The 56,613-nt window shown below is 75.2% G+C and carries 46 protein-coding genes (2 of these 46 running past the window's edge); 22 read left to right on the top strand and 24 right to left on the bottom strand.

What is annotated here, in order from left to right; genetic code table 11:
* Positions 1–387, bottom strand: the 5' portion of a protein-coding gene (locus K7I03_RS00930; RefSeq protein WP_185945164.1) for a MarR family winged helix-turn-helix transcriptional regulator. It extends 129 nt beyond the left edge of the window; 387 of the gene's 516 nt are visible here — the first part of the coding sequence; it begins with the start codon at positions 385–387; the stop codon falls past the left edge of the window.
* Between the two features lie 64 nt (positions 388–451).
* Between K7I03_RS00930 and K7I03_RS00925 the strand changes: the two genes are divergently transcribed.
* Positions 452–1,582: a questin oxidase family protein gene (locus tag K7I03_RS00925; RefSeq protein WP_185945179.1), complete on the top strand. Its 1,131-nt coding sequence runs from the start codon at positions 452–454 to the stop codon at positions 1,580–1,582.
* A gap of 107 nt (positions 1,583–1,689) precedes the next feature.
* Here the strand turns inward: K7I03_RS00925 and K7I03_RS00920 are convergent, their stop codons facing one another.
* Entirely contained in the window at positions 1,690–3,087 is a 1,398-nt protein-coding gene (locus K7I03_RS00920; protein ID WP_185945163.1) for an NAD(P)/FAD-dependent oxidoreductase, read from the bottom strand.
* 243 nt (positions 3,088–3,330) lie between these two features.
* Positions 3,331–3,996, bottom strand: a complete 666-nt coding sequence (locus K7I03_RS00915) for a TetR/AcrR family transcriptional regulator (RefSeq protein WP_185945162.1) — start codon at positions 3,994–3,996, stop codon at positions 3,331–3,333.
* A gap of 65 nt (positions 3,997–4,061) precedes the next feature.
* Between K7I03_RS00915 and K7I03_RS00910 the strand changes: the two genes are divergently transcribed.
* A complete protein-coding gene (locus tag K7I03_RS00910; protein WP_185945161.1) occupies positions 4,062–5,576 on the top strand; it encodes a monooxygenase in 1,515 nt (504 codons plus the stop codon).
* 331 nt (positions 5,577–5,907) lie between these two features.
* Here the strand turns inward: K7I03_RS00910 and K7I03_RS00905 are convergent, their stop codons facing one another.
* Entirely contained in the window at positions 5,908–6,639 is a 732-nt protein-coding gene (locus K7I03_RS00905; RefSeq protein WP_221903482.1) for a permease prefix domain 1-containing protein, read from the bottom strand.
* Positions 6,636–6,977, bottom strand: coding sequence for a PadR family transcriptional regulator (locus K7I03_RS00900; protein ID WP_185945160.1), 342 nt, complete (start codon positions 6,975–6,977; stop codon positions 6,636–6,638). Before K7I03_RS00900 ends, K7I03_RS00905 begins: the two co-directional genes overlap by 4 nt.
* A gap of 217 nt (positions 6,978–7,194) precedes the next feature.
* Between K7I03_RS00900 and K7I03_RS00895 the strand changes: the two genes are divergently transcribed.
* Both K7I03_RS00895 and K7I03_RS00890 read left to right on the top strand, forming a co-directional pair.
* Positions 7,195–8,193: an ATP-binding cassette domain-containing protein gene (locus K7I03_RS00895; RefSeq protein WP_185945159.1), complete on the top strand. Its 999-nt coding sequence runs from the start codon at positions 7,195–7,197 to the stop codon at positions 8,191–8,193.
* A complete protein-coding gene (locus K7I03_RS00890; protein ID WP_185945158.1) occupies positions 8,190–9,074 on the top strand; it encodes an ABC transporter permease in 885 nt (294 codons plus the stop codon). Before K7I03_RS00895 ends, K7I03_RS00890 begins: the two co-directional genes overlap by 4 nt.
* Before the next feature lie 80 nt (positions 9,075–9,154).
* Here the strand turns inward: K7I03_RS00890 and K7I03_RS00885 are convergent, their stop codons facing one another.
* From K7I03_RS00885 to K7I03_RS00875, 3 genes are all read right to left on the bottom strand, one after another.
* Positions 9,155–10,120, bottom strand: coding sequence for an L-tyrosine/L-tryptophan isonitrile synthase family protein (locus tag K7I03_RS00885; RefSeq protein ID WP_185945157.1), 966 nt, complete (start codon positions 10,118–10,120; stop codon positions 9,155–9,157).
* Positions 10,121–10,233: 113 nt separating this feature from the next.
* Positions 10,234–11,706 carry a cytochrome P450 family protein gene (locus K7I03_RS00880; RefSeq protein ID WP_224346799.1) on the bottom strand — a complete coding sequence of 491 codons (1,473 nt, stop codon included), beginning with the start codon at positions 11,704–11,706 and terminating at the stop codon, positions 10,234–10,236.
* Positions 11,707–12,038: 332 nt separating this feature from the next.
* On the bottom strand, positions 12,039–13,112 hold the full coding sequence (locus tag K7I03_RS00875; RefSeq protein ID WP_185945156.1) for a glucose-1-phosphate thymidylyltransferase: 1,074 nt from the start codon (positions 13,110–13,112) through the stop codon (positions 12,039–12,041).
* A gap of 465 nt (positions 13,113–13,577) precedes the next feature.
* Here K7I03_RS00875 and K7I03_RS33705 point away from each other — a divergent pair, with 465 nt between their 5' ends.
* The gene (locus K7I03_RS33705) at positions 13,578–17,255 is read left to right on the top strand and encodes an AfsR/SARP family transcriptional regulator (protein ID WP_185945155.1); all 3,678 of its coding nucleotides are present in this window, start codon (positions 13,578–13,580) and stop codon (positions 17,253–17,255) included.
* Between the two features lie 18 nt (positions 17,256–17,273).
* On the opposite strand, the gene K7I03_RS00860 is transcribed toward K7I03_RS33705, so the two are convergent.
* Complete coding sequence (locus tag K7I03_RS00860) at positions 17,274–18,233, bottom strand: aromatase/cyclase (protein ID WP_185945154.1); 960 nt, start codon at positions 18,231–18,233, stop codon at positions 17,274–17,276.
* Positions 18,234–18,829: 596 nt separating this feature from the next.
* Here K7I03_RS00860 and K7I03_RS00855 point away from each other — a divergent pair.
* Together K7I03_RS00855 and K7I03_RS00850 are read left to right on the top strand one after the other, a co-directional pair.
* Positions 18,830–19,603, top strand: coding sequence for a hypothetical protein (locus K7I03_RS00855; RefSeq protein ID WP_185945153.1), 774 nt, complete (start codon positions 18,830–18,832; stop codon positions 19,601–19,603).
* Positions 19,604–19,763: 160 nt separating this feature from the next.
* The gene (locus K7I03_RS00850) at positions 19,764–20,018 is read left to right on the top strand and encodes a hypothetical protein (RefSeq protein ID WP_185945152.1); all 255 of its coding nucleotides are present in this window, start codon (positions 19,764–19,766) and stop codon (positions 20,016–20,018) included.
* 63 nt (positions 20,019–20,081) lie between these two features.
* On the opposite strand, the gene K7I03_RS00845 is transcribed toward K7I03_RS00850, so the two are convergent.
* The 3 genes from K7I03_RS00845 to K7I03_RS00835 form a co-directional block, all read right to left on the bottom strand.
* Entirely contained in the window at positions 20,082–21,269 is a 1,188-nt protein-coding gene (locus K7I03_RS00845) for an IS701 family transposase (RefSeq protein WP_185945151.1), read from the bottom strand.
* Between the two features lie 447 nt (positions 21,270–21,716).
* Positions 21,717–22,364 carry a helix-turn-helix transcriptional regulator gene (locus K7I03_RS00840; protein ID WP_185945150.1) on the bottom strand — a complete coding sequence of 216 codons (648 nt, stop codon included), beginning with the start codon at positions 22,362–22,364 and terminating at the stop codon, positions 21,717–21,719.
* A gap of 606 nt (positions 22,365–22,970) precedes the next feature.
* The gene (locus K7I03_RS00835) at positions 22,971–23,702 is read right to left on the bottom strand and encodes a TetR/AcrR family transcriptional regulator (RefSeq protein ID WP_185945149.1); all 732 of its coding nucleotides are present in this window, start codon (positions 23,700–23,702) and stop codon (positions 22,971–22,973) included.
* 346 nt (positions 23,703–24,048) lie between these two features.
* Here K7I03_RS00835 and K7I03_RS00830 point away from each other — a divergent pair, with 346 nt between their 5' ends.
* The 3 genes from K7I03_RS00830 to K7I03_RS00820 all read left to right on the top strand — a co-directional run bounded on the left by K7I03_RS00830 (position 24,049) and on the right by K7I03_RS00820 (position 27,254).
* Positions 24,049–25,518: an MFS transporter gene (locus K7I03_RS00830; RefSeq protein ID WP_185945148.1), complete on the top strand. Its 1,470-nt coding sequence runs from the start codon at positions 24,049–24,051 to the stop codon at positions 25,516–25,518.
* 180 nt (positions 25,519–25,698) lie between these two features.
* Positions 25,699–26,460 (top strand): class I SAM-dependent methyltransferase, encoded by a 762-nt coding sequence (locus K7I03_RS00825; RefSeq protein ID WP_185945147.1) that lies wholly within the window; start codon positions 25,699–25,701, stop codon positions 26,458–26,460.
* Between the two features lie 62 nt (positions 26,461–26,522).
* Complete coding sequence (locus K7I03_RS00820) at positions 26,523–27,254, top strand: NAD(P)-dependent oxidoreductase (protein ID WP_185945146.1); 732 nt, start codon at positions 26,523–26,525, stop codon at positions 27,252–27,254.
* Between the two features lie 10 nt (positions 27,255–27,264).
* Here the strand turns inward: K7I03_RS00820 and K7I03_RS00815 are convergent, their stop codons facing one another.
* The 3 genes from K7I03_RS00815 to K7I03_RS00805 all read right to left on the bottom strand — a co-directional run bounded on the left by K7I03_RS00815 (position 27,265) and on the right by K7I03_RS00805 (position 30,786).
* Positions 27,265–28,569: an FAD-dependent monooxygenase gene (locus K7I03_RS00815; RefSeq protein ID WP_185945145.1), complete on the bottom strand. Its 1,305-nt coding sequence runs from the start codon at positions 28,567–28,569 to the stop codon at positions 27,265–27,267.
* On the bottom strand, positions 28,566–30,164 hold the full coding sequence (locus K7I03_RS00810; protein ID WP_185945144.1) for a class I adenylate-forming enzyme family protein: 1,599 nt from the start codon (positions 30,162–30,164) through the stop codon (positions 28,566–28,568). Before K7I03_RS00810 ends, K7I03_RS00815 begins: the two co-directional genes overlap by 4 nt.
* Positions 30,165–30,225: 61 nt before the next feature.
* Positions 30,226–30,786: an SRPBCC family protein gene (locus K7I03_RS00805; RefSeq protein WP_185945143.1), complete on the bottom strand. Its 561-nt coding sequence runs from the start codon at positions 30,784–30,786 to the stop codon at positions 30,226–30,228.
* A gap of 183 nt (positions 30,787–30,969) precedes the next feature.
* Between K7I03_RS00805 and K7I03_RS00800 the strand changes: the two genes are divergently transcribed.
* Together K7I03_RS00800 and K7I03_RS00795 are read left to right on the top strand one after the other, a co-directional pair.
* Positions 30,970–32,061 (top strand): amidohydrolase family protein, encoded by a 1,092-nt coding sequence (locus K7I03_RS00800; protein WP_185945142.1) that lies wholly within the window; start codon positions 30,970–30,972, stop codon positions 32,059–32,061.
* Positions 32,051–32,851 carry an arylamine N-acetyltransferase family protein gene (locus K7I03_RS00795; protein ID WP_185945141.1) on the top strand — a complete coding sequence of 267 codons (801 nt, stop codon included), beginning with the start codon at positions 32,051–32,053 and terminating at the stop codon, positions 32,849–32,851. The genes K7I03_RS00800 and K7I03_RS00795 overlap by 11 nt, the downstream gene beginning before the upstream one ends.
* 27 nt (positions 32,852–32,878) lie before the next feature.
* Here the strand turns inward: K7I03_RS00795 and K7I03_RS00790 are convergent, their stop codons facing one another.
* Positions 32,879–33,280: a YybH family protein gene (locus K7I03_RS00790; protein WP_185945140.1), complete on the bottom strand. Its 402-nt coding sequence runs from the start codon at positions 33,278–33,280 to the stop codon at positions 32,879–32,881.
* Positions 33,281–33,521: 241 nt separating this feature from the next.
* On the opposite strand from K7I03_RS00790, the gene K7I03_RS00785 reads away from it, so the two are divergent.
* The 4 genes from K7I03_RS00785 to K7I03_RS00770 all read left to right on the top strand — a co-directional run bounded on the left by K7I03_RS00785 (position 33,522) and on the right by K7I03_RS00770 (position 39,049).
* On the top strand, positions 33,522–34,196 hold the full coding sequence (locus tag K7I03_RS00785; protein WP_185945139.1) for a flavodoxin family protein: 675 nt from the start codon (positions 33,522–33,524) through the stop codon (positions 34,194–34,196).
* A gap of 67 nt (positions 34,197–34,263) precedes the next feature.
* Positions 34,264–35,040 (top strand): VOC family protein, encoded by a 777-nt coding sequence (locus tag K7I03_RS00780; RefSeq protein ID WP_185945138.1) that lies wholly within the window; start codon positions 34,264–34,266, stop codon positions 35,038–35,040.
* Between the two features lie 857 nt (positions 35,041–35,897).
* The gene (locus K7I03_RS00775) at positions 35,898–37,148 is read left to right on the top strand and encodes a 3-deoxy-7-phosphoheptulonate synthase (RefSeq protein WP_185945137.1); all 1,251 of its coding nucleotides are present in this window, start codon (positions 35,898–35,900) and stop codon (positions 37,146–37,148) included.
* A complete protein-coding gene (locus K7I03_RS00770; protein WP_185945136.1) occupies positions 37,145–39,049 on the top strand; it encodes an anthranilate synthase family protein in 1,905 nt (634 codons plus the stop codon). Before K7I03_RS00775 ends, K7I03_RS00770 begins: the two co-directional genes overlap by 4 nt.
* 71 nt (positions 39,050–39,120) lie before the next feature.
* Here K7I03_RS00770 and K7I03_RS00765 read toward each other — a convergent pair whose 3' ends face one another.
* The 3 genes from K7I03_RS00765 to K7I03_RS00755 all read right to left on the bottom strand — a co-directional run bounded on the left by K7I03_RS00765 (position 39,121) and on the right by K7I03_RS00755 (position 42,167).
* Complete coding sequence (locus tag K7I03_RS00765; protein WP_185945135.1) at positions 39,121–40,089, bottom strand: zinc-binding dehydrogenase; 969 nt, start codon at positions 40,087–40,089, stop codon at positions 39,121–39,123.
* A gap of 60 nt (positions 40,090–40,149) precedes the next feature.
* Positions 40,150–41,142, bottom strand: coding sequence for an ornithine carbamoyltransferase (gene argF / locus K7I03_RS00760; protein ID WP_185945134.1), 993 nt, complete (start codon positions 41,140–41,142; stop codon positions 40,150–40,152).
* Positions 41,143–41,345: 203 nt separating this feature from the next.
* The gene (locus K7I03_RS00755; RefSeq protein ID WP_185945133.1) at positions 41,346–42,167 is read right to left on the bottom strand and encodes a LysR family substrate-binding domain-containing protein; all 822 of its coding nucleotides are present in this window, start codon (positions 42,165–42,167) and stop codon (positions 41,346–41,348) included.
* A 53-nt stretch (positions 42,168–42,220) separates the two neighbouring features.
* On the opposite strand from K7I03_RS00755, the gene K7I03_RS00750 reads away from it, so the two are divergent.
* Together K7I03_RS00750 and K7I03_RS00745 are read left to right on the top strand one after the other, a co-directional pair.
* Positions 42,221–42,622: a DUF5997 family protein gene (locus K7I03_RS00750; RefSeq protein WP_185945132.1), complete on the top strand. Its 402-nt coding sequence runs from the start codon at positions 42,221–42,223 to the stop codon at positions 42,620–42,622.
* Positions 42,623–42,985: 363 nt separating this feature from the next.
* Positions 42,986–44,086, top strand: coding sequence for a mechanosensitive ion channel family protein (locus K7I03_RS00745; protein WP_185945131.1), 1,101 nt, complete (start codon positions 42,986–42,988; stop codon positions 44,084–44,086).
* A 169-nt stretch (positions 44,087–44,255) separates the two neighbouring features.
* Here K7I03_RS00745 and K7I03_RS00740 read toward each other — a convergent pair whose 3' ends face one another.
* Both K7I03_RS00740 and K7I03_RS00735 read right to left on the bottom strand, forming a co-directional pair.
* Positions 44,256–44,720 carry a hypothetical protein gene (locus tag K7I03_RS00740; protein WP_185945130.1) on the bottom strand — a complete coding sequence of 155 codons (465 nt, stop codon included), beginning with the start codon at positions 44,718–44,720 and terminating at the stop codon, positions 44,256–44,258.
* Between the two features lie 318 nt (positions 44,721–45,038).
* Positions 45,039–47,363, bottom strand: a complete 2,325-nt coding sequence (locus K7I03_RS00735; protein ID WP_398858447.1) for a chitinase C-terminal domain-containing protein — start codon at positions 47,361–47,363, stop codon at positions 45,039–45,041.
* A gap of 480 nt (positions 47,364–47,843) precedes the next feature.
* On the opposite strand from K7I03_RS00735, the gene K7I03_RS00730 reads away from it, so the two are divergent.
* Positions 47,844–48,134, top strand: a complete 291-nt coding sequence (locus K7I03_RS00730) for a GlsB/YeaQ/YmgE family stress response membrane protein (protein ID WP_185945129.1) — start codon at positions 47,844–47,846, stop codon at positions 48,132–48,134.
* A gap of 220 nt (positions 48,135–48,354) precedes the next feature.
* Positions 48,355–48,642 (top strand): hypothetical protein, encoded by a 288-nt coding sequence (locus K7I03_RS00725; RefSeq protein ID WP_185945175.1) that lies wholly within the window; start codon positions 48,355–48,357, stop codon positions 48,640–48,642.
* A gap of 276 nt (positions 48,643–48,918) precedes the next feature.
* Here K7I03_RS00725 and K7I03_RS00720 read toward each other — a convergent pair whose 3' ends face one another.
* On the bottom strand, positions 48,919–50,154 hold the full coding sequence (locus K7I03_RS00720) for an MFS transporter (RefSeq protein ID WP_185945128.1): 1,236 nt from the start codon (positions 50,152–50,154) through the stop codon (positions 48,919–48,921).
* 55 nt (positions 50,155–50,209) lie between these two features.
* Positions 50,210–51,058: an SDR family oxidoreductase gene (locus K7I03_RS00715; RefSeq protein ID WP_185945127.1), complete on the bottom strand. Its 849-nt coding sequence runs from the start codon at positions 51,056–51,058 to the stop codon at positions 50,210–50,212.
* Positions 51,059–51,233: 175 nt separating this feature from the next.
* Here K7I03_RS00715 and K7I03_RS00710 point away from each other — a divergent pair, with 175 nt between their 5' ends.
* Together K7I03_RS00710 and K7I03_RS00705 are read left to right on the top strand one after the other, a co-directional pair.
* Positions 51,234–54,548: an AfsR/SARP family transcriptional regulator gene (locus tag K7I03_RS00710; protein WP_185945126.1), complete on the top strand. Its 3,315-nt coding sequence runs from the start codon at positions 51,234–51,236 to the stop codon at positions 54,546–54,548.
* A gap of 392 nt (positions 54,549–54,940) precedes the next feature.
* On the top strand, positions 54,941–56,107 hold the full coding sequence (locus K7I03_RS00705; protein WP_185945125.1) for a PP2C family protein-serine/threonine phosphatase: 1,167 nt from the start codon (positions 54,941–54,943) through the stop codon (positions 56,105–56,107).
* Positions 56,108–56,319: 212 nt separating this feature from the next.
* Here K7I03_RS00705 and K7I03_RS00700 read toward each other — a convergent pair whose 3' ends face one another.
* Positions 56,320–56,613, bottom strand: partial view of a CASTOR/POLLUX-related putative ion channel gene (locus tag K7I03_RS00700; RefSeq protein WP_185945124.1) — the 3' portion only. The gene runs 1,755 nt beyond the window's last position; the window shows 294 of its 2,049 coding nt (coding positions 1,756–2,049); the start codon falls outside the window, past its right edge — the gene reads right to left on this strand; the stop codon is at positions 56,320–56,322.

Below are 56,613 nucleotides of genomic sequence, written 5' to 3'. Positions count from 1 at the left end.
GGCCCGGTACGCCTCGGCGAGGGAGACCAGGACGCGGCGGCGGTTGGCCGGGTCCTCGGCGCGGTCCACGACGCCCGCCCGGTGCAGCCCGCCGACGAGCTCGCTCGCCGTGGGCAGCGAGACGTGCAGCCGCCGCGCGATCTCGCCGACGCTCAGCGGCCCGGCGGCCAGCAGCTGCGGCAGGACCGCGCCGTGACGGGCCGTGAGCCCATGGGTCTCCATGGCGTCGCGCAGTACCGCCGGCATGAGGTCGCGGACCGCGCCGGCGCGGAAGTACGGCTCCAGGAGCGGGATGAGGCCGACGACGAGGGTGTCGTCGGGGTGGCGGGGCGCGGGCGCGGGTGCGGCGGCGGGGGCCGGGTGTGGGGGAGTTTCCGCTTGCTGCATACTGTCGAGTGTAAACGGTTCGGATTCACAAACTATTCGGAACTCCGAAGGGTTGGTGTCCCACATGTCGCCGGTCACCTATTACGACGCCGTCAACGACGCCCTCGAACGGCTCGACGACCTCGGTTACGAACGAGGCAAGGGCGTGGACCTCGCCAATCACGGCCCGATGGGGGCGGAGGCCCTCGCCCTCCTGGGCCACGAGGACGAAGTGGCCCACTGGGTCGCCCGGTACCGGCGAGTGATGGACCATCACGAGCCGCCGTCCGAGCGCTTCCCCCTGTCGGCGGACGAGAGCTCCTGGCGCCCCGCGCTCGGCGACTTCCGCCGGGCCGGCGACTGGGAGGCCCTCTTCGTCCGCGAACTCGCCGAGGCGCACTGGCGGGACGTCCTCGCCCGGTGGTGGCCCCGGCTGCTGCCCGGCCTGTTCGCCGGCCTGACCCACGGCCTGATCCGCACCGCCCACGCCGTGCGCGGCCTGTCCGCCGCGGGCGATCGGCCGACGCCGTACCAGCACCGCGAACTCGCCCGAGGGCTCGCCTACTGGGCCGCCCGCTACACCGAACTCCCCGGCACCCCGCGCCTCGCCGGGACGTACACCGTCCCCGCCGCCGTCGCCGCCCTGCCGCGCACGGCCGAGGACCGCCCGTTCGACCCCGGGATCGTCGCCGGCCGGTTCGCGGCCCTCGGGGAGCTCCCGGCGTACGGGGACGCGCTGGAGTGGCTGGCCCCCGAGGAGGCGGCGCACCTGCTCGGCGAGATGACTTGCCAGTTCGCCGACGTCTACCTCGGTCACCCCGAGGTGTTCCCGGTGCCGCTCGTACACGGCGTCACCGCCCCGGCCGCCGTCCGCCTCGTGCTGCCGCACCTCCCGCACGCCCTGCACGGGCCGACGGCGGCCCGGCTCTGGCAGGTGCAGTCCGCCTTCCTGCTGGCGCTGACCACCGACCGGCGCGGCGAGGGCACGGCGGCGTGGCGCGAGGAGGTGCCGGAGCTGCCGCCGACCGCCGAACTGGCCGCCCGGGCGGCCGAACACGGCGACGAGCACGTCATCAAGCTGACCGAGGCGTGCCTGCGCGAGTACGCCCTGCGGCCCGACCTCCGCTACCTCGCCGCCGCGGCCGCCGCCCAGCGGCGCATCCCCCGCCTGGACGCGGGCGGCGGCGTCAGCCGCGTACGGCCGGGCACGGCCTGACGGTCGGACGCCTGTCGGACTTCTCCCCGGCCGGTCGGCGGCCCCTGTCGGACGGCTCCCGGCTCCGGCCGTGGCGATCCGCGGCGATCCGCCCCGCCCGTCCCTCCTCACCCCGTGACGGCGGACGACGACGTACGGGCCCGGATCTCCTCAGGCGTCAGATAGGCATCCGTGTACTCGAAGTCCCGCAGGGTGGCGGGCCGCCGGCTCTGGAAGCCCGTGCGGACGTAGTCGTCGCCGGCCGCCGCGTTCAGCAGCCAGTTGGTGGCCGTCCGCACCTTGGCGACGTTGGTGCGCAGGGCGAGCAGGTGGTAGCCGCGTGCCACCGCCTGCGCCGGCAGGCCCGTCAACTGCACGCCCAGCGGCTTGGAGACGGCGTCCTTGCCGCCGAGGTCCACCACCAGGCCCAGGTCCTTGTGGACGTACGGGCGCAGCGGCTCACCGCGCAGCGACGCCACGACGTTGTCGGCCACCACCTTCCCCTGGCGCTGGGCGTGCTGGGCCGTGGGCGGGCACACCGCGCCGTCGCCCTTGGCGCGGTCCGGCACGGCCGCGGCGTCACCGAGGGCGAAGACGCCGTCGAAGCCCGGCAGCGTCATCCGGTCGGTGACGGCCAGCCGGCCCTTGACGGTCTCGGCGCCCAGCGTGCCCACCAGCGGGCTGGCGGCCACCCCCGCCGTCCAGATCAGGGTCCGGCACGGCAGCTCCCGGCCGTCCGTCAGCGTCACCCGGTCCGCCCCGGCCTTCGCCACCGAGACGCCCAGCGACACCTCGATGCCGCGCCGCCGCAGCGTGCGCGCCGCCTCGGCGCCCAGCCGGTCGCCGAGCTCCGGCATCAACTTCGGGGCCACGTCCAGGATGTGCCAGTGGATGTCCCGCGGATCCAGCCGCGGGTAGCGCTCGCAGGCCGCCGTGGTGATCCGCTGCAGGCACGCCGCCGTCTCCGTCCCGGCGTACCCGCCGCCCACCACGACGAAGCGCAGCCGCGCCTCGCGCTCGGCGGCGTCGGTGGCGGCGTCGGCCAGGTCGAGCTGGGCGATGACGTGGTCCCGCAGGTACGCCGCCTCGGCCAGCGTCTTCATGCCACGGGCGTGGTCGGTCAGGCCGGGGATGTCGAACGTGCGGGTGATGCTGCCCGGCGCCAGCACGATGACGTCGTACGGCTCGTTCACCACCTCGTCGGTGATCTTCCGCACGACGCACACCTTGGCCGCCGGGTCCACCCCGATGGCACCGCCCGGCAGCACCCGCGTCCGGCGCAGCCCCCGGCGGAGCGAGACCGCCACCGACTGCGGGGTGAGGACCCCGGAGGCCACCTGGGGCAGCAGGGGCAGATAGAGCTGGTAGTCGAAGGGCGTGACCAGAGTGATCAGCGCTTCCTGAGGCTTGAGCCGGCGCTCCAGCCGCCGGGCGCACTCCACACCGGCGAACCCCCCGCCGACGATCAGGATCCGAGGCCGGCCCGCGGTCCGGGCCGCCTCCGTGGTGTTCGTATGCGTCGTCATGGTGTGACGTGTGCTCGCTGGGCGGCGATTCAGTGCTGATTCCCCGAACCACCGGTGCCCCGGCGGGCCGTGCGGCGCGCGGTGCCGGCCCCCGGGCCCGCGCTTCGTGTGGCCGCCGGTCGAGGACGCGGACCGGACGGTACCGCGTCACCCCCGCGCGGGGACACTTCTCGCATGCCGCTCGGCGAGTGCCTGGTCCACTACCGGATCGAGGCCGCGGTGGGGGAGGCACCGCCACCGGGCTCACCGCCGGACGGCGCGCAGTCCGTCCAGGAGCAGCCGCAGTCCGAACTCGAAGTGTGCCGTGAAGTCCGTACTGGTGAGCACCGGCAGGGTGGCGGCGAGGTGCGGATACGTCCCTGCCGTCACCGCCTCGTGGAGGACGCCGGCGTCGGCGGGCTCCCCGTCTCCCGGCCGGAGGGCGGCCTGTTCCTCCAGGGTGTGGCCGACGGTGAAGCTGGTCACCGCGTAGAGCGCCCGCGCCGCTTCGTCGTCGCCGAAGCCCGCCTCACGCAGTACGCCGACGAGGCTGTCGGCGAAGCCCAGGGTGTTCGGGCCGGTCGAGTGCGTACCGGCGAAGACGCGCGCGCCGTCGCGATGGGCGAGCAGGGCCGTCCGCAGCGCGCGGGCGAGGCGTGCCGCTCTCTCGCTCCAGTCGCCGTTCCCCGTCGGCCCGGTGGCGTCGGAGACTCTGTCGACCATGCGCTCGGCCATCGCGGTGAGCAGGTCCTGTTTGGTCGCGAAGTAGCGGTACAGCGCACCGGCCTGGACGTCCATCGCATCGGCGAGCCGGCGCATGGTCAGCGCGTCGAGACCGGAGTCGTTCAGCAGGACGAGGGCGGTCCGGACGGTGCGGGCCCGGTCGAGTCGGGCGGGCCGGCCTCTGGTCGGGCTTGACGGGGAGCTCATGGGCCTCACTATAGTGAACGGCGTTCACGTGAACGCCGTTCACTAAATAGGGGAGGACATCTCCGATGAACACCGATGTGATCGTCGTGGGGGCGGGCCCGACCGGGCTGATGCTCGCCTGCGAGCTGGCGCTGGCGGGCGTACGGACCCGGATCCTGGAACGCCACACCGAACCGCGGCGCGATTCGCGGGCGCTGAGCCTGCACCCGCGCAGCGTGGAACTGCTGGACCAGCGGGGGCTGCTCGACCGGTTCCTCCCGCTCGGCCGCACCGTGCCGGGCTGGCACTTCGCGGGGCTGGACACCCGGCTGGACTTCGCCACCCTCGACTCCCGGCACGGCTACACCCTCTTCCTGGCCCAGGCGCGCACCGAGGCGATCCTCGCGGAACGGGCGCACGAGCTGGGGGTGGAGATCAGCCGGGGACACGAGACCCTCGGAGTGCGCCAGGACGGCGACGGGGTCCAGGTGGAGGCACGCGTCCCCGGCGGCGGCACCGAGACCGTGCGCGGCCTGTACGCGGTCGGGTGCGACGGCGGGCGCAGCGTCGTGCGGCAGGCCGCGGGGATCGGCTTCCCCGGCACCGACGAGACCCTGACCGGGGTGCTCGGGGACTTCACGGTCGTCGACCCGCTGCCCGGTGCCCTCGACGCGGCACGGGCCCGTGGCGTGATCGTCGCACCGCTGGAGGGAGGGCTGACCCGGTTCGTCTACCTGGATCCGGAGCGGATACGGGTGCCGTCCCGGGAGCCCGTGACCCTGGAGGAGTTCCGTACGTCGCTCACCCGGATCACCGGCTCCGACTGCGGCGTCGCCGAGCCCCGGTGGCTGTCGCGCTTCGGCAACGCCACCCGGCTCGCGGAACGCTACCGTTCGGGACGCGTCCTGCTGGCGGGTGACGCCGCCCACATCCACTTCCCCGCGGCGGGGCAGGGGCTCAACACCGGTCTCCAGGACGCCATGAACCTGGGGTGGAAGCTGGCCGCCGCGGTCAACGGCTGGGCCCCGCCCGGGCTGCTGGACGGTTACGACGGGGAGCGCCGGCCGGTCGGCCGGTCGGTGACCGAGAACACCGAGGTCCAGACCCTGCTGGCCGAGCTGACGCTGACCGCGCGGTACCAGCGCCCGGCCGCGGCCCTGCGCAAGCTCCTGGACCGTCTGCTCGGCATGCCGCAGGTCAACCGCCTGCTCGCCGAGCAGATCTCCGGGCTCGGCACCCGCTATCCGCCGGCGGCCCCGGACGCCGACCCGTTGGTGGGCCGGCGTATGCCCGATGTCGGTCTGACCGCCGCCGGTTCACAGGCGACGCGAGTGTACGAACTGCTCGCCCAGGGCCGCTTCGTCCTGCTCGCTCCGGCCGGGGACCCGGCCCTCCGGGAGGCCGTCGACGCGGGCTGGGGCCCACGGGTCACGGCCGTCACCGTCGACACGTACGACGCACACCCGGACCTCGACGGGGTGACCGAGGTCCTCGTACGCCCCGACGGCCACGTCGCGTGGGCCACCCGCACCACCGACGGCGGCGCGCGCGGCCACGAGCGGGTCCGGGCGCTGACCGCCTGGGCGGGTGCGCCCTCCTGAAAGGAGCTCATCATGCCGGTGGACCGCGTCGGTCCACGGTCCGTGCACCAGCCCCAACGGGCGCGGCTCGAGCCCGCGAAACGGCACTCACCGCCGTGCCCGGGAGGCCCCGTCCTTCGCCGCGCGACGGGAGCGCGAGCCCCTGCGGGCGCCGGCGTCGATGGGTGTGGTGCGACCGGCCCACGCCGACGGCACCAGTGCGGCGGCCGGCCCGTTGCGACTCGCTCCCTCGGGCCCCGGCCTACGCCCGAGCCCGTCCGTCGTACCGGACGGCGGCCCGAGCGGACCCCGCCGTCCGACCGGCTCCCGGCCGCCGCCCGCGTCGGCCGCGTCAGGGCCGCAGCGCCGGGACCGGAAGCCGGGCGCAGAGGCGGCTGGCTCGGGCGGGGCCCGCGGTGACGGCGTGGGAGGCGGCGGTGAGGAGGGTGGCCAGGGTGGTGAGAAGCCAGTGGTCGGTGAGGGGCATGGTGGAGGCGAGAACCAGAGTGCACAGCGCCATGGACGCGGTGACCGCCGTGCTCGTCCAGGCCACCGTCCGGGGGAGCCGGGACGGGGTCGGTATCCAGCGGGCCAGGGTGCCGGTCAGGGCGATCACCGCGAAGGCCAGGAACGCGGCCAGGGCGGTGAAGGTGGTGATCCGGGTGGCCAGGAGGTGCGCCGTGTGCGTGAGGTGCCAGGCGCCGGAGGGGGCGGTGGTGTGGAGGAGGTACCAGGCGGCGAGAAGGAGGGGAGTGGCCGCCGCGGTGGCGCGGGCGGTCTGCCGGACCTGGGCGATGGTCAGCTCGTGCTGACAGGCGGGGAGGAGTTCGTCCACGGAGCCGCAGTCGCGGACGGCGCGTTCCGCCGCCAGGTCGCGGTCCATGCCCGTGTGGACATGGGCCGCCACGGCGTCCTGCAGGCCGCCGCGGAGCTCCTCCAGCAGGCGCGCCTTGGCGGCGGGCGGGCCGTGCAGCGCCGCGCCGAGGGCGGTGAGGTGGTCCTCGACGGGGTCGCCGGCGGTGAGGACGTCGCCGCGGGAGGCTTCCGGGCCGGGGATGCCGCTGGGGACGCCACCGGGGGTCATGAGGCCAGTCCGGGGCGCGCGGCCGGGTTGAGGACCGCACCGATCGCCGTGGTGAACTCGCGCCAGGCGGTGCGCTCGGCGGCCAGGGTGTGCCGGCCGGCGTCCGTCAGCTCGTAACGGCGCCTCCGCCGCTCGCCGTCGGCCTCCCAGGTGCTCCGCAGGAATCCCAGCCGCTCCAGGCGGTTGAGCGCCGGGTAGATGGTGCCGGTGCGGAGCTCCAGCATGCCGTTGCTGCGCTGCTGGACCGCCGTGATGATCGCGTACCCGTGGAGCGGGCCGGTCTCCAGCACGGCGAGCAGCAGCCCGTCGAGATGTCCCCGTACAGCGTTCTGCCTCATAAGTAGACAGGCTACTCAGGAGAGTTGTCGGTGTGCTATGTATTTCCAGCCAACATATTGACAGGGCGCGGGTGTAGGGTGCCGGCAATGCCGGTTCCCGGTGAACCGCCCTTCCGTCTCCGCTCGTTGATGCGTTCCGAACACTTGATTAGGCGGGTGGCAACGGGCAGTTTGGGCGGGCCGGGCGGTTTCCGCGTACGGAAGGGGGGTGGCCGCGATGGCGCCGAGCAGCGGTGCGGCGGTCGAAGTGGCGGGATTGGTCAAGGTGTTCGGGGGCGGGGTACGGGCCGTGGACGGCGTCGACCTCGTCGTGCCCACCGGGAACGTCTACGGGGTGCTGGGGCCCAACGGGGCCGGCAAGACCACGTTCGTGAGAATCCTGGCGACGCTGCTCCGGCCGGACGGCGGCCGGGTACGGGTGTTCGGGCGGGATGTGGTGGAGGACGCCGAGGGGGTCCGCGCCCGGGTCGCGCTGACCGGCCAGTTCGCCTCCCTCGACGACGACCTGACCGGCGCGGAGAACCTCGTGCTGCTGGGGAAGCTGCTCGGCTACGGAGCCCGCGGCGCGCGGGAGCGGGCGACGGCGCTGCTGGAGGGCTTCGGCCTGAGCGAGGCCGGCGGCCGGCAGGTCAAGGGCTACTCGGGCGGCATGCGGCGGCGGCTCGACATCGCCGCGTCCCTGGTGAGCCGGCCGGACCTGCTGTTCCTGGACGAGCCCACCACGGGGCTCGATCCCCGCAGCCGCAACCACGTCTGGGAGATGGTCCGCGCGGTCGTGGCGCAGGGCACCACCGTGCTGCTGACCACCCAGTACCTGGACGAGGCCGACCGGCTGGCGGCGCGGATCGCGGTGATCGACCGCGGGCGCGTGATCGCCGAGGGGACGAAGGCGGAACTCAAGGCGTCGGTCGGCGCCGGCTCGGTGCACGTCCGCCTGGAGGACGCCGGATGCCGGGAGCGGGCCGCCGGCGTCCTGGACGCCTGCCTCACGGGCGTGACGCAGCGGGAGGACGACCCGGTGGCCCTCACCGTCCGCCTGGGCGGCGGTGGCGCGGCCGCGGCCGAACAGGCGTCCAGGGCCCTGGCCGAACTGGCCCGGGCGGGCATCGGCGTGGAGTCCTTCTCCCTCGGCCAGCCCAGCCTGGACGAGGTGTTCCTGGCGTTGACGGACGACGGCTCCGGCGCCGGCCGGGTGACGGGGAAGGTGGGCGTATGACCACGGTGACGGGCCCCGGGACGGGGTCGGATTCGGGCGCGGGGCCGGAATCCGGCGCGGGAGCGGAGGAACCGAGGACGACCAACGCGCTCATCGGAGCGCTCGTCGCGGGCGAACGCCCGCCCCGGCCCAACGCGTTGACGACTTCACTGGCGTTCGGCTGGCGCGCGGTGCTCCGCATCAAACACGTGCCCGAGCAGCTCTTCGACGTCACGGCGTTCCCCGTGATGCTCGTGCTGATGTACACGTACCTCTTCGGCGGCGCGCTGGCCGGCTCGACCGACGCGTACCTCCAGTACCTGCTCCCCGGCATCATGGTGACGTCCGTCGTGATGATCACCATGTACACCGGGATGGCCGTCAACACCGACATCGCCAAGGGCGTCCTGGACCGCTTCCGCAGCCTGCCCGTCTGGCGCCCCTCCGTCATGGTGGGCTATCTGCTGGGCGACATGCTGCGGTACGTCCTGGCCTCGGTGATGATGCTGGCGATCGGCCTGGTGATGGGCTACCGGCCGCACGGCGGCGCCGGCGGGGTGATCGGGGGAGTGGCGCTGCTGCTCCTCTTCAGCTTCTGCTTCTCCTGGCTGTGGACGATGTTCGGCCTGCTGCTCCGCACGGAGAAGGCGGTGATCGCCGTGTCCATGGCGGTGATCTTCCCGCTGACCTTCCTGAGCAACGTCTTCGTCGAACCGCGCACCATGCCCGGCTGGCTCCAGGCGTTCGTCAACAACAGCCCGCTGACGCACCTGTGCAGCGCGGTGCGCGGCCTGACGGAGGGCAGCGCGCCGTCGGCGCACATCGCCTGGACGCTGGGCTGGTCGGCCCTGTTCGTCCTGGTCTTCGGCCCGGTCACGATGCGGCTGTACGCCCGCAAGTAGCGCCGGGGCAGGGGGGATTCCGGAGAGGGGCGGGCCGAGTGGCCCGCCCCTCTCCGGGCACCGCCCTCGCGGGCGGCGCGTTACCCCTGTGCCTGCGCCATCGGCAGGTCGGTCCGGTAGTGCGTCACCCGGCCGTTCTCCCGTACGGGCTCGCCCAGTTCGGCGGCCCGGGTGTGGTGGACCAGCTGGAAGCCGTCGGGGTGCTTCAGCAGGGTGGCGTGCCAGGGGGTGGTCCAGGGGTTGGTGGTGTCGAGGAACTTGATGCCGTACTTGGCCTCGTTCCGGTTCTGCGGGTGGATGGACAGCCGGACGGTGTCCTGGTGGTAGTCCGCGATCAGGCTGGCCCAGGCCCGGCTGCGCGCGATGACGTGGTAGGCCCGCTGCCGGGACTGGCGCTGGAGGGCGGCCTTGCTGCCCGTCCAGTCCGGGGTGTCCTCGACGAGGAAGCGGGTGATGCCGCGGTACATCCGCAGGGTGGACTCGTCGGTCTTCACCTCGGCGCGCAGCTGCTCCACGGTGGGCGCGTACCGGTCGGCCGTCATCCGGCGCTTCTCGTCGTAGTCCAGGTCGGGCCCGTACACGTCGCGCAGGTCGAAGGTGCCCAGGTGGTCGAGGCCCTCCTCCTGGATCATCGTGCGCAGGGCGTCGCCGTAGGCGTCGATGTGCTCGTCCGGAACGCCGATGACGTCACCGAAGATGTGGCCGTCCGAGCAGATGAGGACCCGCGCGCCGGGCGAATAGATCTTCTCGATACCGGTGCAGAGGTCCTGCAGGAAGTGCAGGGCGAGCCGCTCGCCCTCGTCGGGCAGGTGGCTGATGACCTTCGCGGTGTTGGGCGACTTGCAGGGGAAGCCGGGCAGGGAGAACAGGATCGGCTGCCGGCGTTCCAGGTGGTGGGATATCTGGCGTATCTGATGCGGGAAGTCGTGGGTGGTGTCGTTCTCCGGGTCCGGCTCGATGGTCCGCCGGTGCGGCAGCAGCTGGGACAGGACGGCATGGGCGGTCTCGGTGAGGGACTCGGTGGCCGACGGAGTGGTGGCGGGCATGGGTGGTCTCGCTTCCTGGTGAAAGAACGGCCCGGGGCGGGGTCGCCGTCCCGGGCCTCGGGTGGGTCGGTCGGTGCCGTGGGTGGTGGTGCGGGCGGTGGTACGCGTGGTGGTCAGTGGCGGAAGGGGCAGCGCGGAGCGGCGTCCTGGCCGTCTTCCTCGCCGCCTTCCGGGGTGTAGCTGAGCGGCAGCCGGTTGACGCCGCGGGCGAGGACGGCGTGGACCCAGGGCAGTTCGCCGGGGCCGGCCTCCAGCCGGAGGCCGGGGAGACGGGTGAGCAGCGTCCGCAGCGCGGTCTGCAGCTCGATGCGGGCGAGGGCCGCGCCGGGGCAGAAGTGGATGCCGTGGCCGAAGGCGAGGTGCGGGTTGGGCTGGCGGTCGAGGTCCAGGGTGTCCGGGTCCGCGAACCGCTTCGGGTCCCGGTTGGCCGCGCTGAGGGAGACGATGACGGAGTCCCCGGCGGGCACGGTCTCGCCGTGGAACGAGGTGTCCTCGGCGAAGAAGCGCCAGGTGGTGAGCTCGAAGGCGCTGTCGTAGCGCAGCAGTTCCTCGACGGCGCGGGCGAGCAGGGCGGGGTCGCCGTCCCCGTCGGTGAGGGACGTCCGCAGCCGCTCCAGCTGCTCCGGGTGGCGGAGCAGGGCCACGAGGGCGGTGGTGATCTGGTTGGTGACCGGTTCCTGCCCGGCGACCAGCAGCTGGAAGACGATCGAGTCGGTCTCCTCGGCGGTCAGCGAGCCCGCGTCGTGCGCGGCCACCAGGGTGGTGAGCAGGTCGTCGCCGGGCTCCCGGCGCTTGGCGTCCGTGACGCGCGCGATGTACGTCTGCAGGGCGCGCAGCCGCCCCTCGTACACCGGACGCTGCGGGTCGCTCGGGCCCACGGGCTGGACGACCTTGCCCCAGTCGCGGTCGAAGTCCCCGGCCAGCTCGGCGGGGAGGCCGATGACCTCGGCCAGGACGCGGAAGGGGAAGTGCGCGGCGAAGCCCTCGACGGCGTCGAAGGAGGCCCGCCCGCCGGCGTCCGCCGGGCCGTCGCCGGGCCGGGAAGCGAGCGCGGCGTCGAGGAGCTCGTCGGCGATCTCCTGGATGCGCGGGCGGAGGCGTTCGACGGCGCGGGGCGTGAAGGCGTCGGTGACCATGCGCCGCATGTGGGTGTGCTTCGGCGGGTCCTGGTGCAGCAGGTGCACCTGGAGCTGGGAGTGCTGCGGCTCCGGCATGATGGCGGCCTTGGACCGCCAGGCGTCGTTCCCGAGGTCGTGGTTCTTCCCGAACCGGTCGTCGGTGAGCGCCTGCTGGGCCGCGTCGTAGCCGGTGACCAGCCAGGCGTGGACGCCGCTGGGGAAGTGGACCCGGTGCAGGGGGCCCTTGTCGCGGAGGCGCGTGTACAGCGGATAGGGGTCGGTCTTGTAGTCCTCGCCGTAGAGCGGTACGGGGTCGGGCAGCGGCTCCCGCTCCCGCCGCGTCCGCTCCTCCACGGAGCCGGAGCCGGAGCCGGAGCCGGAGCCGGAGCCGGACGGGCCGGAGGGACCGGCGGGGACGGCCGGGTCCGCGGGGAGCTGCGTGGTGCCGTGGGTGTCGGGCTGTGCCATGGGTGCGTTCCTTAGGGGATGGGACGGGTCGGGGCGGTACGGGGACGGTGCGGGAGGGGGACGGCGGTGGTCCGGGGACCCCGTCCGGCCGCCGCGCCGGCGCCCGCGGAAGCGCGTTCGGCTTCCGGGACGAGGCGCGGGGCACCGGCGGTTCACGGCCACCGGACGGAGGGGAGCCGTCCGTGGGGGAGGGACGGCGTCCGCGGGGGAGATGCGGCGTCCTTGGGGGAGGCGCGGCGGGCGCGCCGGGGCCAGCGTTCCGTCGGGGACGCGCCGGAGCCGCCCTCAACGCGCCTGTGCGCGCCCGGAGTCCGGCCGCGGCGGCCCGGCCGTCACGCCGCGACCTCCACCCCCGCGTGGTCGCCGATCACCAGCCGGTGGTGCCGGTCGCCGTGGTCCGTGGCGCTGACGGTGGCGCCCCGGCCGATCACCGAGCCCTCGATGCCGCGCATCCCGGTGACCGTCGCGCCGTCCAGCACGATGCTGTTCCCCAGGTGCGTGCCGCGCAGGACGCAGCCGCCGCCGACGGCGGTGTACGGCGCGACCTGGCTGTCCTCCAGGACGGTGCCCGCGCCGATGACGGCCGGCCCCTGGACCCGGGAGCGGACCAGCCGGACCCCGGGGCCGAGGCCGACCGGTCCGATCAGTTCGCTCGCCGCGTCCACGGACGCCGTCGGGTGGTGCGCGGTCCGCAGGCCGTCGAGGACGGCGCGGTTGCAGTCCAGGACGTCCGCGACCTCCCCCGTGTCCTTCCAGTAGCCGTCGTACTCGACGGCACGGACCGCGGCGCCCCGGGTCACCAGCTCCTGGATGGCGTCGGTGATCTCCAACTCCCCGCGCGCGCTGGGCCTGATGGTGGCGATCGCGTCGTGGACGGCCGGCGTGAAGAAGTACACGCCGATCAGCGCCAGGTCGCTGCGCGGCTCCCGCGGTTTCTCCACCAGCCGCAGCACCCGCCCGTCGGGCGCGGTCTCCGCGACGCCGAAGGCCCGTGGGTCGGACACCTTGTGTACCAGCACCTGGGCGGCCGGGCGGCCCGCCCGGAAGCCGGCGGCGGCGTCCGTGATGCCCGCGGGGAGCATGTTGTCCCCGAGGTACATCACGAAGTCGTCCTCGGCGAGGAAGGCGCGGGCGGTGGCCACGGCGTGCGCCAGCCCTCTGGGGGCGTCCTGGGGCAGGTACGTGATCCGCACCCCCAGCCGCGAGCCGTCCTGGAGGGCGGCGGCGATCTGGTCCCCCCGGTCGCCGGTGACGATCCCGATGTCGTGCACGCCGGTCGCGCGGATGTTCTCCAGGACGTACTCGAGCACGGGCTTGTTCGCGATGGGCATGAGCTGCTTGGGCATCGAGTGACTGAACGGCCTCAGACGGGTTCCCGACCCGCCCGAGAGGACCAGTGCCTTCATAGAGCCTCTCCTCGCAACCGTTCCCGCCGCGCGGGCGGGAACCGCCAGTGGATCGCCGAAAGGACGTCGGTCGAACGGGACGATGGAACGACAGTGCGGCGGCACGGCGGAACGCCCGGTGCCGACGGCGCGTCAGGGGCGGCCGCCCCGGCACGCCGGGCGCCGCGCGGGACGGACGGAACCGGTCCGGGGGAGGCCGTGGGGATCGGCTCGCGGGCCCGGAGGCCGTACGCGTCGCGCCCCGCGGGGGGATGTCCCTGCCGCAGGGCGCAAAGAACCGATGATGAGAAAGTATTCTTGGCGCGTGGTGGGGCTGTCAAGGAACTCGCCCGGGAGCCCCGGCCGTTGCCGGCCGCTCCACCGCCCCTACGCCACCCGGCCACCGTTCCCGGTGGCGCGTCACGGTCGATTGTCTGTCCGAAATTCTCTCCTGACCGCGACATTCATCCCGTACAGTGATCAACCATGATGGCCTCACGGGGGAGTGCTGTCCGGTTCGGCGTACTGGGCACACTTGAGGTATGGGACGGGGACGACCGCCTGCAGGTGGGCGGTCCGCGCGCGCGTGCCGTACTGGCGGCGCTGCTGCTGGAAGCCAACCGGGTCGTGTCCTTATCGCGGCTGGTCGACGCCGTATGGGAGGACGCCCCTCCCGCGACGGCCGAACACCAGGTGCGCAAGGCCGTGGCGGAGCTGCGGGCCCGCATCCCGGACGGCCGGCTGCTGCTGCTCACCGACGGGCCCGGCTACCGGATGGTGGTCGACGGCGGCCAACTGGACCTGCTGCGCTTCGAGAAGGCCCTCGCCCGGGCCCGCGCGGCGGCGGACACCGACGAGGAGGCCGCCGCCCTGGAGAACGCCCTCGCCCTCTACCGGGGCCGCGCCCTGCCCGAGGGCCGCAGCCCGCTCCTGGCGGCCGCGGCGACGATGCTGGAGGACCGCCAACTCGGCGCACGCGAACGCCTGCTGGAACTGCGCCTGGAACAGGGCCGCACGGAGGAGGCGGTCGCCGGGCTGCGCTCCCTCGTCGCGGAACACCCGCTGCGCGAATCACCGGCCGCCCTGCTGATGGTGGCCCTCTGCCGGACGGGCCGGCAGGCCGACGCCCTGCGCGTCTACCACCAGCTCCGCCACCTGCTCGCCGAGCAGCTCGGCATCGACCCCGGGCCCGAGGCCACGCTGCGCTACGAGCAGATCCTGCGCAACGAGCCCGCCCTGCACGGCGGAACGCCGCGGGGCGGGCGCCCCGCGCCGCCCCCGGCCCTCCCCGAGCAGCCCCACCGGGCCCCCGGCCCGGGCGAGTTCCCCGGCGCGGACGACCGGGGCGCCGCCGTGCCGCACGGCTCGGCCGGCCACGCGCCGGGCGAGGGGGGCGGGCGAGCGCCGTACGCCGGGGCCGGCCACGCGCCGGGCGCCGGGAGCGGCGCCGCGCCGTACGCCGGCAACTCCCGGCCGGCACCGGCCGCAGGCCCGGACGGACGCGTACCGGCGCCCGCGCCGGCGGCGTCCGTGCCGGACCCCGGCTTGTATCGGGCGCTCGACCCGCACCCGACCTCCGGCCCGCGGCCAGACGCGTACCCCGCGCCAGTACCGCCTCCGGGTCCGTACCCGGCGGCGATTCCGTCCTTGGGCCCGCACCCGGCGGCCGACCCGCGACCGGACGCGTACTCCGGGCCTCTCCCGCAGGCGGGCTCGTACCCGACTCCCGGCCCGCGTCCGACCGCGCACTCCGCACCCGTCCCACAGCCGGGCGCGTATCCGGCCGCCCACTCCGCACCCGTCCCACAGCCGGGCGCGTATCCGGCCGCCCACTCCGCACCCCTGACGTCCCTGGGCCCGCACCCCGCGGCCGAGTGCCCGGCCGCGTACACCGCGCCCGTCCCGCAGGGGGACTCGTACCCGACTTCCGGCCCGCACCCGGACCCGGCGGCGGTCCCGCCCCCTGGCTCGTACCCCCTGCCCGTCCTGCCCCCGGCCCCCTGCCCCGGGCCCGTCCCGCCGCGTTCCCTGCCTCATGACCTGCCCGACTTCACCGGCAGGGAGGAGGAGACCCGCCGGCTGCTCGCGCACGCCACCCGGGAGCCGGACCGGCCGACGCCGGTCCTGGCGGTCGACGGCATGGCCGGGGTCGGCAAGACGGCGCTGGCCGTCCACGCCGCCCACCGCCTCGCCCCGCACTACCCGGACGGGCAGATCTTCCTCGATCTGCACGGTTTCACCGCCGACCGCACCCCCATGACCCCGCACACCGCCCTGGGCGTCCTGCTGCGGGCGGTCGGCGTGCCCGACCGGCAGCTGCCCCCGGGGCGTACCGACCGGGAGCAGCTGTGGCGGGCGGTCACGGCCGGCCGCCGTCTGCTGCTGCTGATCGACAACGCCGCCGCCTCCGAACAGGTCCGGCCGCTCATCCCCGGCACCCCGGGCTGCCTGGTGCTCGTCACCGGCCGCCCGCGCCTCTCCGCGCTGGACGGCGCGGTCCACCTCAGCCTCCAACTGCCCCCGCCGGGCGACGCCCTGCGCCTGCTGGGCGCCTTCCTCGGCCGCGACCGGCCGCGCGCGGAACCGGAGGCGGCGGCCGACCTCGTGACCCTGTGCGGACGCCTCCCGCTGGCCCTCCGCGTCGCCGCCGGCCGGCTGCGCAACCGCCCCCAGTGGACGATCGCCGCCCTCAACGACCGGCTCCGCGACGAGTCCACCCGCCTCGCCGGGCTGGTCACCGAACACCGCGCGGTCGCCACCGCCCTGGACCTGTCCCGCACCGCCCTGCCCACCCCCCACCAGCGCTTCTTCCACCTGCTCGGCCTGCACCCCGGGCCCGACTTCGACGCCGGGACCGCCGCCGTCCTCACCGGCACCTCCCCGGCCGCCGCCGAGGCGCTGCTGGAGGACCTCCTCGACGCCCACCTGCTCACCCAGCACACCCCGGGCCGCTACGCCTTCCACGAACTGGTGCGCCTCCTCGCCCGCCACCACCCCGCCGCGCCGCCGCCCGCGACCGCCCACCGGGCGGTGCACCGGCTCCTCGACCACTACCTGCGCACCGCGACCCGTGCCGCCCAACTGATCGACGCCCCCGCCCGGCCCCCCGTACCCGCCGTCGCCCCGGCCGACGAGCCGCTCGCCGACGAACCCGCCGCCCTGGCCTGGTTCCAGGCCGAGCGGCCCGGCCTGCTGTCCGCCCTGGCCCTCGCCGACGAGCGGGGCCTCGACCGGCACGCCGTCCGGCTGGCCCTCGCGCTGGCCCCCTGCCTCCGGCTGCGCGGCCACACCGAGGACGAACGCCGGGTGCTCGGCGTCGCCGCGGCCGCCGCCCGCCGCCTGGGCGACCACGAGCGGCGGCTGACCGCCCTCACCGACCTGGCCGCCGCGTGCTGGCACCTCGGCCGCGTCGCCGAGGGCCTGGAGAGCGCCCAGGAGGCGCTGGCCCTCGCCGAGGAGCTGGACGACGGGCCGGGCACCGCCCTGTGCCTCAGCCGGATCAGCATGTTCTCCACCACCCTCGGCCGCTACGAGGAGGCCATCGACTTCCTGCACCGCGCTCTCGCCCTGCTCAGCGGCACCGGCTCCCGCTCCGGCCCCGGCGGCGAGGAGGGCACCGCCCTCGCCTGCCTCGGCACCGCGCAGAGCGCCCTGGGCCGGCACGCCGAGGCGCTGCAGACCAGCCGCCTGGTCACGCTCGGGAGCAGGACGGCCGGCGACGCGCACGGCGAGATCACCGGGCTGACCGGCGAGGCCGCCGCGCACGCGGCGGCCGGCGCCTTCGACACGGCGCTGCGCCGGCTGGCGGAGGCGTCCGCGCTCGCCCACCGCATCGTCACCCCGCACGGCCAGGCGGTCGTCCTCGCCCGCTACGCCGACGTCTACCGCCGCCAGGGCCGCCACATCGAGGCCCTGCGCGCCGGCCACGCCGCCCTGGGACTGCTGCGCACCGTGCGCCGCCCGGCCCTCGCCGCCACCGTGCACAACGTCCTGGGCGCGGTGCACCGCGCCCGCGGCGACCTCGACCTGGCCCGCCGTCACCACCAGCAGGCCCGCCGCCTGGCCCGGTACACCGGCCTGCGCAGCGAACTGGTGCTGGCCCTGGACGGCATCGCCAAGTCCCGCGTCCCCCGGGCCGCCCCCTTCGCCCCTTCCCCCAACTGACCACTACAGGAGGGCCGTTCAGCGGAGACAGCGCGCCTCCGCGTACTCCTTGGCGTAGCGCAGCGTCAGCCGGCTGTCGGTGCCCAGCACACTGCGGACGACGTCCTTGGCCTGTGCCACGCCGGCGCCCTCGCCGAGCACCGCGCCGATGGCCGCCGGATCGACCGCGACGGTGTGCCGGGAGGTGGCCGTCACCCCGTCCCCGCACGGTGTGAACAGCCAACTGCCCGTGTGCAGGCTGAGCAGCGCGGGCAGCCGCGTCTGCTTGAAGACGATGCGCCGCGGCGGGAAGCACACCCGGACCGTGTCGTTCCGCCCCGCGTCGCGGCCGTCGACCGCCGCCCGCCCCCGCCCGCACGGCGTCCGCCCCCACGCCCCCGCGGCCAGCACCGCCGCCGCGCCGCCGGCCGACGGCAGCCGCTCCGACCACAGCTGCGCCTCGCGGACGAAGGCGTAGACGTCGCCGGCCGAACCGGCGATGCGGACGCTGTCCTCGAAGGACAGCAGCAACTCGTTGCCCCGCACGCCCAGTTCGGCGCTGCGGCGCAGTGCCTCCAGCTCGGCCCGGGCCCGGCGCACCACCGTCCGGCCGATCCGGGCGAGCTGCCGCGGATCGTCGTCGACGGCCCGGTACTCGTGCCACAGCCGCACCCGGCACTCCCGGGCCGAGACCGGTTCGAACTCCCACCGGCCGCCGAGGAAGGCCACCGGCGGCGCCGGCACCTCCTGCCGGAAGCCGATGCACCGCCGGTCCGGCGCCAGGACGCGGCGCGAGACGCAGCCGCGCGGCTCGCCGTCGGCGACCGCCCACACCCGGATCACGTCCCGGCGGCCGGTCCGTTCGAGGCAGTCGACGTGCACCAGCGGCGGGAAGACCCGCGGCCAGTCCTCGGCCGCGGCCACCAGCCCGTAGACCCGGTCGACGGGAGCCCGCACGGTCATGGTGTGCTCGGCTCCGCGCCGGTCCTCTCCTGCCATCGTCGTCAGTCTCCTTCGAGTCCGTGGACGGCCGGCACCCGGCCCGGACCGCGCCGGCGGACCGGGGCGGGACGGGCCGGTGGCGGCCGCCGGGGTGCCCGCCCGCGCGGCCGGCGGGCGCGCGGGCACGACGGCTCGCGGCTCGGGACGCGGCCGGGGCGCGGGCGTCGCCGCGAGCGGGGGCGGTACGGGAGTGGTGCCCGGTGTGAACGGGGGTACGGGGCGCGGCCCCCGGGGCCGGTGAACGGGCGGCGGGGTCCGGCCCGGCACGTCCGCCCCGCGCCGCCCGGGGGAAGGCGCGGCCGGGGCGGGCGGCGTCGGTCCGTCCCCGTCCCGGTGCGGAGGGTGCAGGGGCACCAGTGTGGTGGGCATCGTCTTGGTTCATGAACCCGGTGTCAAGACCGCCTTGGCGTGGAGGGGCTGCTTCCGCGGGGCGGTGCCCCGGGAGGCGCCGCAGGCGGGGGAGCGGGACCGGGAACCGGGACCGGGAACGGCGGGAACGGGACGGGAACGGACCGGTACCCGGCCGGTAACCGGCTCCGGCAGGCTCGGGCCCAGTCGCACGACCCCACCCGCGCCGCCCCCATGGAGCCCCGATGCCGCACGCCCCGATGCCACCCGCCCCGGCCCCGGCCGACACCGCCCCGGCCCGCCGCCGTCTGCTCAAGGACCTGGCCGTCCTGCGGTGGCTGTACGACGAGCTGGCCGGCGCCCTCACCCGTCCTCGCAGAGCCGTCGAAAAGGTCAGCGAGCGCGGCTCGCCCGGCATCCCGCTCGACACCCGGGTCCTGGACGCCAGGGCCGACATCCGGTCGGTGCTGACCGGGTGGGCGGCCCTGGTCCGCGAGCAGCGCGGCGTCGCCGCCCCGGCCCGCGACACCGCCGCGCTGACCGCCTTCCTCGCCCGGCACGCCGACTGGCTGGCGGCCCACCCGGCCTCCGCCGACCTCGCCGCCGAGACCGGCGAGCTGGTCCGGGCCGCCTGGTCCGCGCTCTCCGGCCACCGCGACCGGCACGTCGTCGTCGGCGCCTGCGTCCGGCCGGGGTGCCCCGGCCGGCTGGCCGCCCGGCTGGGCACCCGCACCGCCGCCGGCGAGGCCGCCATCGTCTGCTCCGCCGACTCCGGCCACACCTGGTCGCCGGAGGTGTGGCACACCCTGGGCCCGCGCGGCGAACGCCCCGGCCCGGGCGCGGGCTTCACCGCCCAGGAGATCTCCGTCCGCTGGCGTGTCGCCTCCGGCACCGTCTACTGGCTGGCCAGCACCCACGGCTGGGGCCGGCGCAAGGAGGGGCGGCGCGTCCTGTACGACCGCGACGACGTCATCGCCACCATGCGGGACCGCGTGGCCGACCGGGCCCTGGCCGGCTAGCGCCCGGGCACGGGATCCCTCCGCGGGGCGGCCCCTCTTCGAACCCCGAACGGCCGGGCGAAGCGTTTCCCCGCCCGGCCGGGCTCGTTGAGCGGTGACGGGTTACACCCCGTCCAGGCTGTTCAGGAAGACGAAAAGCGGAGGAATGCCTGTGTACCGGATGAGTGTCGTATCGGCCGCGGTCGTCGTGATCGGAGGAGCCCTGTCCCTGCCGGCCGTCGCCCAGGCCCGGACGGCGGCCGCGCCGGCCCTGCCGGCCGTCCCGGTCGTCCACGCCGTCCCTGCCGACCAGCCCCCCTTCCCCTACGCCGACTGCATCAGCGCCGCGAAGAAGAAGGGCGAGAGCGCCTCGTACGCCAAATGGCACTGCGACGAGCTCGTGAAGAAGGGCTGGGTCAAGCCGCCCAAGCGCTGACACCGCGTCACCACGCGCCCTCCCGCCCCGGACCGGGCGGGAGGGCGCGCGGCGTGCCGGGCCTCAGGCCACCGGCACGGTGCGTTCGGCCAGTTCGGTGACGGCGTGCGCGACCGAGACCAGGGTGGCGTGGCGGTGCCAGCCGGCGAACGACCGGCCGACGAAGTCGCGGATGCCGACCCGCTCGGCGCGGCGCATGCCCGCCGTCTCGACCGCGCGCCCCAGGCACACCAGCCGGAGCAGCGCGGCCTGGTCGGCGGTGGACAGGTCGGTGAGCCACAGTTCGGCCGGCCACTGCGCGCCGGCGGGCCCGGTGCAGAAGAGGACGAAGTCCCCGACGCCGCGCGGGCGTCCCGACGCGTCGGGCAGCGCGGGCAGCCGCACCCGCACGGTGGCCACGAGCTCGGCCATGTCCGGGCCGCCGGTGGTCACCAGGGTCATGCCGTGCCGCCCGACGCGCGTCAGCCGGGCGATCCGGCGGGCCGGCAACGGGGTGTCCGCCCAGCCGGGCAGCGCGGGATCGGCCGGCAGCAGCCAGGTGTCCTGGCGGATCCGCGAGATCTGCGTCGCCCCCGCCGCGCGCAGCCTCGCCGTCACCGCGACGCCGTCGAGCCGTTCGCCGTTGAGCACCACCGGGCCCGGGGGCAGCCGGTGGCGCGCGACGGTGTCGCGGTACGCCCGGACCACCGAGAGCTCCGGCGTCTCCCGGAGCGGCCCCTCCCCGTACGGTGCCGCCTCCCCGTCCTCACCGGGCCGGCGGGGCGGCAGGTGCAGCCGCCAGTTCACCGGCACGGTCGCGGCCGCGGACGCCGTCCACACCCCGACCACCTGCTGGGCGGTCACGGCCTTGCCGCTCTCCCACGAGTACGTCCGGCCCACCCCGACGGAGTGGGTGCCGGACTTGGGTATCGTCATCGGCTGGAGCACGCACGCCTGCGGCGCCGCGTGCCGCGCCAGGCAGCGGCCCAGGGCCTCGCGCATCGGCTCCCACGCCCACGTGGAGTCGTTGACGAAGTGGTGCAGCCCCTGGTCGTTGACCTGCTCCCCGAGGAACGCCGCGATGTTGCGCACCGACTTCCGCCCCGGCGCCCCCAGCAGCCCCCGCAGGTACATCACCCCTTTGCGGCGCTGGTCCGCCCGGGGCAGCGAGGCGAAGACCGCGGAGGACAGCTCGGCCAGGAGGCGGTCGCGGGCGACCTTCCCGGCGGCATCCGGAAAAGGGTCGTTCCGGACGGCATTCCGTAAATCCATACAGTGCGGCTCACCGGTCGCGAGGGTCATCGACGCTCCTCCCTGTTCGGGTCGCGCGGTCCGCCGCCCGGAGAACCGGCGGCGGACGGCGGTGTCTGGGACGTGATGTGCGGGCGGGGTCTCCGCGTTCCTTCCCGGCGGAAGCGGGCAGAGGCCGGCGGCGGAAACCGGCGGGCAACTCCGGGCGTATGCCGGGAAATCGGCCGGCCGCCACGGTCCGGCACCCGCGGACGGAATTCATGGTGGGCGGCGGGGCCGGTCCTGACAAGGGAATGCCCGGTGCCCCCGGCCGGGGTGGCGGGAATCTGGCAGGAGCGCCTGCCATCCCGCGCGGACCGGGAAAGGGCCTGCCATTTTCCGGGTGTACGGCGACCGGGTGTACGGCGGCCGGGCGCCCGGCCGCCGTACACCCGGTCGCCGTCCGGGCGGGGCGCGCGCCGTACCGGTTCAGGAGATCCCGTACGGCATCCGGGTCCACAGCTCCTTGCGGTTGGCGACGCCCAGCACCTCGTACACGCGCCGTATCCGCCGGTACATCGACCGCTCGGAGCAGTAGAAGCGGCGGGCCATCTCCCCGACCGGGACCCGCTCGCGGAGCATGCCCAGCAGCGCCCGTTCCTCGTCGGAGAGCGCGCTCACCGGCGCGTCCCCGCCGCCGGAACCGGCGGATCCCGGCGCGGGCCGGGCGGCGGCCGGGACGCCGACGGCCGCGGCGTGCTGGAGCAGCAGTCCCCGCAGGACGCGGAAGGACTCGGAGGGCTGCACCAGGAGGTTGAGCACCCAGTTGGCGCCGCTCTGGATCGCCAGGTGGGTCTGGGTGCCCACCGCGTCCGCGACGACCCCGACGATCCCGGCGACGGGGTCCGCCGCGGAGAGCCGGGCCAGCACCGCCGCGTGCTGCGGGGTGAACGCGGGCAGGGCCGCGAACGCCCCCTCACAGCCCCGGACGGCGGCGCCGACGTCGTCCACGTACCGCCAGCACAGGGAGGCGTCGGTCGTCCTCCCGCCGTACCCCTCCAGCGGCCGCCGCAGGGAGCGGTGGGCGACGATCACCGCTCCGCCCCTCCGGACCACGGCAGTGTCCTGATTCCTCATGAGATCCCCCGTGTGCGCCATCGAGCAGCAGTCGTCTCCCGTACGGCGGGCGGTGGCCGGGCCGGCGCGGGCGCGTCACCGCGCGCGTGCCGTGCCGGCGGCCGGCGGCACCGCCGCCCTCGGCGGAAGGACGCGCGGACCGGCGTGCGGGTCGGCCGCCGGGCTGGGGGCCGCGCGGCGCCGTCCCGGCGGGGGAGTGGTGCGACGAGCAGATCCGCAGCACATGCCGGTTTCCTTCGTCGGCCGACAGCAGGCGCCCGCTCCGCGCACGGCCGCCGGAAGCGCGGCCGCCGGTCCGACCCGGGAGCCGTATTCCGTGCGGCGCATAGCGAAAACCAGCGCCGGGAGTCCAATATGCTGTCACTGCATGGCAGTTGAAGGCAAGTGGCCGTCGGGGGCGCCGGCGCCGCGCGCCCCATGGGCGCTGCTTGTCGGGGAATTGGCGCGCGTCAAGCCGGACGCCGACGAAATCCGGCACCGTTGCCCGTGCGGTTTCCGCGTTTCTCCAGGCGGGGCCGGTTTCCGGCCGGGCGGTGCCCCGGCGGAAAAACCGGCCCGCAATTCACCCGTGTTTCCGCCGGGCGGCGCGGACGGGCCGGACGGCCGTCAGGGCCGCGCCGTCGCCTGCCGCGCCCCCATGCCGTCGAGCAGGTACTCCAGGCCCGCCGCGAAGTTCCCGTCCCAGTCGTCGTCGGTGATGTAGCTGTGGGCGGCGACGGTCGGGTACCGCTCCCGCCGGCCGTCGAGGTAGTCCCGTCCGGCCCGCGCCTCGTCGGCGGAGAGCCGCAGGCTCGACTGGGCGGCGGTGGCGCCCATCACGTGGTTGTACAGCGCCCAGGTGGCGGCGTTGAGCCGGTCCTCGCCCAGCCCGGCCCGGAGCAGCGCCGACTGCAGGAACTCCATCCACGCCAGGAAGTTCGGCCCCAGCAACGGCCGTCTGCGCGACGGCAGTTCGGCCGACCAGGGGTGGCGCAGCACGGCCCGCCGCCAGTCGTGCAGCAGCCGCGCGATGTCGTCCCGGGGGCGGTCGGTGTGCCGCTCGGGGACGGGCGTCTCGCCGAATATGGCGTCGACGGCCAGGTCGACGACGTCGTCCTTGGTCGTCACGTGCCAGTAGAGCGTGGTCGCCCCCGCCCCCAGCCGCTCGGCCAGCCGGCGCATCGTCAGCCGGTCGAGGCCCTCCTCGTCCAGCAGCGCCACGGCCGCCCCGACGATCCGCTCGCGCGTGAGCGGCGCCTCACCGCCCCGGCCGGCCCGGGTCGGCCGCAGCCAGACGCTCCCCACCCCGCGGTGGGCCCGGCCGCCCGGCGTGTGCTCGCTGTCGGTGATGGCCTCCACCTCCCCCTGTACGTGATCACCGCCGGGTGATCACCTCGAAAAACGCGCACAACGTATCACCCGGCGCGGCGTGCCCGGCCACCGCCGCCGGGCTCCTCGCGCACGGTCGCGTCCCGTTCCGGAAGGCGGCGGGACGACGGGTGCCGGCCCCCGCTCCGGACGCCTCCGCGTCCGCCGCGACCAGGGCCGACGCCCTCCCGCGCGGCCCCGGGCACCCCCGCCGCCCGACCCGCAACTCCCGTTCCGCGTACGGGCTTTCGTTCTTGTCCGCCCGATCGGCGGTGTAGTACGCTCGCCGCCGACTCGACCAGTGTTCCAGTAACTCGACCGATGTGCGAGGTGACGCATGGTTCCCGAAGTCCCGGCGCCCCAGGCCGACTCCAGGCGCTGGTGGACCCTGCCGGTGGTGAGTCTCGCCCAGCTGATGGTCGTGCTGGACGCGACGATCGTGAACATCGCCCTGCCCTCCGCCCAGCACGACCTGGGCATGTCCGACGGCGACCGGCAGTGGGTGATCACGGCGTACGCCCTCGCCTTCGGCGGACTCCTGCTCGTCGGCGGCCGGATCTGCGGCGCCCTCGGCCGCCGCCGCGCCTTCCTCGCCGGTCTGGTGGGATTCGCCGCGGCCTCCGCCCTCGGCGGGGCCGCAGGCGACGCCGGCACCCTCTTCGCGGCCCGCGCCCTCCAGGGCCTGTGCGCCACCCTCCTCGCCCCCGCGGCCCTCTCCCTGCTCGCCCTGACCTTCACCGACGCCCGCGAACGCGGCCGGGCCTTCGGGGTGTTCGCCGGTGTCGGCGCCGGCGGCGCCGCCCTCGGCGTGGTCGCCGGCGGCCTGCTCACCCAGTACGCCGACTGGCGCTGGTGCCTCTACATCAACGTCCCCATGGCCGCCCTCGCCCTGGCCGGCACCCCGTTCCTCCTCCGTGACCGGCCCGACCGCGGCCTGCCGCGCCCCGACGTGCCCGGCGCGGTGCTCAGCGCCGCCGGCCTGCTCGCCCTGGTCTATGCCTTCGCCCAGGCCGAACCGCGCGGCTGGACCGACCCCCTGGTCCTCGCCCTGCTGACCGGAGGCGCCCTGCTCCTCGCCCTCTTCACCGCCGTCGAGGCCAGGACGCCCCACCCGCTGCTGCCCCCGCGCGTCCTGCTGCACCGCGCCCGCGGCACCGCCTTCTCGTCGGTCTTCCTGATGTTCGTCGCGATGTTCGGGTTCTTCCTGTTCGTCAGCTACTACACCCAGACGATCCTGGGCTACTCCGCCGTCCGGGCGGGCATGGTCCTGCTGGTCAACGCCGTCGGCGGGATCGTCGGCTCGGTGGGCGTCGCGGGCCGGCCGCACCGGCGCGCCGGCCCCCACGTCCTGATCGTCGCGAGCCTGCTCTCCGCCGCCGCCGGGATGCTGGTCCTCACCCAGCTGACCGCCACCAGCTCCCACGTCTTCCTCGGCTACCTGCTGCCCGCCCAGATCCTCACCGGCCTCGGCCTCGGCTGCCTGCTGGCCACCGCGACCAACCTGGTGACCGCCGACATGGGCCCGGCCGACGCCGGCATCGCCTCCGCCGCCTACAACGCCGTCCAGCAACTGGGTGCCGCCCTCGGCACCGCCCTGCTCAACTCCATCGCCACCGGTGTCACCGCCGGCTACCTGGACCGCCATGGACACGGCCGCGACGCCGTCGACGCCGGGACCGTGCACGGCTACACCGTGGCCCTCTGGGTCGCCTTCGCCGTCCTCGTCTGCGGCGCGCTCGCCGCCGGCGCCCTCTCCCGGAGCGGACCGGCGGGCAGCGGCGCCCGCGCCACCGAACCGGTCTCCTGAACGCGACAACCCGCCGCCATGGGCGAGGAGTTGACAGATCCAGCCGGCCCGCCGTGGCCGCCCCGCGCGGGCCGCCACTACCGTCGTCCGGGGGCGCCGCCCCCGAGACGCCCGGCGGCCCGCCAGGACCGCACCCACACCGACGGAACCACGTACTGTCCGGCAGAAGGGCGAGGAACCATGCGGAAATCGGCGCACCACGACAGGATCAGCCTGCAGTACCAGTCCGTGAGCAGCCGCTACGACCTGGTGAAGAACCTCCCCTACGCCTTCGCCGAACGGGAGACCCTCTGCGCGGCGCTCCCCGACCTCACGGGGAAGTCCGTCCTGGACGTCGCCTGCGGTACCGGCTACTACTCCCGCCTCTTCAAGCGCCTGGGCGCCGACCGCGTGGTCGGCGTCGACATCGAGCGGAGCATGGTCGACTGCGCCCGAGAGATCGAGGAGGAGGACCCGCTCGGCATCACCTACGAGGTCCACGACGCCGCCGGGCTGCCCGTCCTGGGCGAATTCGACGTCGTCACGCCCATCTGGGCGTTCGTCCACGCGAAGGACGCCGCCGAGTACGACGGGATGGTCGCCCGGTGCGCGCGCAACCTCGCCCCCGGCGGCACCATGGTCGCGCTGGTCTCCAACCCCGACATCGACCTGGAGCGGATGACGGCCTACCCGCGCTACGGGCTCTCGATCACCCCCAAGGAGAAGCACGGCGACCTCCAGGTGATCACCATCGGGATGGACGTCGACCCGCCCGTCTCCTTCGACGGGTTCTTCTGGCCCGCCGGCGTCACCGAGGCGGCCATGGCCAAGGCCGGTCTGACCGGCGTCCGGCGCCGCCCGGACCTCGCCCCCGGGCACGTGGACGGCGTCAACCCCAAGGGCTACTGGACCGAGTTCGTCGAGAACCCGCCGTTCGCCCTCTACACCGCCGAGCGGCCCTGACCGGGCCGCGGACCGCTTCCGGAGACGTGAGACGGAGAGCCCGGCTTCGAGACGGAGAGCCCATGAAGATCGCTGTATTCGGCGCCAACAGCGCGACGGGCCGGCACCTCACCCGGCAGGCCCTCGCCGAAGGCCACACCGTGACCGCCGCCGTACGGCGGCCCGACGCCTTCCCCATGGACGACCCCAGGCTGCACGTGCGCGGCACCGACGTGTTCGACCGGGACGCCGTCGACGCGGCGGTCACCGGACAGGACGCGGTCGTCTCCATCCTCGGCGTCCCCTACGGGCGGGAGCCCGTCACCGTGCTCTCCCGGGGCATCACCCACATCACCGACGCGATGGCCGCCCACGGCGTCAAACGCCTCGTCTGCGTCTCCTCCCGGCTGCTCGCCGTGCGCGCGCCGGCCGGGTCGGGGGAGCGGCCCCCCAAGGAGCGCTTCACCTACCGCAGGATCCTCTACCCGGCCCTGCGCACCCTCGGCCGGCAGCTCTACACCGACATGATCCGCATGGAGCGCACGGTCCGCGCCACCGACCTCGACTGGACGATCGTGCGGCCGTCGGCCCTCTACGACACCGACACCCGCACCGACTACCACTTCGCCGTCCCCGAGGCACCCGGCCTCTACACCTCGCGCGTCGACCTCGCCCACGCCCTCCTGCGGCTGGCGGCCGAGGACCTCCATGTGCGCACGGTCATCGGCGTGTTCACCACCGAGGGCGTGCCGACCTTCCGGGACGTGCTGCTGAAGGAGGTCCTGCGCGTCGGCTCCTGGGGAGGCGGCGGGTAGCCGCCGGCGCTCAGGGGAGCTCCAGCGGCCCGCCCAGGGTGTACGTCCCGGACCGGCCGGCGGCGGCCTCTCCGTCGGCCTCCGGTGCCGCCGGGAGGTAGCCGCCCAGGGTGTACGTCCCTCCGCCGGTGCCGGCCGCCGTGCCGGTGCCGGCCTCCGGGCCGTGCAGCCAGGACACGTGGTCGTACAGGTCGGACGCCGACATGGCGGCCAGGGCCGCGTTGCGCGCGGCCGCCGCCGTCCCCGCCGCGTGCCAGAGGGCGACGCTGTCCCGCGCCAGCCGGTGCACCCGGGCCGTGCGGTCGCGGCGGGCCGCCGCGTACGCGGCCAGCCCCGCCGCGAACCCGCCGGCGGGCCGGTCCAGCGCCGTACCGAGGGCCACCGCGTCCTCCAGGGCCTGGCAGGCGCCCTGCGCCGCGTAGTGCAGCGTCGGGTGCGCCGCGTCGCCGAGCAGGGCCACGCGCCCGTCCGTCCACCGCCGGACCGGTTCCCGGTCGGCCAGCACCCAGGACTTCCAGCCGGTGCCCAGTTCCAGCAGCCGCCGGGCCGCCGGGCACAGCCCGGCGAACTCCTCCAGCACCGACGCGGCGGCGACGGGCCGTCCGGAGAACGGCTCGGGCGGTGAATTCTCCGCGCTGGGCGCCAGGTTGAGGTACCGGCCGCCCGCGATCGGGTAGTGAACGAAGTGCCGGCCGGGCCCGGCCCACCAGGTCACCGCCCGCCGCCGGAGCCGGGCGGGCACCCGCTCCATGGGGACGACCGTCCGGTAGACCGTGATGCCCGCGCCGCGCGGAGGGCCGTCGCCGAGCATCCGTTCCCGTACGGCGGAGCGCAGCCCGTCGGCGCCCACCAGGGCGTCCGCCACCAGGTGCCGTCCGCCCCGCAGCAGCACCCGCACCCCGGTGGCCGTGTGCTCGTAGCCGGTGACCGGGTGCGCGGCACGCAGCTCCACCCGCCGTTCGGCGCGGCAGGCCGTGAGCAGCGCCCGGTGCAGCTCGCCGCGGTGCACCACCACGTACGGGGCGCCGAACCGGGCCCGGTAGCGCTCGTCCAGGGGCATGCTCACCACGTGCTCGCCGGTGACGCCGTCCATGAACCGCAGCTCCGGCACCGGCACGGCGAGCCGCGCGACGGCCTCGGCCAGCCCGAGCCGGGCCAGCGCGCGCAGGCCGTTGGGGGCGAGCTGGACGCCCGCGCCGAGCTCGGTGAAGGTGTCCTCCCGCTCGCAGACCACCACGTGGTGGCCCCGCCGGGCGACGGCGAGCGCCGCGGCCAGCCCGCCGATGCCGCCGCCCGCCACCGCCACGGCCGTCATGCCCGCTCCCCGCGCCGGCCCGCGCCGCCGTCCTCGTCGCTCCCGTCCGCCAACCGGGCGGCCAGCTCCAGGCGTTTGACCTTCGTCGTCGCCGTCCTGGGCAGGTCCGCCCGCGCCCACCGGACGGGAGCGGCCATCGGCGGCAGCCCGGCCACCGCCGCCCGCCACGCCGCCTCGTCGAGCGGCCGGTCCCCGTGCGTGCACACCACCGGCAGCGGCGGCCCCCCGGCCAGCGGGAGGATCACCACCTCGGCCAGCTCGGGCAGCCGGGACAGCAGCCGGTCCTCCACCGTAAGCGTGCTGCCGAACCCCGGTATCTCGTCCACCTCCCGGTCCGTCAGGTGCAGACAGCCCCAGCGGGTGCGGTAGCCGAGGTCGCCCATCCGCCACCACCCGTCGTCGCTCTGCCGCGCGAACCGCTCCGGCTCGCCCAGATAGGTGCGGATCCGCCCGTCGCTGCTGACCTCGATCCAGCCGGGCGAGGCCGCCGTGGGCCGCCGCCCGTCCCGGCTCACCACCCGCACCCCGGTCATGCCCGGGAACGGGACGCCCACGCAGCGCCCGTCCGCGTCGGGGGAGCGGCGCCTGCCGTAGGCGCGGGCGACGGTCGGGCCGACCTCGCTCTGCCCGTAGATCTGGCCGAAGCGCGGGAACCGGCGGCCGGACGCGCCGACGAGCGTGCGCACCGTGCGCGGGTGCAGCGCGTCGAACGTGCTGCTGAACAGCTTGACGTTGGCCAGCGGCCGCCGCGGGTCGTCCGCCAGCCGCTCCCAGCTCAGATACGTGTTCGGGTGCGTTTCGAGGACGGCCGGGCGCAGCCGGGCGAAGAGGCCGGCCACCCGCTCCGGGTCGGCGTCCGCCAGGACGGCCACCGGGAAGCCGCGCAGCAGCGCCAGGGCCAGGGCGGTGACCAGCCGCGAGTGGACGAACGAGACGTGGATCGCCACCGGCTCCCGCCGCCGCATCAGCGCCGTGGCCAGGGCCTGCGGCCGGTAACGGGCCTGCAGGCTGTGCCCGGTGTGCACGGCCAGCTTGGGCTCCCCGGTGGTGCCCGAGGTGTGGGTGACCAGCGCGGGCCGGTCCGGCGGCACCGGCACCTCCGGCACCCGCGGCGCGCCCGCCCACGCGGCGAGCGACGGCGCGCGGGCGTCCCGGCCGGCGGCCAGCAGCACCCGCGAGGCGAGCCCGAACACCGCGTCGGGCAGCACCCCGGCCAGCGTGGCGGCGTCCGTGACCAGCACCGGACGCCCGACCCGGCGCAGCAGCGCGGCCACCGTCGCGCCGTCCAGCCCGGGGGAGAGCAGGACCGGGACCCCGCCGATCCGCGCCACGGCGGCGGCCAGCAGGAAGATGTCGAACGCGTCGCTCTTGCGGATTACCACGTGGTCCTCCGGCCGCACCCCCGCCCGCCACAGCCGGGCCGCGAAGTCGTCGACCAGGTCGGCGACTTCGGGCAGGGTCAGGGTCCGTCCCCGCTCCGGGGCGATGTCGAGGTCGTGGTCGAGGAGCAGGACGTTCGACGGGTACCGGGCGGCGGCCCGCTCGAACAGCGAACCCAGCCGGATGCCCCGGTTCCCTATGCGTTGCAGCAGCATGGCGTCGGCCTCGATTCCGATTCCGGTTCCGATTCCGGAGATGTGTCCGCGGAGGTGCCGGTCAGCGGGGTTCCAGGACGCGTTTCAGCCGCGCCGCCGTCGCGGCCATGTCCCGCTCCAGCTTGGCCCCCCACTCGGTGAAGAACCGTTTCCGGTCCGCCTCGTCCATGCCGGCGGTGATCCCAAGGATGCCTTCCGTGGGCGCCCCCATCCGGAAGTGGTGGGTGAGCAGGGTGGCGCCGCCCGGGGCGGGCGCGAGGGTGTAGCCCCAGACGCTGTCCTGGACCCGGCCGGCGCTGTCCAGCATCGCCCACGCGAACCGGCGGCCCGGCTCGGCGACCACCACCCGGGCCCGCGTCGTCCACTCGCCGCGCACCACCGGTGCCCAGGCCACCACGTCGGCCGCGCGCCGGTTGCGGCCCGCGAACACCGTGCCCACCGTGCCGGCGGGCCCGCCCTCCCACTCCCCGCCCACGCACTCCTCGCTCCACCGGTGGCAGCCGGGGAGATCACTGACCGCCGCGTACACGGCCTCCGGGGGCGCCGGAACGAGGACATTGGTGCTGATCTCGAAGAGGGGAACGGTGCCGTCGTCCGCGGTCGTGCGGTTCCCTGCCGTCATACGAGCCAGCGTCGGGGCGGCCGGGCGCCCGCGGCAACGCACCCGGCCGGGGATTCGTCAGGTATCCGCCGGGCCCGGGTCAGGCGGGAGGTGACAGATATCCGCCGCCCGCCGTCGACGGCCCGCTGCGGCGGACCGTACGGTCGCTGCGACGTGCCGAGCCGTCGAAGCGGAGGAACCGCCATGGGGACGAGCGCGCCGCGCACCGCCGGGACACCGTGGTCCGGCGCCGTCGACGTCCACCACCACACCCTCCCCGCCTGGTACGCCCGGGAGTTGGAGCGGCTCGGCTTCTCCACCGTCCTGCCGGGCGTCGACCGCCCGGCCTGGACCGTCGACACCGCCCTGGAGACCATGGACCGGCAGGGCGTCCGCGCGGCCGTCCTCAACGTCTGGCCGGGTGTCCCCGCCGTCGACACCGCCACCGGCGCCCGGCTCGCCCGCCGCGTCAACGAACACCTCGCCGGCCTCGTCGCCGCCCACCCCGACCGGTTCGGCGCCTTCGCCGTCCTGCCGCTGCCCGACGTCGACGCCGCCCTCGCGGAACTGGCGTACGCGCTGGACGTCCTGCGCCTCGACGGCGTCTCCCTCGTCACCCACTACGCCGGTACGTACGTCGGCGACCCCCGCCTGGACGCCTTTCACGCCGAGGCCGCCCGGCGCGGCACCCCCCTCTTCGTCCACCCGACCGTGCCCCCGGCCGGCGGACAGCCCACCTTCGGACTCCCGCTCTCGCTCTGCGAGTTCACGTTCGAGACCGTACGGCTGGCCGCCCAGCTCCTCTACCACCGCACCCCGGAACGCCATCCCGGCCTGCGGATCATCCTCTCCCACGGCGGCGGGGGCCTCGCCTACCACGCCACCCGGCTCACCCTCGGGCCCCTCGTCAGCGCCGACCTCGGGCAGCGGCTGCCCGCCGACCCGATCGGCCTGCTCCGGAGCCTCTACGTGGACACCGCCATGGTCGGCGACCGGCACGCCTTCCCGGCGGTACGCGCCTTCGCGCGCCCCGACCGGATGCTGGTCGGCACCGACTTCCCGTTCATGCCCGCGTCCTTCGGCGAGGGCAACGGCCGCCACATCGTGGAACACGGCGGCCTCGGCGCCGAGGAACTGGCGCTGCTCGAACACGGCAACGCCGCCGCCCTCTTCCCGCGCCTGGCCGGGGAGACGGCCGCGGCGCAAGGGACCGGCGCCCGCCCGGCGCACCCCGCCGGCGCCCGCCCCGACGACCGGACAGCAGACCAGAAAGGGGACCGTCAGCGTGCTCGATGACACCGCGGTGACCGCGTACCTGGACCGCATTTCCGCCCCGCGCCCGGCCGGCGCCACCCTGGACGCCCTGCGCCGGCTCCAGGAACGCCACCTGCTCTCGGTACCGTTCGAGAACCTCGGCTACCACCTGGGCGAGGACATCCACATGGACGAACGGGTCGTCGACAAGATCGTCGGCCGGCGCCGCGGCGGCGGCTGCTACGAGGTCAACCCGGCGCTGGGCCTGCTGCTGCGGAGCCTCGGCTACCCGGTCTCGATCATGCCGGGCCGCGTCTGGATCAAGGGCGAACTCACCCCGCCCCTTTGCCACCTGACCCTCAAGGTGCGCGCCGAGGGCCACGACCTCCTCGTCGACGTGGGCTTCGGCCGCAACAGCCGGCACCCGCTGTCCCTGGAGACCGACGCCGAACAGCCCGACCCGCACGGCACCTACCGCGTCCGGAGCGCCGACGACGGCGGCATCGACGTCCTCCTCGACGGCACCGCCCTCTACCGCGTGTACGACATCCCGTGCACCGTGGCCGACTTCGGGCCGACGCTGTGGTGGTACCGCACCGCGCCCGACTCCCCGTTCCTCCAGAACCTGTTCTGCTCGATGCCGACCGAGACCGGGCGGGTCACCCTCAAGGAGGACCGGTTCACGCTGGTCGACGGGGACCGGCGGGAGAAGCGGCAGGTGACCGACGCCCGGGAGCTGCTGGAGACCTACGAGAAGTGGTTCGGCATCAAGCTGGACCGGCTCCCCGTGAAGGCCGCCCCGACGACCACGGCCCCGATGTCCTTCGACTGACCTGATGAGGCGCTGATGCGGTGGCCGTCAGTCCGTACCCGACGGGTTCGAGATCAGATACCGCCAGCGCCCGTCCGGACCCCGCCGCGCCACGTCGGTGGCCGTGCCCTCGACGTGGACGTGCCCGCCGTCCGGGCCCGTCCCGTCGTGCACATAGTCGTTGATCAGCAGGGCGGTGTCGCCGACCACGTACACCTGCCGCAGCGTGACGCTGATCGGGATCCGCCGGCGCACCACGTCCGGCAGCGCGGCGCGCCGCCGCGCGCCGGCCACCGCCTCCCCGGGCCGGCGCACATGCAGGGCCTCCGGCTCGAACAGCGCGTCGAGCAACGCGGTGTCCCGCGCGTTGAAGGCCGCCGCGAACACCCGCGGCAGATCGGCCGCGGAGACGGGGAGACGGGCGTCGTCCTGAGCCTGAGGACCGGTCATGCCCCCGAGTACAGCAGCGCCCGGCCGGCGCGGGACAGCGGCCGGCCGTGATGTCTGTCAGCTCCGCGCCACGGCGGCCGTTCGCCGACCTGACAGATCGGACGGCCGGGCGGTGGGCGGCGGCACCGCCCGGGCGGCACGATGGATTCCGCGCCGTCCGCGGCCCGCTCCCACCGGGGTCCCTCCGGGCGGCCCCACACCGCCGTCCCGTCATGGCACCGGTCCACGAGGAGCGAACCTCTTGACCACCATCACCATCCTCTTCCACTCCCGCAGCGGGAACACCTACCAACTCGTCGAAAAGGCCGCGGAGACCGCGGCCTCGGCGGACGCCGAGGTACGCGTCCGCAAGGTCGCCGAACTCCCCGACCCCATGATCCTCGACAAGAGGGCCTATGAGGAGCTGAGCGAGGCCACCGCCGACGTCCCCGAGGCGAGCCTCGACGACCTCCTCTGGGCCGACGCCATCATGATCGGCACCCCGGTCCACTACGGCCTGCCCGCCCCGCAGATCCTCCACTTCATCGACCACACCGGGCCCGTCGCCATCCCCGGCCGGCTGATGGACAAGGCCGTCTCCGCCTTCGCCTCCGGATCCATGCCGCACGCCGGCCAGCAGGCGGCCATCCTCGCCCTGCACAACGCGATCTGCCACTGGGGCGCCGTCATCGTGCCCAACGGCTCGGCCGCCGCCGTCCTCCACCGCCCCGGAAACGGCGCCCCCTACGGCACCGGCACCATCTCCCGCCACGAGCCGCGCAACGTCACCGACGACAACCTCGGCGCCATCGAGTACCAGACCCTGCGCACCCTCCAGATCGCCCGGGCCCTGCGCCGCGGCCTGGAACCGGAACCGCGCATCACCATGGTCAGCGACGAACGCCTCCGCACCTTCGGCCTCGACATCCGAACCTGATCGCCGCCCTGACGCGCCCGGCGCGGATGGAACGGGACGGGACAAGACAGGACCACGAGGAGCCGTCATGACACCGCGCGACACGCCCTGGCCGCACGGCACGCCGTGCTGGGTGGAGATCCGCGTCGACGACCCCGTCGGGACCGCCGGGTTCTACCAGGGGCTGTTCGGCTGGGAACTCCACGACCAGGGCGCGGAGTTCGACCATTACCTCACCGCCGCCCTCGACGGCCGGCCGGTCGCCGACATCGGCCCCCGCCGCACCGCCGCCCCCGGCAACCCCGACGGCTGGCTGGTCTGCCTCGCCGCCCGCGACGCCGACGCCGCCGCCCGACGGGTCACCGGACACGGCGGCACCCTGCCGGTGCCCGTCCAAGTGATCGGCTCGCACGGCCGGTTCGCCGTCGCCGCCGACCCCACCGGCGCGGCCTTCGGCATCTGGCAGGAAGGCGACTACTTCGGGGCCCGGATCAGCGGTGTGCCCGGGACGGCCGTGTGGCACCAGTGCGTCACCCCGGACCCGGCCGCCGCCACCGCCTTCCACACCGCGGTCTTCGGCCGCCCCTGGACCCGGGACGGCGACGGCGGCCACCGCACGCTCCTCGACCCCGACGGCCGTGCCGTGGCCGGCGCGGGACCGGCCGAGGGCACGTCCAGGGAGCCCGAACCGGCGCGCTGGGAGGTCACGTTCGGCGTCGCCGCGCTGGACGGCGTGCTCACCCGCGTCACCGAGCTGGGCGGGTCCGTCCTCGCCGGGCCCTCCGCCACCGCGCGGGGGGCGACCGCCCTGGCGGCCGACCCACTGGGGAACCGGTTCCGGGCGGCGGAGGCCGCGAGGGGCTGACCTCGGTGGCTGAACTCCCGGTGTGGTTTGCGCAGGTTGCGCACGTTGGGATGCCGGGATGGGGGCGCGCTGCCGTCGGGTGTCCTCCGCCGGGCGGGTCGGCGCCGCCGGCCGGTCCGGATGCTTCGCCCGCCGGGCCGGCTTGGACGGACCGTCTGCCGGACGGAACCGCCGGTAGGCCGGACGGACCGTCCGCCGGTCTGCCGGACGGAAGCGCCGGTCGGTCCGAATGCGTCGCCGCTGGCCTGGATGTGTCGCCCGCCGGACGGACCGTCCGCCGGTCTGCCGGACGGAACCGCCGGTCGGCCCGAACGCGTCGCCGTCGGCCCGGATGTGTCGCCCGTCGGCTCGGACGGACTGCCCGCCGGCTGGCCGGTCGCAACCGCCGGTCGGTGCGAACGCGATCGCCGGCGTTCCGGATGTGTCGCCCGCCGGTGGGACGGACTGCCCGTCGGCTCGGACGAACCGCCCGCCGGTTGGACGGACCACCCGCCGGCTGGTCGGGCGGAACCGGTCGGTGCGAACGCGTCGCCGCTGTTCCGGGTGTGTCGCCCGCCGGCCGGCCGGAGTGCCCGTCGGCTGGCCGGACCTCCCGGCGGTCGGCCGGACCGCCCGCCGGTCCGGGCACGCGGCCGGCCCGGGCGCGCCGCCGGTCCGAGCCACCGCCCGGCGCGGTCCCGCCGCCCGCGGCAGGCGATCCCGCGCCGACCGGCAGCTGACAGACTCCGTCCGACCTGACGAACCGGTCCCGCCGCCGCTGGGTGCGCCCCCACGGCCGGTCCAGGCTGGAGAGGTGCATCCTTCACTCCACCCGCCACGCCGCCCACGACCCGGCCGGCCCGACCGACGGAGCCGGCGTGACCGGTGAACCACTGCTCTCCCTGCCCCTGGAGACCGCCCGCCAGCAGCCGTGCTGGGACGACCCCGAGCAGGTCCGGCGGGTCCGCGAGACCCTGGCCGGACGGCCGGGGCTGGTCGCCGAGGACGGCGTGCGCACCCTCTACGCCCATCTGGCCCGCGTCGCGGCCGGCGAGGCCGAGGTGGTCCAGGCCGGCGACTGCGCCGAGAACCCCGACGAGTGCACGGCCGCCCACGTGGCCCGCAAGACCGCCGTCCTCGACCTGCTCGCCGGAGCCGTGAAGCTCGCCGGCGGCCGGCCGGTCCTGCGCGTGGGCCGGATCGCCGGCCAGTTCGCCAAGCCGCGCTCCCGGCCCACCGAACGCGTCGGCGGCCGCGTCCTGCCCGTCTACCGCGGCCACATCGTCAACGGCCCGGCCCCGACTCCCGAGGAGCGCCGCCCCGACCCCCTGCGCCTGGTCACCGCCTACATGGCGGCCGTCGACATCACGAGCCACCTCGGCCACCCCGGCCGGGACGACCCCACCAGGATCGAACAGCCGGTGTTCACCAGCCACGAGGCGCTGCTGCTCGACTACGAACTGCCCTTACTGCGCCGGACCGCCGACGGCGGTCTGCTGCTGTCCTCGACGCACTGGCCGTGGATCGGCGAGCGCACCCGGCAGGCGGACGGCGCGCACGTACGGCTGCTGGCCGAGGTGGCCAACCCGGTGGCGGTCAAGATCGGGCCGGACGTCGGCACCGGAGAACTCCTGGCGGTCTGCCGGGCGTTGGACCCCGAGCGTCGGCCCGGTCGGCTGACGCTCATCGTACGGATGGGCGCGGACGCCGTGGCCGGGCGGCTGCCCGCCCTGGTCCGCGCGGTCCGCGCCGCCGGCCACCCGGTCGTCTGGCTCACCGACCCCATGCACGGCAACACCGTGATCACCCCACGAGGCCGCAAGACCCGGTACGTCCGCACGCTCCAGCGCGAGATCCGCGCCTTCCGGGCCGTGCTGGCCGACGCCGGCGCCTTCCCGGGCGGCGTCCACCTGGAGACCACCCCCGACCGCGTCACCGAGTGCGTCCACGACGCGCGCGAGGCCGACCGCGCCGGCGAGATCTCCACCACCTTCTGCGACCCCCGGCTCACCCCGGAACAGGCCCTGGAGGTCCTGACCGCCTGGGGCGAACCGGCAGGGCCCGTCCCGCCGGCGCGGACGCCGGGAGCGGCACCGGCACACCCGGCGGCGGAAGGGCGGCCGTCATGACGGACGGCGCCGCGCTCCTCGACCGGGTCCTGGCCCCCGACCCGCCGCCCTTCGCCCTCCTCTACCGCCCCGCGACCGCCGGCGGCGACCGGATCGACGTCCTGACCGGCACCCTCACCACCCCCGGGCGCGTCGCCGACCTCCCGCTGCCCGCCACCGCCCACGGCCCGGCCGGCGCCGACGTCCTCGCCGTCCTGCCCTACCGGCAGCTGGCCGAACGCGGCCTGGCCGCCCCCGACGACGGCACGCCCCTGCTCGCCCTCACCGTGCGCGAACAGGCCGCCGTCGGACGCCGGACCCTCCTCGCCCGCGTCCCGGACACCCCCCTCCGCCTGACGGACGGACACTTCGACCTCGACGACGACGCCTACGCGCGACTCGTCCGCACCCTCGTGGACGAGGAGATCGCCGCCGGCGCCGGCGCCAACTTCGTCCTCAAACGCCGCTTCCTCGCCGACGTCACCGACTGGTCCCCGGCCGCCGCCACCGCCTTCTTCCGCCGCCTGCTGGTCCGCGAGTCGGGCGTTCACTGGACGTTCCTCGTCCACACACCCGAACGCACCCTGGTCGGCGCCAGCCCCGAACGCCACGTCACCCTGCGCGCCGGCACCGCCGTGATGAACCCCATCAGCGGCACCTACCGCCACCCCGGCACCGGACCCACCCTCGCCGGCGTCCTGGACTTCCTCGCCGACCCCAAGGAGACCTACGAGCTGTTCATGGTCCTCGACGAGGAACTGAAGATGATGGCGGCGGTCTGCGACCGCGGGATCCGGGTGCGCGGCCCCTTCCTGAAGGAGATGGCCCGCCTCGCCCACACCGAGTACCTCATCGAGGGCCGCACCGACCGCGACGTCCGCGACATCCTGCGCGCCACCCTGTTCGCCCCGACCGTCACCGGCAGCCCGCTGGAGAGCGCCGCCCGTGTCATCAGCCGCCACGAGCCCCACGGCCGCGGCTACTACAGCGGGGTGATCGCCCTCATCGGCCGCGACGGCCACGGCGGCCGCACCCTGGACTCCGCCATCCTCATCCGCACCGCCGACGTCGACCCCCGCGGCCGGCTGGCCATCGGCGTGGGCGCCACCGTCGTCCGCGACTCCGACCCGGCGGCCGAGGCCGCCGAGACCCGGGCCAAGGCCCGCGGCCTGCTGGCCGCCCCGCCGCCCGGCGCCGCGACCGCCCTGGCGCGGCACCCCGCCGTCCGCTCCGCCCTCCGCGCCCGGAACGCCGGCCTCGCCCGCTTCTGGCTCCACAGACCCGCCCCCGTCCCTCGGGGCGGCGGCTTCCTGGCGGGCCGCCGGATCCTGGTGATCGACGCCGAGGACGGCTTCACCGCGATGATCGCGCACCAACTGCGCGCCGAGGGCGCCCTGGTGACCGTCCGCCGCCACGACCGCCCCGGCCCCCTCTCCGATGTCACCGGCCACGACCTCGTCGTCACCGGGCCCGGCCCCGGCGACCCCCGCGACCTCGCCGACGCCCGGATCGCCCGCCTGCACCACCTGACCGGCCGCCTCCTCGCCACCCGCCGGCCCTTCCTGGCCGTCTGCCTCAGCCACCAGATCCTCGGCCACCGGCTGGGACTCGTCCCGCGCCGCCGCCCCGCGCCCCACCAGGGCGTAAGGAAGGAGATCGACCTCTTCGGCCGCCGCGAGCACGTCGGCTTCTACAACAGCTACGCGCTCCACAGCCCCGCCGGCCGGCTGGACCTGCCAGGCACCGGGCGGGTGGACGTCTGCCGGGACCCCGTCACCGGCGAGGTGCACGCCCTGCGCGGCCCGCACTTCGCCGGCGTGCAGTTCCACGCCGAGTCCGTCCTCACCCCGGGCGGCCTGCGCGTCCTCCGGCCGCTGCTCACCGGCCTGTTCGAGGCACCGCGGCACACAGTCCGTCCCTGAGACGGCCGCTTACCATGAACGGCCGCTCACCGTGAGAGGGCCGCTCACCCTGGGACAGCCGCGACCGTGCCTCACCGGACGTCCAGCACCACCCGGCGGCCGCGCAGCCGGCCCGACTCCAGCATCCGGTGCGCCTCGGCGGTCGCGCTCAACGGCAGCCCGACCACCTCCCGGGGGCGCAGCCGGCCGGCGGACAGCACGGCGTCCACACACCCGGCCGCCGCCGCCAGTTCGGCCACCGTGGCGTTGGTGATGGCGAAGCCCACGACCGAGCGGTCCGCCACGTAGAGCGGCCCGACGGGCAGCACCGGCCGGCTCGCCATCCCCGCCAGCAGCACCAGCCGGCCGCGCGGCGCCAGCGCCTCCACCGCGGCGGGCACGTCGTTGGCCCCCGCCGCGTCGGCGTACACATCGACGCCGCCGGGGCACGCCCGCGCCAGCCCGCCGGCCGCCGCCTCCCGCCGGTCAAGCACCACCTCGGCGCCCAGCGCGCGGCAGCGGGCCTCGTCGGCGGCCCGGGCGACCGCCACGACCCGGGCCCCCGCCGCGGCGGCCACGGCCACCATCGCCGACCCCACGTTGCCCGCCGCGCCCACCACGGCCACCGTCCGCCCCGGCCGCAGCCCGCCGTGCGTGACCAGGCCCAGGTAGGCGGTGGCCACCGGGTGCACCAGCGTCACCGCGAGCCGCGGGTCCACCCCGGGCGGCAGCTGGTAGAGCCGCTCCGCGGGTACCGCCGCCAGCTCGGCCGCCGCGCCCTGCCGGCCGCCGTGGCCCATGCTGTTGCACCACACTGGGGTACCCGCCGGAAACCCGGCGGCGCCCGCGCCCGCCACCCGTCCGACCAAATCGCGGCCGACGACGAACGGGAACTCCACCGGCGTGCGCACGGCGCCGGAGCGGACGAAGGTGTCCACGTGGTTGACGGTTGTCGCCGCCACCTCCACCAGCACCTCGCCCGGTCCGGGGCGCGGCGCGGGCAGCTCCCCGAAGCGGATGGCCTCCGCCGGTCCGAACTCCTCGATGTACGCGGCGTCCATGCGGCCATTCTGGCCGTCCCGCCCCGGCGCTGTCCTGCCCCGCCGCTGTCCCGTCTCCGCTCAGGCCGGCCGCAGGCGGGCCGCGGTGATCAGGGTGTGGAGCACCGCCTGGGCGGTGGGGAGACGGTTGGCGGCCTGCTGCCAGGCCAGGCAGCGGGGGCCGTCCAGGACCTCCGAGGTGATCTCCTCGCCGCGGACCGCGGGCAGGCAGTGCAGCACCACGGCGTCCCCGGGGGCGTGTGCCAGGAGCCGGTCGTCCACCCGGTAGCGGGCCAGGCGCCGCCGGCGCTCGTCGGCCTCGTCGCGCCGGTCCATGGGCACCCACACCTCGGCGTAGACGGCGTGCGCGCCCCGGACGGCGTCCTCCGGGTCCTCGGTCACGGAGACGGACCCGCCGGTGCGCCGCATCGTGTCGCGGGCCTCGTCCAGCAGGCCGGGGTCCGTCCCGTAGGCGGCGGGACGGGCGATGGTCAGGTGCATGCCGGTGGTGGCGCAGGCGGAGAGGAAGGAGTTGCAGGTGTTGCTCCCGCCGTCGCCGACGAAGGCGGCCCGCAGGCCCTTCAGCGTCCCGAAGTGCTCCCGCAGGGCGAGCAGGTCGGCGAGGGACTGACACGGGTGGTGGCTGTTGCTCAGCGCGTTGACGACCGGCACCGCGGACACCTCGGCCATCCGCTCCACGACGCGGTGTTCGAAGGTGCGCACGGCGACGGCGTCGAGGTACGACGAGAGGACCCGGGCCGTGTCGGCGACGGTCTCGCCGTGGCCGAGCTGGAGCTCGTCCCGGTTCAGCACCACGGCGGCCATGCCGAGCCGCTGGGCGGCGGCGGCCAGCGACACCCGCGTCCGCGTGGACGGCTTCTCGAAGACGCACCCGACGGCCCCGCCCCGCAGGCTGTCCGCCCACCCCAGCGGCTCCCGCTTCATCTCCTCCGCCCGGTCCAGCAGGGTCCGCAGGACCCCCGGGGCGAGGTCGCCGACCCGCAGCAGGTGGTCCGGGACCGTGCCGTCCGCGGCGGGGGCTTCCCGGCGGGCCGCCGGTGACGGTCGGGTCATCGCGCGCCTCCGGGTCGGGCGTCCGCCGGCGGTCGGTCCGCCGGCGGGCTCTGCCCCGAGTCTGACCGGGGGCGGGGGGACCGGCACCCCGCCCGCGCCGCCCGGGTGAACCGTCGGCGGGCGCCTGGGGACGTGAATCCCCGCGGACGGGGCCCGTGCGGACGCGGGCCCTTGCGGACGCGGGCCCTTGCGCACGCGTACGGTCAGCGGCCCCCGCGCCGCCGGCCGCCGGCGGAGCGCTGGGTTCCGCCCTTGCCACCGCCCTTCGCGGTGTTCTTCCCGGCGCCCTTCCCGCCGCTCTGTCCCGCGGTCTTCCTGCCGCCCTGCCCGGCGGCCTTCCGGGGCGAGCCGCCGCCGCCCTTCCGGCCGGCGGCCCCCGCCCCGCCCGTCCGGCGCTCCTGGGCCGACGGCAGCTTGGGGCCGCGCGTGCTGTTGGCGGTCCGGCCGCGGACGACGCCGATGAAGTGCTCGACGAGCTCCGTGGTCCGCTCCTCGGGCCAGGACAGGGCGACCCGCGACTGCGGGGCGTCGGTCAGCGGCCGGTAGGTGAGGTCCTTGCGGTGGTGCAGCCGGGCGAGGGACTGCGGGACGACGAGGACGCCGATGCCGGCCGCGACCAGCTCGACGGCGTCCGCGGTCGTGGCGGGCCGCTCCAGCGCGGGCCGCCCCGGCAGCCGCTCCCAGCCCAGGGCGTCGTCCAGCGGGTGCAGGACGATGTCGTCGGCGAGGTCGGCGACCGTCGCCTCGTCCACCGCCGTGAGCAGGTGGTCCTTGGGGACGATCACCACGGTGGTCTCGGTGTACAGCGGGATGGCGCTGAGGTCCGTCCCGTCCACCGGGAGCCGCAGCAGCGCGGCGTCGGCGCCGTCGGCGCGGAGCACGCCGGGCGCCTCGTGCGGGGGCACCGACAGCAGGGTCAGCGGCACCTCGGGCAGGCGGTCGTTCCAGATACGCACCCATTTGTCGGGTGTCACTCCCGGGACGTAGGCGAGCCGGAACGTGGGGGAGTCTTGCGAGCCTGTCACCCGCCCAGGTTACCGGTCACGGAGCGTGCCGATCGCCCCGTACCCTTGGTCGCATGACCACGCACAAAACCGCCCAGACGATGAAGCCCGCTACCGCGGCGAAGAAGCTGGGGGTGTACCTGGAAGCCACCCCCGCCTCGTTCCGGGAGGGTGTGGTCTCCCGCCAGGAGCTGAACGCGCTCCAGGCCGACCCGCCGGAGTGGCTGCGGGACCTGCGGCGCGACGGTCCGCACCCCCGGCCGGTAGTCGCCGCGAAGCTCGGCGTCTCCATCGCGGGCCTCGCCCGGGGCGGCGTCACCGAGGCGCTCACCACGGAGCAGATCGAGGCGCTGAAGCAGGAGCGGCCCGAGTGGCTGGAGCGCGAGCGCGCGACGCAGGCCGGGGTCCGCAAGGAGGCGCAGCGGATCAAGGAGCGGGACGCCCAGCGGGCCGCCGCCGAGTCCGCCGGTTCCTGATCCCCTTTCCTCCTTCGTACCTCCGCAGGCCCGGCCCGGGACCCCTCCCGGGCCGGGCCCGCCGTCTTTCCGGCCACCTTCCGTCCCGCCCTTCCGGCCCACCCCTCCGTCCCGCCCTTCCGGAATCCGGCCGAATCAGCGCGTCCGGTTTGATGGCTTGTCATCGGCTTTGCCCTGACGGCCGGTCAGAACCTGTCCCGGCCGTGGTGCAGGATGGCGTTTTGTGCCGGGTCATGTCTGTGTCCTGGCGCTTTGACGATCGTTCCGGACAGGTAGGTAGGACGAAGTGACGGTTGGCTGTGTCGGACTGCCGGTGGCGCGGGGCGCCGCCGGGGCGTGGTCCGGGAACCGCGGAGGGTGCCGGTGACCGGGGATCTGACGGTGCACGACGCGATCACCGCGGGCATCGCGGTGGTCGCCGGGCTGCTGGCGGCCGGGCTGCTGCGGGTGATCCTGCGGTGGCTCGGCGAACGGGCCCTGCGGACGCGCTGGATCGGCGACGACATCATCGTCGACATCCTGCGCACCCTCGCCCCCTGCGCGGCGGTGGCCGCCGGCGTGGCCGTGGGTGCCGCGGCCCTGCCGCTGAACCACCAGGTGCGACACACCGTCAACCAGACGCTGGTGGCGGTGGTGATGCTCAGCGCCACCTTCACCGCGGCGCGGGTGATCAGCGGCCTGATCCGGACGGTGACGCAGTCCCGCTCCGGAGTGGCCGGCCAGGCCACGATATTCGTCAACATCACGCGCATCACGGTCCTGGCGATGGGCTTCCTGGTCATCCTGGAGACCCTCGGCATCTCCATAGCCCCGCTGCTCACCGCCCTCGGCGTCGGCGGTCTGGCCATCGCCCTGGCCATGCGGGACACGCTGGCCAACCTCTTCGCGGGGGTGCACATCCTGGTCTCCAAGACGGTCCAGCCCGGCGACTACATCCGGCTCAGCAGCGGTGAGGAGGGCTATGTCGTCGACATCAACTGGCGCAACACCGTCGTCGAGCAGCTCTCCAACAACCTGGTCATCATCCCGAACGCCCAGCTGGCCGGGACCAATATGACCAACTTCAGCAGGCCCGAGCAGCCGCTGACCGTCACCGTGCAGGTCGGCGTCGGCTACGACAGCGACCTGGAGCACGTGGAGAAGGTCACCAACGAGGTCGTGGCGAGCGTGATGCGGGACGTCGACGGGGCCGTGCCCGACCACGAACCGGCCGTGCGCTTCCACACCTTCGGCGACTCCCGGATCGGATTCACCGTGATCCTCGGGGTCGGCGAGTACAGCGACAAGTACCGCATCAAGCACGAGTTCATCAAGCGCCTGCACCAGCGCTACCGCGCCGAGGGCATCCGCATCCCGGCCCCCGCGCGCACGGTGTCCCTCCAGGGCGGCGAGGCCGATCCGCTGATCCCGCACCCGCGCACCCCGGCCGAGGGCGCGGGCGGCCGGCGGGCGCCCCGGCCCTGACCTCCTTCCCCGTCCAGCCGGTCGGCCGGGCCCGGGAAGGCAACCGGTCCGGCCCGACCGGTCCCCGGCCGCCGCCTGCCCTCGCCGCGGGCCGCGGCCGGGACCGACTCCCGCCGCGGATGCGCGACCGGCGCCGGGCGGGAGTCGGGGTGGCCGCCGGCAGCCGCGGTCAATGGGCGGTGCGGGTGTTCCAGACGGCCTGGCTGCCGTCGTAGATCACGACGTTGCCGTCGTCCTGGACGGCGAGCCGGGAGCCCGGGTGGCCGGCGGTCTTGGAGTCCCAAACAGCCTTGCCGGAACGGGTGTAGACGACGAAGTTGCCGTCGGTCTGGAAGACCGCGTGCCAGCCCTGGTTGACGGTACCGGTGTTCCAGCGGGCCCGGCCGAACTCGTCGTAGACGACGAGATTGCCGTCCGTCTGCATGACCAGCGTGGCCGTGTCCGAACTCCAGGACTGACCCCGCTCCAGCACCGCGGGCGCCTCAAGGATCCGGGTGGCTTTGACTCTCACCGCGGACGTGTCTCTCGCGCCGTCGGCCGCGGTGTGCGCGGCGGGTGCCGCGGCCGCCTGGCCCGCGAGTGCCAACGTCGCGAGCGCGGCCGTTACGAGGAGCGTACTGACCCTCTTCTTCACGACAAGGGGCTCCTTTCACCGAATCGGTCGTCCTCCGGCTGCTGCCGGGGACGGCCGTCCGAGTCTGTCACCACGCCGGGGGACGGTGCCCGGACGCGCGTGCGATCTGACGCGTTCGCGCCGTCGACATGGCCAACCAGTGGCTGTTCGCCGGAAGTTGCCTGTTACGTTCCGGCCGTCCGGGAGCGCCGTCCCCACGGCGGAACCACAGGATGGGCCACAGGATCCGGTGCCTGGGGGACTTGCGGGCGCGGCCGAACGCCCCCCGGCGGTGGGGCGACGCGCCGGGGGACGGGATCAAGGGTTGAGGGGGCAGGGTCAGCAGGCGCCGAGGTCCTGCCAGACCCCCCACTCGCCGGTGGTGCCGGGCTCGTCGCCCTGCGTCCACCACTTGGCCTTCCAGGAGTGCGCCTTCCAGGAGACGGTCGCACCGCCGTTGTAGACCGCCCCCTTGTCCCAGGTCGGCGCGGTGCAGGTGCCGCCCGTCGGGGTCGCGGTCGGGCTCGGGCCGCCGGTGGGGGTGCCGGTGGGCGTGGCCGTCGGGGTGCTGGTCGGGGTGGGGGAGGGGCCGCCCGGGTCGGTCACGGTCGTGCCGCGCGTCAGGTCGCCGGCCAGCGCCCAGGTCTTCCCACCGAAGCTCACGGTCCAGTTGGACGGCGTGGACGTCGGCAGGTAGTAGACGAGGTCGAGCACGGCGGTGGCGCCGGGCGCGAGCGGCTGCGAGGCCGGGAGCTTCACGGACGCCCGGTTGTAGTCGCCCTTGAGGCCGCCGATGTTATTGGGTGCGGTGTGGTCGCTGCGGATGACCCGCAGCCCCCACCCGGACTGGTCCCGGGCGTTCCCCGGCGCCGAGTTGGCGTAGTCGAACTGGAACTCGGTGCCGCCCGGCAGTGTGGTCTTCGTCCGATTGGTGATGCGGACCTTGGGGTTGATGGGGTAGTTGCTGTCGCCGAGGGGGAAGTCGGTGAAGGCGACGTCGACGTCGAGGGCCTGGTCGGGCAGGGCGGTCGTCGCGCGCCGGGCACCGTACGCGGGCGCGGACTTGAAGGCGTCGTTCATGACGGACGTCAGGGTGTCGCCCGGCTCGTACTGGTTCTTGGCGGCGTTCCATCCGTAGTCGCCCGCGAGCTCCCAGATCATGGTGCCGCCGAGGCCCTTGTCCACCACGTACTGCGCCTTGGCCTTGACGGACTGCTCGTCCTCCGTGGAGAGGAACACCTTCTTGTCGGCGTTCCACAGCCAGGGCGCGGTCAGGGTCGCGTCGTACTCGCGGGCGTAGGTGCCGGTGGGCTTGGTGCCGGCCGGGAAGCCGTACTTCGTCAGGTAGTCCCCGGCGATGCCCTTCTCCAGGTTCTTGGCGTGCCACATGGGGTTGGATCCGGCCGGGGACTCCTTGCCGTCGTCGTCCTTGTCGTGCCACAGGTTGTCGATGCCGACGGCGCCGTCGCCGCAGGTGGTGAGCCCCGAACCGGCCGGGCACGTCGTCGCCTTGGCCGTTCCCCACAGGCCGTCGGTGCCGCCCGTGACGTTCTTCCAGCCGCGCGTGTAGTACGGCAGCCCGAGATTGATCCGGCCGGCGGGCAGCGCGCCGCGGAAGTAGTGGTACGCCCAGTCGGCGTTGAGGTAGCCGATGCCGCCGTACTGCGGGGTGGTGTAGACGCCCCACTTGGCGAGTTCGGCGTCCTTGCCGTCGTCGTACAGCGCGGCGTTGGGGCCGACGAACTCGTTCCACGCGCCGTGCAGGTCGTAGGACATGATGTTGACGTAGTCCAGGTACTTCGTGCTCTGGTACGTCTCCATGCCGCGCAGCAGGTAGCCGGAGGAGGGCGCGGCGACGGACAGCAGGTAGTGCCGGCCGTCGGCCGCCCCGGCCCGGTCGAGCCGCTCGCGGAGGGTCTTCATCAGCGCCGCGTAGCCCTTGTTGAGGCCGCCGCGCCGGGCGTTGGCGAGGGGCCAGTCCTTGGGGTGTCCGGCGTCCTTCATCGACGTCGGGTACTCGTAGTCGATGTCGACGCCGTTGAAGCCGTACTTCCGGACGAACGCGACCGCGGAGTCGGCGAAGGTGTCGATGCCCTGCTGGTTGACCGAGCCGTCGGCGTTGGTCGCCGTCTTGTAGAAGCCGCCCGAGTCGACCCGCTTGCCGTTCTCGTCGATGTAGCCGCCGGTCTCGGCCCAGCCGCCGACGGATATCAGGGTCTTCACCTGCGGGTGCTGCTTCTTGAACTTGTTCAGGAGGTTGAAGTGGCCCTTGTAGGGGAGGTCCGGGTCCATCTCCGCGCCCTTGACGCCCGGCCAGGTCATCCCGGTGGCCGGATTGTCCGCGCCGTCCGCGCCGACGGAGATCCGGTCGTCCGGGCCGACGTGCGCGAAGGCGTAGTTGAGGTGGGTGACCTTGTCCCAGGGGATGTCGGAGGCGAGGTACGCCGGGGTGCCGTCCTTGCCGGTGCGCCAGCCGGTGAAGTAGCCGATGACGCGGCGCTGGTGGTCCGCGCCCATCTTCTCGCGGCCGGCGGTGTCGTAGACGGTGCAGTAGGGCACGTCGACGCCGGGCGTCGCGTAGAGGCCGTCGGGGCGGCAGGCGGCGTGGTCCTCGGCGGCCGAGGAGGACCCCGTCTGCAGCGTGGCGGCCAGCAGCCCGGCCAGGGCGGCGCCCGCGGCGGCGACGGCGGCGCCGCGGCGCGCGCGGGTGCCGGTGCCGCGGGTGCCGGTAGCGCGAGTGCCGGTACAGGGTCCGCCCGGGGGTCTGCCCAGAGGCAGCAGGTCTCGGAACAACACGATCGGTCCTCCAGTGGGGGCTCGTGGAGCGGGTGGGGGGTGCCGTGCCGTGGCCCGGGGTGTGCGCGCACCGGCGGGCCGTACTCCTCGGAGGTGTGGCAGAGGTTAAAAGGACTAGACCAGTGCGTCAATAGGTGCGGACCAATGCGCCGACCGTGCGCTGACGGTGCGCTGACGCTGTGTCGGGCGCGGGCGGCGCGCGGCAGCGGGCAGGCCCGGTGCGGGACGCGGACCGTCGTCCCGGGGAAGAGCGGGACCGGACATGCCGACGACTTGGCCGGCGCACGGTGTTTGCGGGCGAATCAGCAGGTTAAGCGCCATGCAGCACCGACCAAGGAGGGACACATCATGGGAATTCTCGCGTGGGTCGTCATCGGTCTGCTGGCCGGAGCCATCGCCAAGGCCCTGATGCCGGGCAAGGATCCCGGCGGTGTGCTGGTGACCATGCTGATCGGTGTCGTCGGCGGGCTGCTGGGCGGCTTCCTCGGCAAGGTGATCTTCGGCGTGGAGTCGATCAACGGCTTCTTCCACCTGTCCACGTGGATCGCCGCGATCGTCGGTTCCGTCATCATCCTGGCGCTCTACCGGGTCTTCACCGGCCGGAGCGGACACGGGCACGGCCGCCACTCGCACGCTTGACCCGGGCGTGAGGCCCGGGGCGTACCCGGGCGCGGCAGGAGCGGACGCGTGACGTCGGCGGTGCCTGTCGCATGAGGGCCGGCCCGTTCAGGGCCGGCCCTTTCGGGTGCCGGTTCTCCGGTGCCGAAGTCCCGCCGTACTGACATCGCCCCGCACCCTTTGACAGAGTGTGGGCACGGTGAGCGGACGCGTCTCACCGCGGGACGGAGGGCCGTTGACCGTGTTCGGACCCGAGCGGGCGGAGGTGCGCATACCGCGCGCGGCCCTGGACGCCTTGGCCGCGGCGCTGAGCGTGCGCACGGTGGCGATGCGCGTCTGGCCCGACGGCATCGAGTGGATGTACCCGATGGGCACCTGGGAGGAGCCGCACCTGGAGGTGGCCCTCATGCCCGGGGGCGACGAGGTGTGGCTGCGGATGTCCACCGACCGCTCCCGCTTCGTCGTGTGGACCATCCGGCAGTGGCTGGACTTCGTCAGCGACCTGCCCGGGGCGGCGCCTCCCGACTGACCGGCGGTCGGCGGGCCGGGGCGCGGCGGGTCTGCCGTTTCGGCCCACCCGGCCGGCGAAGCCCCGCTCATTCCGGCCGCGCGGCCGCCTCGGCCCTCCGCGGCGCGAGACGCGCGGCCGATTCGCCGCCGCGCGGCCCGCGTCCGGGCCGGCGCATCCGGCTCAGGCCCGGAAGGCGCGGCGCGGATTCCCACCGCGACGACCACTGCGCCCTCCGCCGTCGTCCCCGCCGTCCCGGGGCCGCGGGGCGGGATGGGCCCGGGGGCCGGGAGTGGGTCAGACGGCACCGTCCGCGCGCTGTGCGGGGAACCCGTGGACGCGGGCGGCGGCCACCACGGCGAACACCGGCACCAGCAGGAGGAGGACCGACCACGGCAGCGAGAGGTGGCCGAGCCCGTCCAGGAGGAGGCCGCCGACGACCCCGCCGGCCGCCATCGCCACGTTCCAGAGGGTGACCAGCAGCGCCTGCGCGGCGTCCGCCGATGCGCCGCCGGCCTGGCCCACGGCGGTCTGCAGGAGGGTCGGCACACCGCCCCAGCCCAGGCCCCACAGGGCGGCCGCGACGTAGACGAGGGCCGGGCTGCCGGAGAAGAGGGCGAAGCCGGCGGCGGCCGCGGCGACCAGGAGAGTGGAGGCGAGGGTGAGGGTCCGCAGCCGGCGGTGGATGTGGGTGCCGACGAACCAGATGCCGACCAGCGAGGCGATGCCGAAGTCCAGGAGGACCAAGTCGGCCGAACCACCCATCCCCAGGTGGTCGAGGAAGGTGGCGATGTAGGCGTAGAGGATGGTGTGGGCCAGGACGAAGACCGTGGTGACGAACAGGGCGGGAGTCACTCCGGGTACCTTCAGCACCCGCAGCATCGGGACGCGGGCGCCGGGTTCCCGGCCGGCGTAGTCAGGAACCGTCGCGGCGATCCAGCCGAGGACGACCACGGTGAGCGCGGTCATGGCCAGGAAGGCCACCCGCCAGCCGAGGGCCTTGCCGAGGAACGTGCCCGCGGGGACCCCCAGGGAGAGGGCCACCGGAATGCCCGCCATCGCGATCGCTATCGCCTTCCCCTCCAGCCGGGCGGGCGCCATGCGGCGCGCGTACCCGACGAGCAGCGCCCAGGCCAGCCCCGCGGCCACACCGGCCACGGCGCGGGCCGCCATGGTCAGGGCGTAGTCCGACGAGACGGCGGTGACCGTGTTCGCGACGGCGAACCCCGCCATCGACGTCAGCAACAGGCGCTTCCGCCGCCACCCCGCCGTGGCCGCCGTCAGGGGAATCGCCGTCAGGAACGTTCCGATCGCGTAGACGGTGATGGTCTGGCCCGTCGCCGACTCGCTCACGCCCAGGTCACCGCTCATCGCGGGCAGCAGACCGGCCGGCAGCGTCTCCGTCAGGCTGGTGATGAAGACGGCCGTGGCGAGGGCGAGCAGGGCCAGGAGCGGCAGTTTTCGGCTCGGGGCGGTGGCATCGGTGGTGGTGGAACGGGTGGGGGACGAGGACGTCCGGTCTGCGGTGCGCATGATGGGGGTCCCAACTCTCTCTTACGCCGGGTGATTCGGGATGCGGAGGCGAGGTCTACAAGGGCTCGGCTGGTGGTGGTGCGGTGAGCGGCGGACGGCATTCCGCGAGGCGGTCCTCCCGTGTGCCGTCGTCCGGAGGCCGGGGACACGGCGGACCGGTAGCCGCTCCGCGCCCGGCCGCCCGGCCGAGCCCGCCGTCGACGGTGAGCTCGGCGCCCGTCGTGTACGTGGCCTCCGCCGCCAGGAAGAGCGCGGCGCGGGCCACTTCGTCGACGGTGCCGGGGCGCCGCATCGGCACGCGCTCCCCGGCGACCCTGCCGGCCGCGCCTCCGCCGCCCGGCAGGGAGATCAGGCCGGGCGCGACGGCGTTGACGCGGATGCCGCTGTCGGCGAGTTCGGTGGCCAGTGACCGGGCACAGGACCACGGCCCGCCATCCGCCTCCGCCACCGGCTCGCCGTCCGGCGCGGAGGGCACGACGAGGGCGAGGGCGGGCAGGGCCGCGGCGGTGAAGACGACCGCGCCGCCGTCGTGGACCAACGGGAGCAGGGCCCGTACGGTGCGGCAGGCGCTCCGGACCGGCGCCGCGGCCGGAGCGCCGTGCCCGCCCGTCGCGCAGAGCGGGTCCGCCGGGCCGGCGTGGACGAAGAGGAAGTCGACGGAGCCGAGCGCGCCCGCCACGACGGGGGCCAGTGCCTCCGGTGACGCGGCGGCACCGGCCGGGCCGGTCCCGACGACCCGGGCCCGCGGGCCGAGTTCGGCGGCGGCCGCGGCGAGCTCCTCGCTCCGCGCCCGGCCGGTCAGCAGGACCCGCGCCCCACCTTCGACGAGCCGTTTGGCGACGGCCAGGCCCAGCCCCGTCGTACCGCCGAGGACGACGGCCCTCCTGTCTCCGTACCTGGTCATGCGCTCCTCCTGCCGGGTGGTCCCGCCGTGCGGGTGCCGCCGTGTCCGCCGGTTCCGCCGGTCCGGTCTCCGGTGGCGGGGACGAGCATGCGTCCGGGCGCTTCGGGAGCGCTGACGGTTCGCTGACGGCCGGCTGATGATCACCCCACATGGGGAACGTGTGTACGGTTTCCGCATGCGATACGGGGTGCTCGGTCCACTGGCGGTGTGGGACGGCCGAGGGGAACCGGTCAGGGTGCCCGAGGCGAAGGTCAGGGCGCTGCTGGCCGATCTGCTGGCGCACGAGGGGCGGCCGGTGCCGGCCGACCGGCTCGTCGACGACCTCTGGGGCGACCGGCCGCCCGGCAACCCCGCCAACGCCCTCCAGGCCAAGGTCTCCCAGCTGCGCAAGGCGCTCGGCCGCGACCGCGTCGTACGCCAAATCCCCGGCTACCGGCTGCACCTCGACCCCGCCGACGACGAGGTGGACGCCGACCGGTTCCGGTCCCTGGTCGACGCGGCCCGCCGGGAGACGGCGCCGCGCGCACGGGCCGCCCTGCTCACCGAGGCCCTGGAGCTGTGGCGCGGCCCCGCCTACGCCGACTTCGCCGACGAGGAGTTCGCCCGCGCGGCCGTCCGGCGGCTCGGCGAACAGCGCCTCGCCGTCCTGGAGGAACAGGCCGAGGCCCGCCTCGACGCCGGCGACCACCTGCTGCTCACCGGTGAACTCACCGACCTCGTGGCCCGCCACCCCCTACGGGAACGCCTGCGCGCCGTCCAGCTCCGGGCCCTCTACCGTTCCGGCCGGCAGAGCGACGCGCTGGCCTCGTACACGGATCTGCGGAACCGCCTGCGGGCCGAACTGGGCCTCGATCCGGGCCCGGAACTCGTCGCCCTCCACGAGGCGATCCTGCGGCAGGACGCTTCGCTCGCCCTCGGCCCGGGGACGGGCCCGGGGACGGTATCGGTATCGGTGCTGGGATCGGGATCGGCATCGGGATCGGCGACAGAACTTCCCCCCGCCTCCGACACCTCCCCCCGCCCTCCGTCGAACCTCCCCGTCCCCCTCACCGCGCTCATCGGACGGGACCGTTCCCTGACCGAGCTCGACGGGCTCCTCCGGACGGAACGCCTCGTCACTCTCACCGGCCCCGGAGGCGTCGGCAAGACGCGGCTCGCCGTCGAGGCGGCGGCCCGTCTCGTACGCGCCGCCTCGCCGGGCACACCGGCGGACGCACCGGGCCCCGCCCCCGACGGCGTATGGCTCGTGGAGCTCGCCGGGCGGCACGGGTCCGCGGCGGTCCTCGCGCAGGCGGTCTCCGCGACCCTGGGCATCCGGGACGACGTCCCCTCGGGGCTCCCCGCCTTCGGTGGCGCGGCCCCGACGCCCGTCGAACGGCTCACGGCGGCTCTCCGCGACCGGCGGACCCTCCTCGTCCTCGACAACTGCGAGCAAGTCGTCGACGCGGCCGCTGAGTTGGTGGCCCTGCTGCTGCGCACGGCGCCCGGGCTGCGGGTCCTGGCCACCAGCCGGGAGCCGCTCGGTCTCATGGGGGAGACGGTGTTCCTGGTCGAACCGCTCGCCTCGGCCGAGGCCGCCGAGCTGTTCATGGCCCGGGCCGCCGCCGCGGCACCCGGTTTCTCCCCCACGCAGGCCGACGACGGGACGCGCGACGCCGTCGCCGAGATCTGCCGCCGCCTCGACGGCCTCCCGCTCGCCCTGGAACTGGCGGCGACCCGCGTGCGCGCCCTGGGCGTCAAGGAGCTGGCGGCCCGCCTCGGGGACCGCTTCCGCGTCCTCGCCTCCGGGAGCAGGGGCGCGCCGGCCCGGCAGCAGACCCTCAGGGCGATGATCGACTGGAGCTGGGAGCTGCTCGGCGCGCCGGAGCGCATCGTGCTGCGGCGTCTGGCCGTGCACGCCGACGGCTGCACGCTGGACGCCGCGGAGGCGGTGTGCGCGGGCGACGGCGTGGCCGCCGAGGAGGTCCTGGACCTGATGACCCGGCTCGTCGACCGCTCCCTGGTCGTCCGCGTGGACGGTCCGCCCGGCACGGGCCCGCGCTACCGCCTGCTGGAGTCCGTGGCCGCGTACGCCATGGAACGCCTCCACGAGATGGAGGACCTCACCGGCGTACGGGACCGGCACCTGCGTCACTACCTGGACCTCGCCGAACGGGCCGAACCCCGCCTGCGCGGGGGCGAACAGCGGACCTGGCTCGCCCGCCTCGACGCCGACGCCGCCAACCTCCGGGCGGCGCTCGACGAGGCGGTGCGGCGCGCGGGGGCGGGCTGCGGTACGGACGAGGCGGTCCGCCTCGCCACCGCCCTCTGCTGGTGGTGGCTGCTGCGCGGGCGGCTGCACGAAGGCCGGCGCACTCTCGCGGCCGTCCTCGCGGCCGCCCCGGACGCGGCCGGACTCCGCACCCGGCACCGGGCCTTCGCCCTCCTGACCGGCGACCGCTCCGGCGCCGAGGTCACCCCGGAACCGGGGACCGGCGACCCCGCCCGGCACGGCCGGACCCTCTGGCTCCTCGCCCATGGACTGTTCGGCGCGGGCTCCGTCGCCGCGAGCGAGGAGCTCAACGCCCGGGCCCTCGCCCTCTTCACCGAGGCCGGCGACCGGTGGGGCACGGCCGCCGCCCTCGGGCTGCGGGCGACGCACGCGCTGGCCCGGGGCGACCTCGGCACCGTCGCCCGGGACGGGCTGCGCAGTGCGGCTCTGTTCCGCGAGCTCGGGGACCGCTGGGGCGAGTTGCAGACCGTGCAGCCCCTCGCCGTCCTCGCCGAGATCAAGGGGGACTACGCGGACGCCGCCCGCCGCCACCACGAGGCGCTGCGCATCGCGCGCGACTTCTCCCTGCACACCGAGGTCTCGGCCCGGCTCTCCGGGCTCGGCCGCCTGGCCCTGCTCGCCAAGGACTGGGACCGCGCCCGTGACCTGCACGAACGTGCCCGGCGGCTGGCCGTCGAACAGGGCTACCGGTACGGCGAGATCCACTCCGACATGGGGCTCGCCCTCGGAGCCCGCCGCTCGGGCGACCTCGACGCCGCCGAGACGTTCCTGACGCGCATCCGCGACGGACACGCGGACGTGTCCTCGCCCGCGGGTGACCACCTCCTCCACGCCGAGTTCGGCTTCACGGCCGAACTGCGCGGCGACGCCCGGGCCGCCGCCGCCCACCACTTGGCCGGCCTGGACATCGCCCGCTCCCTCGCCGAACCCCGAGCCCTCGCCCTCTCCCTGGAAGGCCTGGCCGGCGTGGCGGCCCTCGTCGGCGGCCCGGACCACGCCACCCGCGCCGCCTGGCTGCTCGGCGCCGCCGACGCCGCCCGCCGTGGGGTGGGCGCTCCGCTCCCGGACGCCGAGCGCGGCGACGTCGACCGCGTCACCGAGGCCGCGACGGCCGCGATCGGCCCGCACGCCTTCGCCGACGCCTTCCGGGAGGGCGCCTCCCGGTCCCTGGAGGAGGCGGTCCTGGCGGCCCGGGAGGTCCTCGCTGCCCTGGAGTGAGCGGGCGGCGACCGGTGCGTGCCGGCGTCGCACCGGTCGAGGGGCCGTGGACGGGCAGCGTGCGGCGGTCACCCGCGGCCGCTCCGGCGGTGGCGGTCGTGCTGGCATGGACGGGGGCGCGCGGCGTGACCGGCGCCCCCGTTGCCGCCGGCCGGGGACGGCGGGCCGGCTCCGAGGCCACCGGCCACGCCCGGGCCGAGGGCAGGGCACCTCCCTCCGGTGTGCGCCCTGACGGCCGGTGCCTGACTGGCGGCCCCCGACGGGCGCGGGGATGCTGGGACGAAGCGGCGGCACGAGGCGGAGCGAGCACGGGCCGGGAGCAGGCACGGGCCGGGAGCAGGCACGAGGCAGGGCAGGCACGAGGCAGGGCAGGCACGAGCGGGAGCAGGCGGGTGAGGGCACCGAAGGCGCGGCGCGGCACGACCGCCGGACGCGGGCGCCCCGGACGGCCACCCCTCCTGCCGCTGCTGCCGGTCCTGCTGCTCGGCGCCGGCGCCCTCCTCGACTACGCGACGTCCCCGCACTTCAGCGCGGAGGCCCTCTACACCGCCGCGCCCATGACGGCCGCCGCGCTGCTGTCCCTGCGCGCCACCGTCCTCGCCGGACTGGGCGCCTGCCTGGTCGACGCGGCGCTGCTGCACCACTTCGGCTTCCTGGGGGACTCGGGCGGCCGCAGCGAGCTGGCGGCGGTCGCCACCGTCTCGGCTCTCGCCGTCCTCGTCAACCGCCTGATGTACCTCAGCGACGTCCGCCTCGCCTCGGCGCGCCGCGTCGCCCTCGCCGTCCAGCGGGCCGTGCTCCCGCAGCTCCCGCCCTCGATCGGCTGTCTGCGCATCGCGGTGTGCTATCGGGCGGCGGTGGGGGACGCGGAGATCGGCGGCGACCTCTACGGCGTGCAGGACTCGCCGCACGGCGTGCGGTGTGTGATCGGCGACGTGCGCGGCAAGGGCCTGGAGGCGGTCAAGGCGGTGGACGTGGCGCTCGGCGCCTTCCGCGAGGGTGCCGAGGACGCCCCCGCCCTGCCCGGCCTCGCGGCCCGGCTGGAACGCGCCCTGCGCCGCGAGGCGAACAGCCGCAGCGGACCGGAACGGGCCGAGGGTTTCGTCACCGGCGTACTGGCCGAGTTCCCGCCCGGACGCGCCGAACTGCGCCTCGTCAACCGCGGCCACCCGCCCCCGCTCCTGCTGTCCGACGGAACGGTACGGGCCCTGGAACCGTCCGACCCGGCCCTCCCGCTGGCCCTGGCCGACCTCGGCGCCGGCCCGGACCGCGTCGACACGGTGCCGTTCCCGCCGGGCGCGACCCTGCTCCTCTACACCGACGGCCTCACCGAGGCGCGCGACCGGGACGGCGTCTTCTACGACCCGGAAACCGCCCTGGCGGGCCGCCGCTTCACGGGCCCCGACGCGCTGCTGGAGACCGTGCTCGCCGACGTGACCCGGCACACCGGCGGCCGCATCACCGACGACATGGCCCTCCTCGCCCTCACCCGGGACGGGAACGGGGACGGCGACAGGGACAGGGACGGAAACGGCGACGGGGACGGGCCGGGGGCGTGAGGCCGCCCGGCGGCCGGTACGCCGGAGCCGGACTCCGCGTGCCGACGGCCGAGGGTGCCGTCGTCCGACCCGCGACCGGCCGCATCGCCCGTGCCCGCCGGGCCCGACCACCGCACGGCTGTGATCGCCGTGCGGCTGCCGCTCGGCCGGGTCCCGTCCGCGCCCGCCGGTGTACCGACTACCCCTCCCTCCTCATCCGTTCTCCACCTCCCTCAACTGCCCACCCCCCTCAACTGCCCACCGCCCTCCCCGGCGTTCTCCGGCCCTCCCAGCCGGACCGCCGCGACGACGACGACCTCGTCCCGGTCGGCCCACCGCCGTGACGTCTCCTTGTGCGGGTTGATCCACACCCCGTAGCGCGGGCCGTGGGCGGCGCCGGCGTGGTCGCGGTAGCCGATGGCGCACTCGCCGTGCCGCCGGGCGGCCTCGACCACCGTGGCGAAGGAGGCCGTGGCGCAGGCCCGGACGTAGCGGGAGGCCGGGCGGAGCAGGATCTCGCTGCCGCC

The organism is Streptomyces mobaraensis, from assembly GCF_020099395.1.
In the GTDB taxonomy this organism is placed as follows: domain Bacteria; phylum Actinomycetota; class Actinomycetes; order Streptomycetales; family Streptomycetaceae; genus Streptomyces.
This window is presented reverse-complemented; position numbering and strand designations above follow the sequence as displayed.

Excerpts from the sequence above, each read along its gene's own strand:
- K7I03_RS00925 (WP_185945179.1), top strand. The coding sequence starts at position 452 with ATGTCGCCGGTCACCTATTACGACGCCGTCAACGACGCCCTCGAACGG.
- K7I03_RS00920 (WP_185945163.1), bottom strand. The coding sequence starts at position 3,087 with ATGACGACGCATACGAACACCACGGAGGCGGCCCGGACCGCGGGCCGG.
- K7I03_RS00915 (WP_185945162.1), bottom strand. The coding sequence starts at position 3,996 with ATGAGCTCCCCGTCAAGCCCGACCAGAGGCCGGCCCGCCCGACTCGAC.
- K7I03_RS00910 (WP_185945161.1), top strand. The coding sequence starts at position 4,062 with ATGAACACCGATGTGATCGTCGTGGGGGCGGGCCCGACCGGGCTGATG.
- K7I03_RS00905 (WP_221903482.1), bottom strand. The coding sequence starts at position 6,639 with ATGACCCCCGGTGGCGTCCCCAGCGGCATCCCCGGCCCGGAAGCCTCC.
- K7I03_RS00900 (WP_185945160.1), bottom strand. The coding sequence starts at position 6,977 with ATGAGGCAGAACGCTGTACGGGGACATCTCGACGGGCTGCTGCTCGCC.
- K7I03_RS00895 (WP_185945159.1), top strand. The coding sequence starts at position 7,195 with ATGGCGCCGAGCAGCGGTGCGGCGGTCGAAGTGGCGGGATTGGTCAAG.
- K7I03_RS00890 (WP_185945158.1), top strand. The coding sequence starts at position 8,190 with ATGACCACGGTGACGGGCCCCGGGACGGGGTCGGATTCGGGCGCGGGG.
- K7I03_RS00885 (WP_185945157.1), bottom strand. The coding sequence starts at position 10,120 with ATGCCCGCCACCACTCCGTCGGCCACCGAGTCCCTCACCGAGACCGCC.
- K7I03_RS00880 (WP_224346799.1), bottom strand. The coding sequence starts at position 11,706 with ATGGCACAGCCCGACACCCACGGCACCACGCAGCTCCCCGCGGACCCG.
- K7I03_RS00875 (WP_185945156.1), bottom strand. The coding sequence starts at position 13,112 with ATGAAGGCACTGGTCCTCTCGGGCGGGTCGGGAACCCGTCTGAGGCCG.
- K7I03_RS33705 (WP_185945155.1), top strand. The coding sequence starts at position 13,578 with ATGATGGCCTCACGGGGGAGTGCTGTCCGGTTCGGCGTACTGGGCACA.
- K7I03_RS00860 (WP_185945154.1), bottom strand. The coding sequence starts at position 18,233 with ATGGCAGGAGAGGACCGGCGCGGAGCCGAGCACACCATGACCGTGCGG.
- K7I03_RS00855 (WP_185945153.1), top strand. The coding sequence starts at position 18,830 with ATGCCGCACGCCCCGATGCCACCCGCCCCGGCCCCGGCCGACACCGCC.
- K7I03_RS00850 (WP_185945152.1), top strand. The coding sequence starts at position 19,764 with ATGAGTGTCGTATCGGCCGCGGTCGTCGTGATCGGAGGAGCCCTGTCC.
- K7I03_RS00845 (WP_185945151.1), bottom strand. The coding sequence starts at position 21,269 with ATGGATTTACGGAATGCCGTCCGGAACGACCCTTTTCCGGATGCCGCC.
- K7I03_RS00840 (WP_185945150.1), bottom strand. The coding sequence starts at position 22,364 with ATGAGGAATCAGGACACTGCCGTGGTCCGGAGGGGCGGAGCGGTGATC.
- K7I03_RS00830 (WP_185945148.1), top strand. The coding sequence starts at position 24,049 with ATGGTTCCCGAAGTCCCGGCGCCCCAGGCCGACTCCAGGCGCTGGTGG.
- K7I03_RS00825 (WP_185945147.1), top strand. The coding sequence starts at position 25,699 with ATGCGGAAATCGGCGCACCACGACAGGATCAGCCTGCAGTACCAGTCC.
- K7I03_RS00820 (WP_185945146.1), top strand. The coding sequence starts at position 26,523 with ATGAAGATCGCTGTATTCGGCGCCAACAGCGCGACGGGCCGGCACCTC.
- K7I03_RS00815 (WP_185945145.1), bottom strand. The coding sequence starts at position 28,569 with ATGACGGCCGTGGCGGTGGCGGGCGGCGGCATCGGCGGGCTGGCCGCG.
- K7I03_RS00810 (WP_185945144.1), bottom strand. The coding sequence starts at position 30,164 with ATGCTGCTGCAACGCATAGGGAACCGGGGCATCCGGCTGGGTTCGCTG.
- K7I03_RS00805 (WP_185945143.1), bottom strand. The coding sequence starts at position 30,786 with ATGACGGCAGGGAACCGCACGACCGCGGACGACGGCACCGTTCCCCTC.
- K7I03_RS00800 (WP_185945142.1), top strand. The coding sequence starts at position 30,970 with ATGGGGACGAGCGCGCCGCGCACCGCCGGGACACCGTGGTCCGGCGCC.
- K7I03_RS00790 (WP_185945140.1), bottom strand. The coding sequence starts at position 33,280 with ATGACCGGTCCTCAGGCTCAGGACGACGCCCGTCTCCCCGTCTCCGCG.
- K7I03_RS00780 (WP_185945138.1), top strand. The coding sequence starts at position 34,264 with ATGACACCGCGCGACACGCCCTGGCCGCACGGCACGCCGTGCTGGGTG.
- K7I03_RS00770 (WP_185945136.1), top strand. The coding sequence starts at position 37,145 with ATGACGGACGGCGCCGCGCTCCTCGACCGGGTCCTGGCCCCCGACCCG.
- K7I03_RS00765 (WP_185945135.1), bottom strand. The coding sequence starts at position 40,089 with ATGGACGCCGCGTACATCGAGGAGTTCGGACCGGCGGAGGCCATCCGC.
- argF (WP_185945134.1), bottom strand. The coding sequence starts at position 41,142 with ATGACCCGACCGTCACCGGCGGCCCGCCGGGAAGCCCCCGCCGCGGAC.
- K7I03_RS00750 (WP_185945132.1), top strand. The coding sequence starts at position 42,221 with ATGACCACGCACAAAACCGCCCAGACGATGAAGCCCGCTACCGCGGCG.
- K7I03_RS00730 (WP_185945129.1), top strand. The coding sequence starts at position 47,844 with ATGGGAATTCTCGCGTGGGTCGTCATCGGTCTGCTGGCCGGAGCCATC.
- K7I03_RS00720 (WP_185945128.1), bottom strand. The coding sequence starts at position 50,154 with ATGCGCACCGCAGACCGGACGTCCTCGTCCCCCACCCGTTCCACCACC.
- K7I03_RS00715 (WP_185945127.1), bottom strand. The coding sequence starts at position 51,058 with ATGACCAGGTACGGAGACAGGAGGGCCGTCGTCCTCGGCGGTACGACG.
- K7I03_RS00710 (WP_185945126.1), top strand. The coding sequence starts at position 51,234 with ATGCGATACGGGGTGCTCGGTCCACTGGCGGTGTGGGACGGCCGAGGG.